49 protein-coding genes and 1 pseudogene (2 of these 50 running past the window's edge) are annotated in these 56,823 nt (G+C 73.8%); 27 read left to right on the top strand and 23 right to left on the bottom strand.

Annotated elements, in window-relative coordinates; genetic code table 11:
• Both ACIRPX_RS22060 and ACIRPX_RS22055 read right to left on the bottom strand, forming a co-directional pair.
• Nucleotides 1-68 carry the beginning of a sensor histidine kinase gene (locus ACIRPX_RS22060; protein ID WP_404197091.1) on the bottom strand. It extends 1,045 nt beyond the left edge of the window, so 68 of the gene's 1,113 nt are visible here — the first part of the coding sequence; its start codon is at nt 66-68; its stop codon lies beyond the left edge, outside the window.
• A 2-nt stretch (nt 69-70) separates the two neighbouring features.
• The gene (locus ACIRPX_RS22055) at nt 71-784 is read right to left on the bottom strand and encodes a response regulator transcription factor (RefSeq protein WP_404197088.1); all 714 of its coding nucleotides are present in this window, start codon (nt 782-784) and stop codon (nt 71-73) included.
• 106 nt (nt 785-890) lie between these two features.
• Here ACIRPX_RS22055 and ACIRPX_RS22050 point away from each other — a divergent pair, with 106 nt between their 5' ends.
• Genes ACIRPX_RS22050 through ACIRPX_RS22040 form a run of 3 tightly spaced genes read left to right on the top strand, consistent with a single transcriptional unit; the run spans nt 891 to nt 2,976 of the window.
• A complete protein-coding gene (locus tag ACIRPX_RS22050) occupies nt 891-1,643 on the top strand; it encodes a glycosyltransferase family 2 protein (RefSeq protein WP_404197085.1) in 753 nt (250 codons plus the stop codon).
• Nucleotides 1,640-2,245 carry a DUF2064 domain-containing protein gene (locus ACIRPX_RS22045; protein ID WP_404197082.1) on the top strand — a complete coding sequence of 202 codons (606 nt, stop codon included), beginning with the start codon at nt 1,640-1,642 and terminating at the stop codon, nt 2,243-2,245. The genes ACIRPX_RS22050 and ACIRPX_RS22045 overlap by 4 nt, the downstream gene beginning before the upstream one ends.
• Nucleotides 2,242-2,976, top strand: a complete 735-nt coding sequence (locus ACIRPX_RS22040) for a class I SAM-dependent methyltransferase (RefSeq protein WP_404197079.1) — start codon at nt 2,242-2,244, stop codon at nt 2,974-2,976. The genes ACIRPX_RS22045 and ACIRPX_RS22040 overlap by 4 nt, the downstream gene beginning before the upstream one ends.
• A gap of 26 nt (nt 2,977-3,002) precedes the next feature.
• Here the strand turns inward: ACIRPX_RS22040 and ACIRPX_RS22035 are convergent, their stop codons facing one another.
• Together ACIRPX_RS22035 and ACIRPX_RS22030 are read right to left on the bottom strand one after the other, a co-directional pair.
• A complete protein-coding gene (locus ACIRPX_RS22035; protein ID WP_404197076.1) occupies nt 3,003-3,503 on the bottom strand; it encodes a hypothetical protein in 501 nt (166 codons plus the stop codon).
• On the bottom strand, nt 3,500-4,732 hold the full coding sequence (locus ACIRPX_RS22030; RefSeq protein ID WP_404197073.1) for a molybdopterin-dependent oxidoreductase: 1,233 nt from the start codon (nt 4,730-4,732) through the stop codon (nt 3,500-3,502). The genes ACIRPX_RS22035 and ACIRPX_RS22030 overlap by 4 nt, the downstream gene beginning before the upstream one ends.
• Nucleotides 4,733-4,846: 114 nt before the next feature.
• Between ACIRPX_RS22030 and ACIRPX_RS22025 the strand changes: the two genes are divergently transcribed.
• On the top strand, nt 4,847-6,154 hold the full coding sequence (locus ACIRPX_RS22025; protein ID WP_404197070.1) for a hypothetical protein: 1,308 nt from the start codon (nt 4,847-4,849) through the stop codon (nt 6,152-6,154).
• A gap of 16 nt (nt 6,155-6,170) precedes the next feature.
• Here the strand turns inward: ACIRPX_RS22025 and ACIRPX_RS22020 are convergent, their stop codons facing one another.
• Together ACIRPX_RS22020 and ACIRPX_RS22015 are read right to left on the bottom strand one after the other, a co-directional pair.
• Nucleotides 6,171-8,990 (bottom strand): SpoIIE family protein phosphatase, encoded by a 2,820-nt coding sequence (locus ACIRPX_RS22020; RefSeq protein ID WP_404197067.1) that lies wholly within the window; start codon nt 8,988-8,990, stop codon nt 6,171-6,173.
• A gap of 140 nt (nt 8,991-9,130) precedes the next feature.
• The gene (locus tag ACIRPX_RS22015; protein WP_404197064.1) at nt 9,131-9,895 is read right to left on the bottom strand and encodes a sugar isomerase domain-containing protein; all 765 of its coding nucleotides are present in this window, start codon (nt 9,893-9,895) and stop codon (nt 9,131-9,133) included.
• A gap of 182 nt (nt 9,896-10,077) precedes the next feature.
• Between ACIRPX_RS22015 and ACIRPX_RS22010 the strand changes: the two genes are divergently transcribed.
• On the top strand, nt 10,078-10,962 hold the full coding sequence (locus tag ACIRPX_RS22010) for a MurR/RpiR family transcriptional regulator (RefSeq protein ID WP_404197061.1): 885 nt from the start codon (nt 10,078-10,080) through the stop codon (nt 10,960-10,962).
• A gap of 15 nt (nt 10,963-10,977) precedes the next feature.
• On the opposite strand, the gene ACIRPX_RS22005 is transcribed toward ACIRPX_RS22010, so the two are convergent.
• Together ACIRPX_RS22005 and ACIRPX_RS22000 are read right to left on the bottom strand one after the other, a co-directional pair.
• Nucleotides 10,978-12,000, bottom strand: coding sequence for an N-acetylglucosamine kinase (locus ACIRPX_RS22005; protein WP_404197276.1), 1,023 nt, complete (start codon nt 11,998-12,000; stop codon nt 10,978-10,980).
• 43 nt (nt 12,001-12,043) lie between these two features.
• Entirely contained in the window at nt 12,044-13,534 is a 1,491-nt protein-coding gene (locus ACIRPX_RS22000; RefSeq protein WP_404197059.1) for a glycoside hydrolase family 3 N-terminal domain-containing protein, read from the bottom strand.
• Between the two features lie 230 nt (nt 13,535-13,764).
• Between ACIRPX_RS22000 and ACIRPX_RS21995 the strand changes: the two genes are divergently transcribed.
• Nucleotides 13,765-14,781: a YbhN family protein gene (locus tag ACIRPX_RS21995; protein ID WP_404197057.1), complete on the top strand. Its 1,017-nt coding sequence runs from the start codon at nt 13,765-13,767 to the stop codon at nt 14,779-14,781.
• Nucleotides 14,782-14,809: 28 nt separating this feature from the next.
• Here ACIRPX_RS21995 and msrB read toward each other — a convergent pair whose 3' ends face one another.
• From msrB to ACIRPX_RS21975, 4 genes are all read right to left on the bottom strand, one after another.
• Nucleotides 14,810-15,217, bottom strand: a complete 408-nt coding sequence (gene msrB / locus ACIRPX_RS21990) for a peptide-methionine (R)-S-oxide reductase MsrB (protein WP_404197054.1) — start codon at nt 15,215-15,217, stop codon at nt 14,810-14,812.
• A gap of 13 nt (nt 15,218-15,230) precedes the next feature.
• Entirely contained in the window at nt 15,231-16,619 is a 1,389-nt protein-coding gene (gene murC, locus ACIRPX_RS21985) for a UDP-N-acetylmuramate--L-alanine ligase (RefSeq protein WP_404197052.1), read from the bottom strand.
• Nucleotides 16,620-16,747: 128 nt separating this feature from the next.
• Entirely contained in the window at nt 16,748-17,221 is a 474-nt protein-coding gene (locus ACIRPX_RS21980) for an indole-3-glycerol phosphate synthase (RefSeq protein WP_404197049.1), read from the bottom strand.
• A 133-nt stretch (nt 17,222-17,354) separates the two neighbouring features.
• Entirely contained in the window at nt 17,355-18,140 is a 786-nt protein-coding gene (locus ACIRPX_RS21975) for a pyrimidine reductase family protein (protein ID WP_404197046.1), read from the bottom strand.
• 37 nt (nt 18,141-18,177) lie between these two features.
• On the opposite strand from ACIRPX_RS21975, the gene zapE reads away from it, so the two are divergent.
• From zapE to ACIRPX_RS21915, 12 genes are all read left to right on the top strand, one after another.
• On the top strand, nt 18,178-19,284 hold the full coding sequence (gene zapE, locus ACIRPX_RS21970) for a cell division protein ZapE (protein ID WP_404197043.1): 1,107 nt from the start codon (nt 18,178-18,180) through the stop codon (nt 19,282-19,284).
• Between the two features lie 187 nt (nt 19,285-19,471).
• Nucleotides 19,472-19,744 (top strand): hypothetical protein, encoded by a 273-nt coding sequence (locus ACIRPX_RS21965; RefSeq protein ID WP_404197041.1) that lies wholly within the window; start codon nt 19,472-19,474, stop codon nt 19,742-19,744.
• A gap of 76 nt (nt 19,745-19,820) precedes the next feature.
• A complete protein-coding gene (locus ACIRPX_RS21960) occupies nt 19,821-20,399 on the top strand; it encodes a carbonic anhydrase (RefSeq protein ID WP_404197039.1) in 579 nt (192 codons plus the stop codon).
• A gap of 8 nt (nt 20,400-20,407) precedes the next feature.
• Entirely contained in the window at nt 20,408-21,892 is a 1,485-nt protein-coding gene (locus ACIRPX_RS21955) for a SulP family inorganic anion transporter (RefSeq protein ID WP_404197036.1), read from the top strand.
• 108 nt (nt 21,893-22,000) lie between these two features.
• Complete coding sequence (locus ACIRPX_RS21950) at nt 22,001-22,837, top strand: slipin family protein (RefSeq protein WP_404197033.1); 837 nt, start codon at nt 22,001-22,003, stop codon at nt 22,835-22,837.
• A gap of 74 nt (nt 22,838-22,911) precedes the next feature.
• Entirely contained in the window at nt 22,912-23,463 is a 552-nt protein-coding gene (locus ACIRPX_RS21945) for a YbhB/YbcL family Raf kinase inhibitor-like protein (RefSeq protein WP_404197031.1), read from the top strand.
• A 47-nt stretch (nt 23,464-23,510) separates the two neighbouring features.
• A complete protein-coding gene (locus ACIRPX_RS21940; protein WP_404197028.1) occupies nt 23,511-24,365 on the top strand; it encodes a polysaccharide deacetylase family protein in 855 nt (284 codons plus the stop codon).
• Between the two features lie 90 nt (nt 24,366-24,455).
• Nucleotides 24,456-25,184, top strand: coding sequence for a peptidyl-tRNA hydrolase (locus ACIRPX_RS21935; protein WP_404197026.1), 729 nt, complete (start codon nt 24,456-24,458; stop codon nt 25,182-25,184).
• Between the two features lie 237 nt (nt 25,185-25,421).
• Complete coding sequence (locus ACIRPX_RS21930; RefSeq protein WP_404197023.1) at nt 25,422-26,717, top strand: DUF692 domain-containing protein; 1,296 nt, start codon at nt 25,422-25,424, stop codon at nt 26,715-26,717.
• A 49-nt stretch (nt 26,718-26,766) separates the two neighbouring features.
• The gene (locus ACIRPX_RS21925; protein WP_404197020.1) at nt 26,767-27,537 is read left to right on the top strand and encodes a DUF4142 domain-containing protein; all 771 of its coding nucleotides are present in this window, start codon (nt 26,767-26,769) and stop codon (nt 27,535-27,537) included.
• Between the two features lie 149 nt (nt 27,538-27,686).
• Nucleotides 27,687-28,487 carry a TIGR04222 domain-containing membrane protein gene (locus tag ACIRPX_RS21920; protein ID WP_404197017.1) on the top strand — a complete coding sequence of 267 codons (801 nt, stop codon included), beginning with the start codon at nt 27,687-27,689 and terminating at the stop codon, nt 28,485-28,487.
• A 97-nt stretch (nt 28,488-28,584) separates the two neighbouring features.
• Nucleotides 28,585-30,240, top strand: a complete 1,656-nt coding sequence (locus tag ACIRPX_RS21915) for an alpha/beta hydrolase (RefSeq protein ID WP_404197015.1) — start codon at nt 28,585-28,587, stop codon at nt 30,238-30,240.
• Between the two features lie 22 nt (nt 30,241-30,262).
• On the opposite strand, the gene hemQ is transcribed toward ACIRPX_RS21915, so the two are convergent.
• Both hemQ and hemG read right to left on the bottom strand, forming a co-directional pair.
• On the bottom strand, nt 30,263-30,994 hold the full coding sequence (gene hemQ, locus ACIRPX_RS21910; protein WP_404197013.1) for a hydrogen peroxide-dependent heme synthase: 732 nt from the start codon (nt 30,992-30,994) through the stop codon (nt 30,263-30,265).
• Between the two features lie 5 nt (nt 30,995-30,999).
• Nucleotides 31,000-32,460 carry a protoporphyrinogen oxidase gene (hemG, locus tag ACIRPX_RS21905; RefSeq protein WP_404197010.1) on the bottom strand — a complete coding sequence of 487 codons (1,461 nt, stop codon included), beginning with the start codon at nt 32,458-32,460 and terminating at the stop codon, nt 31,000-31,002.
• Between the two features lie 158 nt (nt 32,461-32,618).
• Between hemG and ACIRPX_RS21900 the strand changes: the two genes are divergently transcribed.
• Both ACIRPX_RS21900 and ACIRPX_RS21895 read left to right on the top strand, forming a co-directional pair.
• A complete protein-coding gene (locus tag ACIRPX_RS21900) occupies nt 32,619-33,590 on the top strand; it encodes a DUF4349 domain-containing protein (protein WP_404197007.1) in 972 nt (323 codons plus the stop codon).
• A 27-nt stretch (nt 33,591-33,617) separates the two neighbouring features.
• Nucleotides 33,618-35,006, top strand: coding sequence for an FAD-dependent oxidoreductase (locus ACIRPX_RS21895; protein WP_404197004.1), 1,389 nt, complete (start codon nt 33,618-33,620; stop codon nt 35,004-35,006).
• A 76-nt stretch (nt 35,007-35,082) separates the two neighbouring features.
• Here ACIRPX_RS21895 and ACIRPX_RS21890 read toward each other — a convergent pair whose 3' ends face one another.
• A complete protein-coding gene (locus ACIRPX_RS21890) occupies nt 35,083-35,403 on the bottom strand; it encodes a hypothetical protein (protein WP_404197002.1) in 321 nt (106 codons plus the stop codon).
• A 148-nt stretch (nt 35,404-35,551) separates the two neighbouring features.
• Here ACIRPX_RS21890 and ACIRPX_RS21885 point away from each other — a divergent pair, with 148 nt between their 5' ends.
• Complete coding sequence (locus ACIRPX_RS21885; RefSeq protein ID WP_404196999.1) at nt 35,552-36,376, top strand: rhomboid family intramembrane serine protease; 825 nt, start codon at nt 35,552-35,554, stop codon at nt 36,374-36,376.
• A 1-nt stretch (nt 36,377) separates the two neighbouring features.
• Here ACIRPX_RS21885 and hemE read toward each other — a convergent pair whose 3' ends face one another.
• A complete protein-coding gene (gene hemE / locus ACIRPX_RS21880; protein WP_404196996.1) occupies nt 36,378-37,466 on the bottom strand; it encodes a uroporphyrinogen decarboxylase in 1,089 nt (362 codons plus the stop codon).
• A 126-nt stretch (nt 37,467-37,592) separates the two neighbouring features.
• Between hemE and ACIRPX_RS21875 the strand changes: the two genes are divergently transcribed.
• The 3 genes from ACIRPX_RS21875 to ACIRPX_RS21865 all read left to right on the top strand — a co-directional run bounded on the left by ACIRPX_RS21875 (nt 37,593) and on the right by ACIRPX_RS21865 (nt 40,664).
• Nucleotides 37,593-38,258 (top strand): DUF3000 domain-containing protein, encoded by a 666-nt coding sequence (locus ACIRPX_RS21875; protein WP_404196994.1) that lies wholly within the window; start codon nt 37,593-37,595, stop codon nt 38,256-38,258.
• Nucleotides 38,259-38,486: 228 nt separating this feature from the next.
• Nucleotides 38,487-39,149 (top strand): response regulator transcription factor, encoded by a 663-nt coding sequence (locus tag ACIRPX_RS21870; RefSeq protein WP_016432069.1) that lies wholly within the window; start codon nt 38,487-38,489, stop codon nt 39,147-39,149.
• A 222-nt stretch (nt 39,150-39,371) separates the two neighbouring features.
• Nucleotides 39,372-40,664 (top strand): ribonuclease D, encoded by a 1,293-nt coding sequence (locus ACIRPX_RS21865; RefSeq protein WP_404196991.1) that lies wholly within the window; start codon nt 39,372-39,374, stop codon nt 40,662-40,664.
• Nucleotides 40,665-40,701: 37 nt separating this feature from the next.
• Here the strand turns inward: ACIRPX_RS21865 and ACIRPX_RS21860 are convergent.
• Nucleotides 40,702-40,841: pseudogene (locus tag ACIRPX_RS21860) on the bottom strand (carbohydrate ABC transporter permease); the annotation flags it as partial.
• Between the two features lie 181 nt (nt 40,842-41,022).
• Between ACIRPX_RS21860 and ACIRPX_RS21855 the strand changes: the two are divergent.
• Entirely contained in the window at nt 41,023-42,240 is a 1,218-nt protein-coding gene (locus tag ACIRPX_RS21855) for a thiolase family protein (protein ID WP_404196988.1), read from the top strand.
• On the top strand, nt 42,237-44,366 hold the full coding sequence (locus ACIRPX_RS21850) for a 3-hydroxyacyl-CoA dehydrogenase NAD-binding domain-containing protein (RefSeq protein ID WP_404196986.1): 2,130 nt from the start codon (nt 42,237-42,239) through the stop codon (nt 44,364-44,366). Before ACIRPX_RS21855 ends, ACIRPX_RS21850 begins: the two co-directional genes overlap by 4 nt.
• Before the next feature lie 754 nt (nt 44,367-45,120).
• On the opposite strand, the gene ACIRPX_RS21845 is transcribed toward ACIRPX_RS21850, so the two are convergent.
• Genes ACIRPX_RS21845 through ACIRPX_RS21825 form a run of 5 tightly spaced genes read right to left on the bottom strand, consistent with a single transcriptional unit; the run spans nt 45,121 to nt 54,263 of the window.
• Nucleotides 45,121-47,088, bottom strand: a complete 1,968-nt coding sequence (locus tag ACIRPX_RS21845) for a hypothetical protein (protein WP_404196983.1) — start codon at nt 47,086-47,088, stop codon at nt 45,121-45,123.
• 31 nt (nt 47,089-47,119) lie between these two features.
• On the bottom strand, nt 47,120-49,216 hold the full coding sequence (locus ACIRPX_RS21840) for a glycosyltransferase family 4 protein (protein WP_404196981.1): 2,097 nt from the start codon (nt 49,214-49,216) through the stop codon (nt 47,120-47,122).
• Complete coding sequence (locus ACIRPX_RS21835) at nt 49,213-50,988, bottom strand: stealth family protein (protein WP_404196978.1); 1,776 nt, start codon at nt 50,986-50,988, stop codon at nt 49,213-49,215. The genes ACIRPX_RS21840 and ACIRPX_RS21835 overlap by 4 nt, the downstream gene beginning before the upstream one ends.
• A gap of 2 nt (nt 50,989-50,990) precedes the next feature.
• The gene (locus tag ACIRPX_RS21830; protein ID WP_404196975.1) at nt 50,991-52,616 is read right to left on the bottom strand and encodes a sugar phosphotransferase; all 1,626 of its coding nucleotides are present in this window, start codon (nt 52,614-52,616) and stop codon (nt 50,991-50,993) included.
• 15 nt (nt 52,617-52,631) lie between these two features.
• Complete coding sequence (locus ACIRPX_RS21825) at nt 52,632-54,263, bottom strand: stealth family protein (RefSeq protein WP_404196972.1); 1,632 nt, start codon at nt 54,261-54,263, stop codon at nt 52,632-52,634.
• 378 nt (nt 54,264-54,641) lie between these two features.
• Between ACIRPX_RS21825 and ACIRPX_RS21820 the strand changes: the two genes are divergently transcribed.
• Nucleotides 54,642-55,754, top strand: coding sequence for an LCP family protein (locus ACIRPX_RS21820; RefSeq protein ID WP_404196969.1), 1,113 nt, complete (start codon nt 54,642-54,644; stop codon nt 55,752-55,754).
• Between the two features lie 49 nt (nt 55,755-55,803).
• Here the strand turns inward: ACIRPX_RS21820 and ACIRPX_RS21815 are convergent, their stop codons facing one another.
• A protein-coding gene (locus tag ACIRPX_RS21815) for a hypothetical protein (RefSeq protein ID WP_404196966.1) crosses the window boundary here: on the bottom strand, nt 55,804-56,823 show its 3' portion. It continues 105 nt past the right edge of the window; only the last 1,020 of its 1,125 coding nucleotides appear in the window; its start codon lies beyond the right edge, outside the window; its stop codon occupies nt 55,804-55,806.

Here is a 56,823-nt window from a genome sequence, read left to right as displayed (position 1 = left end):
GCCCCCAGCAGCCCGGCCGCGGCGGCGCCGAGGAAGGCGAAGAGGGCGATGAGGAGGTTGTCGCGCATGGTCACGCCTCCGCGTGCGAGCCGTCGAAGCGGTAGCCGACGCCCCAGACGGTCTGGATCAGGCGGGGCCTGCCGGGGTCGTCCTCGACCTTGCCGCGCAGCCGCCGCACATGGACGGTGACGGTGGACAGGTCGCCGAAGTCCCAGCCCCACACCTCGCGCATCAGGTCCTCGCGGCTGAAGACCCGGCCGGGGTGGCCGAGGAAGAAGGCGAGCAGGTCGAACTCGCGGATGGTGAGGGCGAGTTCGCTGCCGTCCTTGAGCGCGCGGCGGGCCGCCGGGTCCAGCGAGAGCCCGGCGGCGCTCAGCAGCCGCGCGGGGCGGGCCGGGCGGGTGCGGCGCAGCACGGACTCGACGCGCAGGACGAGTTCGCGGGGGCTGAAGGGCTTGGTGACGTAGTCGTCGGCGCCCACCTCCAGGCCGAGGATGCGGTCGTCCTCGTCGCCGCGCGCGGTGAGCATGATGACCGGAACCGGCCCGCGCCCCCGCATCCGGCGGCAGACCTCCAGTCCGTCCATGCCGGGCAGCATCAGGTCCAGGACGACGAGGTCGGGCCAGTGGGCGGCGGCCCGGGCGAGCGCGTCGGGGCCGTCGCCGGCCCGGTCGACGACGTATCCGGCCCGGTCGAGGTACCCCGTGACCACCTCGGCGACCGTGGGGTCGTCGTCGACGACGAGCACCCGGGCCCCGGTCTGTGCGTCCTGCTGCTGCTCCATGGAGCAAGCCTCGCACCGCGTGCGCGCGAGCGCCGCCACCCGCCTCTGACGTCCGTGTTTCGTAAGGAGCCTGCGCCCGGATTGTCCGCTTCTTGCCCGTAGGGTGATGGGCGTGACGACGACCCCTTCCGACGAAGACGAGAGAGTCCCGGTGGCCGCGGCGTCCGTGGACGTCGTGCTGCCCTGCCTGGACGAGGCCGAGGCTCTGCCGTGGGTGCTGGAACGGATTCCGCCCGGCTGGCGGGCGCTCGTCGTGGACAACGGCTCCACCGACGGCTCGGCGGACCTCGCCCGCGGCCTCGGCGCACGGGTGGTGCACGAGGCACGACGCGGTTTCGGCGCCGCCTGCCACGCCGGCCTGAGCGCCAGCACCGCGGACATCGTCTGCTTCTGCGACTGCGACGCCTCGCTCGACCCGGCCGAGCTGGTGCCCTTCGTGCACCGGGTCCTGGCCGGCGAGGCCGACCTGGTGCTCGGCCGCCGCCGCACCCGGAGCTTCGGCGCCTGGCCCGCGCACGCCCGCGCCGGCAACCTCGCCCTCGCCCGGCTGCTGCGCCGCCGCACCGGCCTGCGCCTGCACGACCTCGGCCCGCTGCGGGCCGCCCGCCGCGAGCCGCTGCTCGGCCTCGGCCTCACCGACCGCCGCAGCGGCTACCCGCTGCAGATGGTCGTGCGCGCCGCGGACGCGGGCTGGCGCGTGGCCGAGTACGACGTCCCCTACCTGCCGCGGACGGGCGCCTCCAAGGTGACCGGTACCTGGCGCGGCACCTGGCAGGCGGTGCGGGACATGAGCCGGGTGCTGGCCGAGCCGCCGATGCCGCGCAGCGGTGTGCCGGCGTTCGAGGGGGCCGAGCGGTGACCACACTCCTGGTCATCGCGAAGGAGCCCCGGCCCGGGCACGTGAAGACCCGCCTGACCCCGCCCTTCACCCCGCAGGAGGCGGCCGCGCTCGCGGAGGCGGCCCTCGCGGACACCCTGGAGGTCGTGGCCCGCACACCGGCCCGCCGCCGGGTCCTGGTCCTCCAGGGCTCGCCGGGCCCGTGGCTGCCGCCGGGCTTCGACGTCGTACCGCAGTGCGCCGGCGGCCTCGACGAACGGCTGGCCGCCGCCTTCGCGCACTGCACCGGCCCGTCCCTGCTCATCGGCATGGACACGCCCCAGGTGACGCCGGACCTGCTGTCGGTGGACTTCGGCGACTGCGACGCGTACTTCGGCCCCGCCGAGGACGGCGGCTTCTGGGCCCTGGGCCTGGCCGCTCCGGACCCCGGCCTGCTGCGGGGCGTGCCGATGTCGACGCCCGGCACGGGCGCCGCCCAGCGGGCGCGGCTGGCGGGCCTGCGGGTCCGTGACCTGCCGCGGCTGCGGGACGTCGACACGGCGCACGACGCGCACGCGGTCGCGGGCCAGGCGCCCGGCAGCCGTTTCGCGGCGCGGCTGACGCGTCTGGCGGCGGGCCGATGAGCGCGGCGCACCGGATGACGGCGACCAGGATCGGGCGCCAGCCCCCCGCGCCGCCGGATGCCGGGACCTGGTCCGCGGACCCCTACTCCGACGCCCTGCGCACCGGCCGGGGTCCGCTGTTCCTGCGCCGTGCCGACGGCTGGCTGCTCCTGCTCGAGGTCGAGCGCTGGTGCGCGGACGCCGACGCGGTGGACCTGGAGGTCGTACGGCGCTGCGAGGGCAAGGTGCTGGACGTGGGCTGCGGCCCGGGCCGCCTGGTCGCCGCGCTGGCCGCACGCGGCTGGCCGGTGCTGGGCATCGACGTGAGCGACGCGGCGGTGGCGCGCACCCTCGGCCTCGGCGGCCAGGCCCTGCACCGCTCGGTCTTCGACCCGCTGCCCGCCGAGGGCCGCTGGGGCACGGCGCTCCTGATGGACGGCAACGTGGGCATCGGCGGCGACCCGGAGACCCTGCTCGCCCGTATGCACCAACTCCTCACCCCCGGCGGTCTGCTGATCGCCGAGACGGCTTTCGACCCGGACATCGACGAACGCGTCCAGGTCCACGTCACGGACACCCGGGGAGCCGCGGGCAGCCCCTTCCCGTGGGCCCGCGTCGGCACCCGGGCCCTGCTGCGGCACGCGCGCCGGGCGGGGTGGCGGGCCGTGGACCAGTGGACGACCGGGGGGCGGTGCTTCGTGGCGCTGCGCAGCCGCGGCACGACGGGGAAGCCCCGGCCGCACCGCGGCTGACCGGCGGTCGCCCGCCGGGCCACCGCTCAGCGCACGGGCCGCGCCCGCTGCCGCACCGCCCTGCGCGACCGCACCGACCGCGTCACGAACACCGCCGCCGACCCTCCGAAGAGCACCGCCGTCACCAGCAGCCACCGCGTCAGGAACCGGTCCGCCGGCAGCGCGGTGGCCGCTCGGTAGCGCTCCGTCACCTGCCCGCTGATCAGCGGGAACCAGACCAGCAGGAGGAGCAGGGAGAGGGCGGCCGGGACGCGGACGTAGTTCACCCCTCGCCGGCGTGGGCCGGCCACGCGCACGAGGGCGTGGTCCGCCGCCGCGTACAGGGGCAGCAGGACCAGATCGTGCAGGAGCGCCGCCCCCACGATCCACAGGGCCACCTCGAACCAGTCGTTCTCCAGCAGCTGCACCCCCGCGTACGCCGACAGCGCGAACGAGCAGGACAGCAGCAGGATCTGCAGCGGGCTGCCGAGCGGGAGGGTCAGGCGGGGGAGGGTCAGGCGCGGGAGGCTCGGGCGGGGGCGGATCATGGCAGGTCTCCGAAGGTCAGATTGGCCACCCATTTGGTGTTGAGGACGCCGGGGGCCGCGGGAACGATGATGCGGGCCGGGTGGCCGTGGTCGGGGGTCAGGGGCTCGCCGTTGACGAACAGGGCGAGCAGGGAGCGCGGGTCGGCGACCTGGTTGGCGCGCAGGGCGGCCCGGCGGAAGGCACCGTGGCGTTGCAGCGACTCCACGAACACGTCGGGCGGACTGACGTCGTGGCCCACCAGCGCGGCCAGATCCCGCAGCCGCACCCCGCGCCACCACTGGTCCGACGTCGACCAGCCCTCCACGCACGCGATGGGCAGCGCCGAGCTGTGCAGCGGGAGCCGGAGCAGGTCGGCGCGGCTGAGCCGGACCGTGCCGGTGCGTCCCGTCACCGTCAGGCGCCAGTTCTCCTCGCTCATGTCGGCCGCGCCGATACCCGCGTACGCCGCCGTCTTGTTGATCTGGAAGCCGCCGGGCCCGTTCCCCGGATCGGCGCCGTGCGGCGCGAGCACCGCGCTCCACCGCAGCCCGTCGACGTCCTGTCCCACCGTGGTGGCGAACAGCAGCAGCGAGCCGCCCCCGACCAGCCCGAGCGCGCCCCGCCGGGAGACCGTGGGCGGATCGGGGTCGGGGGCCACCAGCTCGGTCCGCTCGGGCTGGTCCCCCTCCCGCATCCGGCGCAGATTCCGCCACGCGACCGGCATCTTCAGCACGGCGTGCGCGACGAACGCGCCGAAGAACACCCAGGCGCCGTAGAAGTGCAGGGGGTAGAAGGAGCCGGGGAAGATGTAGTCGAGCTGGACGTTGAGCACGCCGGTGACGAACTCGAACAGCCCGCCGCCGACCAGCAGCAGCAGCGACAGGCGCTCCAGGGCGTGCGCGAGCGAGCGCGCCGGGGGCAGGGTGAACAGCTTGGGCACCACCGACCACAGCTTGGCCAGCAGGACGGGGATCAGGGTGATCCCGAGGGTGACGTGGACGCCCTGGGTGAGCCGGTACAGCCAGTGCGGGTCGGTCGGCCAGGAGAAGAGGTAGAAGCCGAGGATCCCCTTGCCCGGTGTCTTGTCGTTCACCGGTGACAGGCCCGGGTTGTAGGCGGCGTACGAGAGCAGTCCCGTCACGAACAGCACGGTGATCCCGACGAGCAGGACGACGCCGAGCACCGAGGTGAACCAGGGGCCGCGCAGGGGGCTGCGCCAGAAGGAGGGTGAGAAGGGAGTGCGTCTCATGACCCGACCGTAGGTCCGCATCACCCCAAGAGCGGCTCTGCGAACCATGACGAAACGCTGACGTCCGCGCACGTCAGCCGTCCGGGGCAGGTTCCGCAGCCTAGCGTTCGGTCCGTGAACCGCGATCTGCGCCGAGACCTGTACGCCGCCGCGGCCGCCGCGCTGCTCGTCGTGGTGGCCGCCGTGGTCGGCACCGGCATCCAGCACCGCGACGGCTCGCTGCGCGTCAGCTGGCCCCCGCTGCTGGCGAAATGGGACCCGCACCTGGGCCCCGGCACCCCGGCGGCCGTCGCCGTCGCGGTGGCCGTCGTGGCCTACGGCCCCTCCCTCGCCGTCCGTCTGCCCTGGCGTCCACTGCTGCTGACCGCCTGGGGGACGGCCATGGCCTGGACGTGGTCCCTCGCCCTCGTCGACGGCTGGCACCTGGGCGTCGCCGGCCGGCTGACCACCCGCAACGAGTACCTCCAGGTCATCGGCCGCTTCCACGACATCCCCGCCACCCTGCGGGACTTCACCCACCACATCCTCATCGACTCCCCCGGCAACTGGCCCGCCCACGTCGCGGGCCACCCCGCGGGAGCCACCGTCACCTTCGTCCTGCTGGACCGGATCGGCCTGGGCGGTGGCGGCTGGGCGGGGGCCTTCGTCATCACGGCCGGTACGACGGCGGCGGCCGCGGTGCTGGTCACGGTGCGCGCCCTGGCCGACGAGAAGCTGGCCCGGCGCGCCGCCCCCTTCCTCGTGCTGGCCCCGGGCGCGGTGTGGGTGGGCACGTCGGCCGACGGGTACTTCGCGGCGGTCGCCGCGTGGGCGGTGGCGTTCCTCGCGCTCGCGGTGACGGGGCGCCGCCCGGCCCTGACGGGGTTCGTCTCGGGCCTGCTGTTCGGCCTGACCGCCTACCTCTCGTACGGCCTCACGCTCTTCGCCCTGATCGCGGCGGCCGTCCTGCTCCTGGGCTCCCACCGTGTCCGCCCGCTCCCCTTCCTGCTCGCCGGACTCGCCGTCGTCCCGGCCGTGTTCACCGCGCTCGGCTTCGACTGGTGGGCGGCGTACCACCTGCTGGTCACCCGCTACTACCAGGGGGCGGGCGGCGTACGGCCGTACGGCTACTGGGTGTGGGCCAATCCGGCCTGCACGGTGTTCATCGTGGGACCGGCGACGGCGGCGGGCCTGCGCCGCCTCCGGGTGAGGGCCACCGAGCGGGCCACGCTGTGCCTCGGTGCCCTCGTGGGCGCGGCCCTGCTGGCCCTGCTCGTCGCCGACGTGTCCGGCATGAGCAAGGCGGAGACGGAACGCATCTGGCTGCCGTTCGCGCTGTGGCTGCTGCCGTGCTGCGCGTTCCTGCCGAGGCCGCGCGGCTGGCTGGCCGCGCAGGCCGTGCTCGCGCTGCTGGTCAACCACCTGCTGCTGACGTACTGGTGACGTCGGCGGGGCGGTGTCAGGGCAGCGGCTGTTCCGTCCAGATCACCTTGCCGTACGGCGTGTACCGGGTCCCCCACCGTTCCGTGAGGCGCGCGACGAGGAACAGCCCGCGGCCGCCCTCGTCCTCGCTGCGGGCGCGGCGCAGGCGGGGCGAGGTGCTGCTGCCGTCGGAGACCTCGCAGATCAGGGCGCGGTCGCGCAGGAGGCGGAGCTGGACGGGGCCGGTGGCGTGGCGGATGGCGTTGGTGACGAGTTCGCTCGCGACCAGTTCGGTGGTGAACGCCAGGTCGTCCAGGCCCCACGCGGCGAGCTGCCGGGTGACCGCGGAGCGGGCGCGGGAGACGACCGCCGGGTCGCAGGGCAGTTCCCACTCGGCGATCCGGTCCGGGCCGAGGACGTGGGTGCGGGCGACCAGCAGGGCCACGTCGTCGCCCGGCCGGACGGGCAGCAGCGCGTCGAGGACCGCCTCGCAGGTGTCCTCCGGCGCCCGCCCGGCGGCGGCCAGGACGGTGCGCAGCCGGTCCAGGCCGGAGTCGATGTCGCGGTGCCGGTCCTCCACCAGTCCGTCGGTGTAGAGCACCAGTTGGCTGCCTTCGGCCAGTTCCAGCTCGATGGTCTCGAAGGGCATGCCGCCGAGGCCCAGGAGCTGGCCGGAGGGCAGGTCGACGAACTCGACGGTGCCGTCCGGTGCGACGACCGCGGGCAGCGGATGCCCGGCGCAGGTGAGGCTGCAGCGCCGCGAGACGGGGTCGTAGACGGCGTAGAGGCAGGTCGCTCCGACGATGCCGGAGTCGGCCTGGGCGCTCTCCACGTCCCAGCCCTCGCCCCGGTCGAGGCGCCCGACGAGGTCGTCGAGGTGGGTGAGGAGGTCGTCGGGGGACAGGTCGAGCGAGCAGAAGTTCTGCACGGCGGTGCGCAGCCGGCCCATGGTGGCGGCGGCGTGCAGGCCGTGGCCGACGACGTCCCCGACGACCAGCGCGACGCGGGCGCCGGACAGCGGGATGACGTCGAACCAGTCGCCGCCGACGCCGGCCTGCGCGGGCAGGTAGCGGCAGGCGACCTCGACCGCGCTCTGCTCGGGGCGGCCCTTGGGCAGCAGGCTGCGCTGGAGAGCGAGGGCGGTGTTGTGCTCGCGGGTGTAGCGGCGGGCGTTGTCGATGCAGATCGCCGCCCGGCCGGCCAGCTCCTGGGCGAGGGAGAGGTCGTCGTCCTCGAAGGAGGCGGGCCGCACGGAGCGGTAGAAGCTGGCCACGCCGAGGGTGGTGCCGCGGGCCCGCAGCGGCACGGTGATCAGCGAGTGGACGCCCGCCGCGAGCACCCGCTCCAGCCGCCGGGGGTCCTGCGCGAACCAGCCGCCCGCCTCGGCCAGGACGGGTTCCATGACGGACTGCCTGGTCTCCAGGCAGCGCGCCTGCGGGGTGGACGGCACGTAGGCGACGGTGTCACCGACGTCGTAGAGGTTGTGGGGCTGTCTGCGGACGGCGCGGATGGCCACCCGGCGCAGCGCGTCGAGGCCGCCGAGCTCCTCGGGCTCCTCTCCCCTGAGCACCGCGTCGGGCAGGTCGACGGCGGCGAAGTCGGCGAAGCGCGGCACCATCACCTCGGCCAGCTCCTCCGCGGTGCGGGTGACGTCGAGGGTGGTGCCGATCCGGGTGCCGGCCTCGTGCAGGAACTCCAGCCGTCTGCGCGCGAGCACGGCCAGCCGTCCGACCCCGGGCTCGCCGAGGAGCAGCAGCCGGCTCTCGGCGCCGTCGAGGATGTCCCCGACGGTTTCGACCGGCCGCGCTGCCGGGGGTGCGGCGGGGCGTCCGCCGGCGGGGCGTGCCGGCGTCCCGTCCGGCGCCGGGCCCGCCGTCTTCGCCGGGCCGTCGGCGGTGGCCTCGGCCGCCGGTGTGAGGGGCAGCCCGAGCCCGGTCAGCCGCGGCCCGCCGGCGATGCGCGCCTCCACCGCGGCTCCCGCCTCCCCCGCCGCGCCCAGGAGCCGGCGCCGCAGCAGGGTGGCGACGCGGCCGCCCGACAGGAGGACCTCGTCGAGGGTGCGGTGCGGCGAGGCGATGAGCTCCTCGGCCTTCTCCCGCAGCACGGCGAGGTCGATCCGGCCGAGCCGGTCGCCGTCGTGGTCCGGCACGAGGCGGTCGGCCGGCCGCGGTACGCCGTGCGCCGCGAAGCCCGCGGCGCGGTAGGCGGCCAGGAGTGCCCGCTCCCGCTCGGTGGCCTGCTCCAGCAGCCGGCTCTCGATGTCCTCGGCGGCCGCGCGGACCAGCCGCAGCATGGCGGGGTCGCCGTCGTCGCGCAGGCAGGTGAGGTCGAGGACGGCCTCGACGCGTCCGCTCAGCGGATTGCGCACGGGCGAGCCGGCGCAGGCGAAGGGCTGCAGGCAGTCGGCGAAGTGCTCGCGGCCGACGACGTACACGGGTCCGCGCTGGGCGAGTGCGGTGCCGACGCCGTTGGTGCCGGCCACCCCTTCGGAGGCGTCGAACCCCGGGGCGAAGTGCACCGCGTCGAGGCGGTCGCGCAGTCCCTTCTCGCCGCCGAGCCGCTGGATCACCCGGCCCCGCCCGTCGCACACCGCGAGCACCGTGCCCATCTCCGCCAGGGAGTCGACCAGGTCCGCCAGGACCGGTTCGGCCGCGCGCAGGAACCGCTCGTCCAGGGTCAGCCCGGCCTCGTAGGGCAGCAGCAGCTCATGCGGCTGGAGGCCCACGGACCGGCAGCGCTTCCAGGACTCCAGCACCGGGCCCCGCACATCCGCCTCGACGCGGGCACCGGCCAGGAACCGTTCATGAGCATCGACGAGCCCGCCGATGTCGTCCCACGCGACGGACAAAGAGATCACTTCCTCACCCGGAGCAGGCCCGGACGCGTGCCGCCGTTCGGCTCGCCCGGGCTGACCCTCCAAGCGCCTTCACACTAGACCTGCTGTGACCCGCACCACAATGTGGATCGAGCGGCTCGGCGGCCGGGCCCGGAGCGCCCTCAGCCCGCCGTGCGCCGGATGCGCCCCGCGTAGCGCCGCTCCAGTTCGAGGTTGCCCTCGAAGCCGCCGGGGACGTTGGCGGAGACGTAGACGGGCGGGCGCTCGCCGGAGTCGAGGAGGAGGCGCGCGGCGGCGGCGACGGTCATCTGGACCAGCATCACGCCGGTGAGCGTGGACAGGGCGCACACGGAGCCCCCGCCCGGCAGGCCGAGGAGGGCGTCGCCGCGCGGGGCCCGGTTGTCGAGGACGACGTCGGCGATGTCGGCGAGCTTCCTGCCGCTCGGGTGTCCGGCGGGGACGGCGCGGGTGTGCGCGAGGGAGGTGATGGCGAGGAGGCGGTGGCCCCGCTCCTTGGCGTGCAGTGCCATCTCCACGACGACGTTGTTGACACCGGAGTTGGAGATGATCACGAAGAGGTCCTGGGGGCTCGGCCCCGCGAGGCCGTAGAGCCGTTCGGCCACGCCTTCGCTGCGCTCCAGGAGCGGGTCGGCGAGGACGCTCGGCTCGTCGCCCCCGTAGAGGACCAGGTCGGCGATGCCGAGGCGGTTGGTGGGGACGAGCCCGCCCGCGCGGCCCGCGAGTTCGAGGACGAGGGCCTGCGAGTGCCCGGTGCCGAAGGCCTGGATCACGCCGTCGGCGCGGATGCAGTCGGCGACGAGTGCGGCGGCGGCCGCCACCTCCTCGCGCGCCGACCCGGCGAGGTCCCGCAGGACGGCCAGGCCCTGCTGCGCGAAGCCTTCGGCGCTGACGGAGTCGACGGTCACGCGGCACTCCCCACTGGTGGATTGAACCACCCCAGATGAGCCTCAACAGCTGAATCAATAAACCACACGGCCCGGACGGCCAGCAACGGGCGAGGAAAGCACGTGCGCGGCACGGAATGTGCCCGCCGGACTGGTCCTGGTATTCAATCCTTGCCCCGAACGGTGGCTGATACCTTCTCCTCATGCCCCCCACGGACGTCACCGCGCTGATCCGCACCGAGCTTCCCCGGCTGGCCGGGTCGCTGCGCAAGGTCGGTGAGCTGATCCTGGACGACCCCGCCGCCGTCACCCGCTGCTCGGCCGCCGAACTGGGCCGGCGCACGGGCACCTCGCAGGCCACGGTGACCCGTTTCTGCCGCGCCATCGGGCTCGAGTCCTACCAGCACCTGCTGATCGAACTGGCCCAGGAGCGCGGCCGCGGCGAGGTCTCCGACTGGGGCTCCACCGAGATCGACACCGACATCTCCCCCGACGACGGCCTGGAGCGGGTCGTCCAGGTCATCGGCGTCGCGGACCTGCGCGCGATCCAGCAGACCGTCGACCGCATCGACCTCGACGCCCTGGAACGCGCCTCCCAGGCCCTCGCCAAGGCCCGGCGCATCGACGTCTACGGCATCGGCGGCAGCGGCGCCGTGGCGCAGGAGACCGAGACGCGGCTGTTCCGCATCGGCTGCCAGGTGCGCGGCTGGACCGAGGTGCACGGGGCGGCCACCTCCGCGGCGCTGCTCACCCCGGCGGACGTGGCCATCGGCATCTCGCACTCCGGCGCGACCCGCGAGACCCTCGAACCGCTGGAGACGGCCGGGGAGCGGGGCGCCACCACGATCGCCCTGACCACGGACCCGCGCTCGCCGCTCGCCCGGGCCGCCGGCATCCGCCTCATCTCGGCCGCCTCGGAGACCAGCTTCCGCACGGGCAGCATCGGCGGCCGCCACTCGGTCCTGATGCTCGTCGACTGCCTCTACGTCCGCGTCGCCCAGCTCACCTACCAGCGCGCCAGCGCCTCGCTGGCACTGACCGACCACATCACGCCGCGTCACGCGGTGACGTCGCGCCGGAGGAAGTGACCGCGGGGCACCGGTTCACCCGCGGTCTCCGTAGGCGATCCGCGCCAGGGCCACGGCGCCCGCGCAGCCGTCCGCCACCCACTCCGGCGTCAGGCCGAGCGTCCCCAGCCGGGCCGTCAGGCCCGCGGTCAGGGGGCCCTCGGGGCCGAGCAGTCCGCCGGTGGCCACCACGCGCTCGCCCGCCCGCGGCCCGAGCGCCCTGACGGTGTCGGTCAGCCGCTCGGCGGCCTCGTCGAGGATCGCCCGCGCCACCCCGTCCTTCGCCCGGTCCGCCTCGGCCACCAGCGGGGCCAGCCGGGCCAGCCGGGCCGGGGGCTCGGCCATGACGGCGGGGAGCAGATGCATGCGGTAGCGCTCGCGGCCGGCCCGCGACCAGCCGGACGCCGCCGGGTCCGGCAGGACCTCCGCGGGCAGGCCCAGGGCCCGGCCCACCGCGTCGGCCAGCACGGTCGCCGCACCCCGGCCGTCCGCCATCCGCAGCGCGGCCCGCACCGCCCGGCGGCCGATCCAGAAGCCACTGCCGTCGTCGCCGAGGAGCCAGCCGTCGCCGTCGACCGTGGCCGTGCAGCGGCGGCCGGCGATGCGCGCCGCGACGGCGCCCGTGCCGGCGACGAGGGCGAGGCCGTCGGCCGGGGTGCCGGGGGCGGAGGCGAAGGCGGCCTCGATGTCGCTGCCGACGGAGACCGGGCAGGCGGGCACGCCGATCCGCCGCAGCGCGTCCCCGAGCGCGGCCAGGGCGGTCAGGTGCCCGGGCTCGTCCCCCGCGGCCCCCGTGGCACCCGCGAAGCCGCCCGCCACGGCGACGACCCGGCTCCGCGCGGCCTCGGGCACCGCCCGGGAGAGGGCCTCGGCGAGGTGTGCGGTGAGGAGGGCCGGCGGGACGGTGAGGGCGTTGCCCGGTCCGGCGGCGCCCGCACCGAGGACGCGGCCGTCCGCGGCGGCGGCCAGCACCGCGCGGGTACGGGTGCCGCCGGCGTCGAGGCCGATCACCAGGGGCGGCGGCGGTTCGTCCGCGCTCTCGTCCGGACGGCCGGGCATGTCTGTCGCGTACTCCACTCCTGGATTCCACTCCTCGCGGGGCTCAGGCGCCGGTCAGCACCTCGGCCAGGGCCCGCAGATTGACCCGTCCGCGCCCGTAGGAGCACAGGTCCCCGCCCTCCGGCAGCCCGGTGTCCACCCGTACCGCCTCCGGCCGCCGGGCCAGCAGCGCGTCCCGGAAGCGGGCCTGCCAGGGGTGCAGGCCGGCGTCGCAGGTGGCCACCACCAGGGGTGCGCCGGCGGCCATGTGCAGGATGCCGTCGACCAGGGCGCCGGGGTCGGCCGGCTCCCCGCCGACCGCCGTTCCGCATGCCGTCGGGTCGAGCGCGCGCAGTTCGGTGAGCAGGTCCTCGCCGCCCCAGTTCAGGGCCGGGTGGGGCGGCGGGAAGAGGTCGACGATGTGGACGCCGCGCACGGGCGGGGGCAGGGGACGGCTGCGCACGGCGCGCCGGGCCGCCTCCGGTCCGGCCCCGCCGTCCCACGCGGGCACCGGCCCGGCGGCGGGGACCGCGTACCGCTCGGCGAGCCGCCGCACCCGCTCCGCCGCCTCCCGCACCCGCTCCTCGGCCAGCCGGCCGGAGTCCACGGCGTCGAGCACCGCGTCGCGGCAGGCCAGCGTGACCTCCAGGTCCGGTACGGAGACGACGACCTGGTCCGCGCCCGCGGCGAGCGCCATCCGGGCACCGGCCGCCTCGCCGTAGTGGCCGGCGATCGCCTCCATCTCCAGGGCGTCGCTGACCAGCACGCCCTCGAAGCCGAGGTCGCGGCGCAGCAGGTCGCCCAGGATGCGGCGGCTGAGGGTGGCGGGGCGCTCGGCGTCCAGCGCCGGGAAGACGACGTGCGCGCTCATCAGCATCGGCACGCCCGCGGCGACCGCCGCGCGGAAGGGTTCGAGGTCGACGCGCAGGTCGTCGTACGGCCGCGGGTCGACGGGCAGGTCGAAGTGGCTGTCGGTCGCGGTGCCGCCGTGGCCGGGGAAGTGCTTGGCGCAGGAGGCGATGCCGCGCGCCTCGGTGGCGGCGATCCAGGCGCGCAGGTGCCGGGCGGCGAGGCCGGGGCCGGCGCCGAAGGAGCGGGTGCGCACGATCGGGTTGTCGGGCCGCCGCTGGAGGTCGGCGACGGGGGCGTAGGTGGCGCTGATGCCGAGCGTGGCCAGATGACCGGCGAGCGCGTCGGCGCAGCGGGCGGTCAGGTCCGGGTCGTCGGCGACGCCGAGGGCGTAGGAGCCGGGGACCTCGGGGGCACCGGCGGCCACCAGGTGGCCGATGCCGCCGCCCTCGTTGTCGATGCCCACCAGCAGATCGGGGCGGATCGCCCGCAGGGCGTCGGTGAGCTCACGGACCTGCTCCGCGTCCCGGACGTTGCGGGTGAACAGGACGACGCCGCCCAGGCCGCGGTCGACGAGCCGCTTGAGCGTGTCGGGGAAGGCCGTCGTGCCCTCGAAGCCGGCGACGAGGCAGCGGTGGACCGCCTCGTCCACCTCGGAGGAGACGGAGGACAGGGCCGTGCCCGCGTAGACGTGCTCGGAGGTCACCCAAGGATGGTGCTGGCTTGTTCATCCGGAAGTCAACACTTCGCTGGCTGAATGATTCACGGACCGCCGTGCGGGGCACAACCGGAGAGGCTGCCGCGTCGTCCGCCCGCCCGCGCCCCTTCGGCTCCCGGACACCAGGCCGTCACGCCGGGCGGGAACGGTTCCGCCGTCCCCTGCTGCCATGCGCCGCACCCCGTCGCCCGGGCCGACGTGAAAGGACGACGTGCGCCGTGTCCCTGCTCCCGCTCGAAGAAGTCCGCGGCCCCCTCCCCGTCGCGGGCCCCTCCGCCGCTCCTCCCCTGCGCCCCTCCCGCGCCGCCGTGCTGCTGCGCCGGGCACTGGTGCTGCTGCCCCTGCTGCTGATCGGCGTATGGGTCGCGATCGACTGGCGGACCGTGTACGACGGCTCCGCCCGCCTCGCCTCGGCCGACCCCTGGTGGCTGCTGCTCGCCCTGCTCTTCACCTGCCTGGGCTGGCTGACGGCGGCCTGCGTCCGCCAGGGCGCCCTGCCGGAGAGACTCCCGACGGGCCTGCTGATCGCGTCGCAGTTCGCCGCCGGCACCGCCAACCACGCCCTTCCGGCCAGCCTCGGCGCCCACGCCGTCACCCTGCGCTTCCTGCAGAACCGCGGTGTGCCCCTGCCCCGCGCCACCGCCTCGCTGGCCCTGTACGCGGTGGTCAGGCCGATCGCGAAGACCCTGGTCCTGCTCGTCTTCCTGGTGGCGTTCCCCGACGTCCTGCTGACCGGCGGCCTGGTGCCGGGGGGCTGGACGCTGCTCCTGATCGGCGGCGGCGCGGCCCTCGGCCTCGGCCTCTCGGCCCTCCTCGTGGCGACCGTGCGTCCGCTGCGCCGCCCGCTGCTCGACGCCCTGCGCTGCGCGCTCACCGACGTACGGCTGCTGCACACCCGCCCCGCGCGGATCGCCGCCCTGTGGGGCGGGGCGGCCGCGGCACCGGTGCTCCAGGCGAGCGTGATCTTCGCGGTCGGGGCGGCGCTCGGCTCACCCCTGAGCTGGGCGCAGGTCACCTTCGCCTTCCTGGCGGCGAGCACGGCGGTCGGGGCCGTGCCCGCGCCCGGCGGCATCGGCCCCGTGGACGCGGCCGTCGTCCTCGCCATGAACGCCCTCGGCGCTCCCATGGACATCGCGACGACGGCCGTCATCGGCTACCGCGTCCTGACGGTCTGGCTGCCGCTGCTGCCGGGAGCACTGGTGCTGTCGGCGCTGGTGCAGCGGAAGGTGCTGTGAAGCCCGTGCCGGTCCGCGTCGGCCCCGGTCAGCCCGCGTCCTCCGCCAGCCGCAGCGAGATGCTGTTGATGCAGTACCGCTGGTCCGTGGGCGTCCCGTACCCCTCGCCCTCGAAGACGTGCCCGAGGTGCGACCCGCACCGGGCGCACCGCACCTCCGTGCGCACCATCCCGTGCGAGCGGTCCTCGATGAGCTCCACCGCGTCGGTGTCCTTCGGGTCGAAGAAGGACGGCCAGCCGCAGTGGGAGTCGAACTTGGTCTCGGAGGTGAACAGTTCGGCGCCGCAGGCCCGGCAGGAGTAGACGCCCTCCGTCTTGGTGTTGGTGTACTCACCGGTGAAGGCGGGCTCCGTGGCGGCCTGGCGCAGCACGGCGTACTCGGAGGGAGTCAGCTCCGCCCGCCACTGCTCGTCCGGCTTTTCGACGTCGTACGACATGAGCCTCAGCCCCTCACTGCGAAAGACGGTCCAGGATGCGCGGTCCGAGGTCGGTGACGTCGCCCGCGCCCATGGTGAGAACGAGATCACCGGGCCTCGCCATTCCCGCGACCGCACCGGGCACGTCCGCCTTGTCGTGGACCGGCGTCACGTCCGCGCCCGCGGCCCGCGCCGCCGCGATGATCAGGTCGCTGGTGACGCCGGGGACCGGGTCCTCCCGGGCCGGGTAGATGTCGAGGACGACCGACGCGTCCGCGAGGGCGAGCGCCTGGCCCATCTCGGTGCCGAGCTCCTGCGTGCGGGAGAACAGGTGCGGCTGGAAGACGACCAGGATCCGGGACCCGTCCGCCGCGGCGCGCATCGCCTCCAGGTCGGCCGTCATCTCGGTGGGGTGGTGGGCGTAGGAGTCGATCACCTGGACTCCGGCGGCCTCGCCCTTCAGCTGCAGGCGGCGCTTGACGCCGGTGTACGCGGCCAGGGCCGGCGCCAGTTCCGCGGCCGGGACGCCGAGCGCGGCGCCCGCGGCCAGCGCGGCCACCGCGTTGTGCGCGTAGTGGCGGCCGGGCACCGAGACCGTGAAGGTGAGCTCCCGGCCCTCCAGGAGGACCGTCACCTCGCTCCTCAGGCCCTGGGGCACGACGGACAGCACGCGTACGTCGGCGTCCTCCGCGTCGCCGTACGTCACCGTCCGCACGGAGCCGGCCAGCCGCCGGGTCAGCTCGCGCGCACCCGCGTGGTCGGCGTTGACGACCAGCGTGCCGCCGGGCACGATCCGGCCGGCGAACGTCTCGAAGGACTCGTAGATCTCTTCCATGGAGGCGTAGTTGGCGTGGTGGTCGAGCTCGACGTTGAGGACGATCGCGACCTCGGGGGCGTACTTGTGGAAGCTGCGGTCCGACTCGTCCGCCTCGGCGACGAAGATCTCGCCCCCGCCGTGCAGGGCGTTGGAGCCGGGCGCGTCCAGGTCGCCGCCGATCGCGTACGACGGGTCCAGGCCGAGCGCGCTCAGCGACACCGCGAGCATGGAGGTCGTCGTGGTCTTGCCGTGGGTGCCGGCGACCGCGATCGGGCGCAGGCCGTCCATCAGCGCGGCGAGGGCGTCGGAGCGGTGGACCACCGGGATGCCCAGCTCGGCCGCGCGGGCCAGTTCGGGGTTGTCCTGGCGGATCGCCGACGACACGACCACGCAGCTCGCGTCGTCGGCGAGGTGCTCCGCCGCGTGCCCGACGTGCACCGTCGCGCCCAGGGCGCGCAGCGCCTCGGCGGTCGCCGACTCCTTCGCGTCGCTGCCCGCCACCTTCGCCCCGCGCTGCGCGAGGATCTTCGCGATGCCCGACATCCCGGCGCCGCCGATGCCGATGAAGTGCGGTCGGTCCATGGCGGGGGGAAGGCCGGGTGCCATGCGTGTCTCCTGTGCGTGGTGCGTACGGCGGACGTTCGGCCGCCCAGCCTATGCGGTCCGGGGCCCTGCCCTGCCCGTCCGGGGGCCCGCAGGCCCGACGGCGGCCCCGGCCGGGCCGGACGGCGGCGTCACGCCTTGCTGTGCGAGAAGAGCTTCAGCACCGGCACCCCCACCTTGTGCCGCGCCCGCGACGCCCAGTCCCGGTGGAAGAACTCCTCCACGTAGTGGGGATCGGTCAGCACGATGACCTCGTCCGCCTCGGTCTCGTCGACCAGCGCCTTGAGCGCGTCCAGCGGATGGTCCTCGATCAGCCGGCCCTCCGCCTCGCCGTCGGCGGCCCGCAGCGCCTGCAGGGACACCTCCAGGGCCCGCGTCCCGAAGTCCTTCGCGGCCTCCCCCTCGGGCACCTCGCGCTCCTTCGCCGCCTCGTCCAGCTCACCGAGCGCCACGTCGTCGATCGCCCGCAGCAGGCGGTCCGCCTGGTCGCCGCGGGGCTGGAGCAGCACATGGAAGAAGACATTCTCGTCACCGTGCAGACCGGTGACGAACTCCACGTCCGCGGACGTCAGTGCCTTCTCGATCATCAATACGCTTGTGAACACCGGGCGCCCCTTCTGCGGAAACCATCCTGCCCCGTGATGTCACGGGGACTGCGCAATTCAGTGTGCCCGCCCGAAGGTAAGCGGAACGGTTGATTCCGCCGTTTTCGGGACCGAGGGCACCGCTGACCGAATATCAGGCCCGCCGGTAGCGGGTGAAGAGAAACCCCTCCTCCTCGAGAACCGACGCGAGGACGAAGCGCCGCGGAACCCCGACCGCGGGCCCGCCCGCGATGCGCTGCGCGGCACCGGCGGTGAGCGTCGGCGACACGGCGAGACACAGCTCGTCCAGCACCCCGGCGGCCACCAGCTGGCCGAGCAGCCGCGGGCCGCCCTCGGTCAGCAGCCGGGTGTGCCCCCGCTCGCCCAGGGCCCGGACGAGGCGGGCGGGCTCCACGCCCGCACCGCCACCGGCGACCACCACCTCGGCTCCGGCCTTCTCGGCGGCGGCGACGCGGTCCGGCGGTGCCGCCGCCCCGGTCAGCACCAGGGTGGGCACCAGGGGCGAGGTGAACAGGGGGAGGGAGAAGTCCAGGTCGAGGCGGGCGCTGACCACCGCGATCGCCGGGGCCGGCCCCTGTCCCGCGGCCCGGCGCGCGTCCGCGAACTCCGCACGCGCGCGTGCGGGCCGGTATCCCTCCTGGCGTACCGTTTCAGCACCGACGACCACGACGTCCGCGAGCTGCCGCAGGGTGCCGAAGATCCGCATGTCGGCCGCGCTGGAGATCGGCTGCGAGCGCCCCTCGTGCTGGGCGGCGCCGTCGAGCGTGGAGATCATGTTCGCCCGCAGCCAGGGCACGGGCCCGCCGCCCGCGGCCGGCCCGGGATAGGCGTAGGCGGCGGCGAGCTCGGCAAGGCTCCACTCCCCCTCACCTGGAGCGTTCGGCGCTGTCTCGTCGGTCACAGGGAACAGGCGTCGCATGTCGTGCAGTGTGGCACGCCGCTTAGCATGGTGAACCGTGTCGTCCTCGCCTTCCGCCACCGACCGCAGCCCCGCAGCGGACGCGGCGCCGCTGTCCCTGTGCGCCCGCATGCCGCACGTCCCCGCCGACCGGCTGGTCGCCGAGATGGTGCCGCCGCCGCGCTTCGACTCGGTGCGCTTCGGCACGTACATACCGGACCCGGGCCGGCCCAGCCAGACCGAGGCCGTCCAGGTCCTGGAGACCTTCGCGGCCGGGCTCGGCGGGGCGCACGCCGTCGGCGGCGGCCGGCGGGGCCTGTTCGGGTTCGGCAGGGCGAAGGCGGCCAAGGCCCCGGCCGGGCCGCGCGGCGTCTACCTCGACGGCGGCTACGGCGTCGGCAAGACCCACCTGCTCGCCTCCCTCTGGCACGCCACCCCCGCGGAGCCCGCGCTGAAGGCGTTCGGCACGTTCGTCGAACTCACCAACCTGGTCGGCGCGCTGGGCTTCCAGCAGACCGTCCAGACCCTCTCCGGCCACCGGCTGCTGTGCATCGACGAGTTCGAGCTCGACGACCCGGGCGACACGGTCCTCGTGTCGACCCTGCTCGGCAAGCTCGTCGACGCCGGCGTGGCACTCGCCGCCACCTCCAACACCCTGCCCGGCAAGCTCGGTGAGGGCCGTTTCGCGGCGGCCGACTTCCTGCGCGAGATCCAGGGCCTGTCCGCCCGCTTCCGCCCCCTGCGCATCGACGGCGAGGACTACCGCCACCGCGGTCTGCCCGAGGCGCCGGCCCCCTTCCCCGAGGAGCGGGTCACCAGGGCGGCGTACGCCACCGCGGGCGCCTCGCTGGACGGCTTCCCGCAGCTCCTCGACCACCTCGCCAAGGTCCACCCCAGCCGCTACGGCGCCCTGACCGACGGCGTGGCGGCGGTCTGCCTCACCGATGTGCGGCCCGTCCCCGACCAGTCGACGGCCCTCCGGCTCGTCGTGCTCGCCGACCGGCTCTACGACCGTGAAGTGCCGGTCCTGGCCTCCGGGTTGCCCTTCGACCGGCTGTTCGGCGAGGAGATGCTGAACGGGGGCTACCGCAAGAAGTACTTCCGGGCGATCTCCCGGCTCACCGCACTGGCGCGCGACGCCAAGGGGCTCACCGAGAGCGACTAGTTCCCGCCACCCCAGCAGCGCATTTCAGGCCCTCTTCAACAGGAAACGTGAAGTTAACCCTGCAAACAACGCCGCAGGGCTAACCTGTTTCTTGACCTGCCGTTGACCCTCTGCAGACCTTCCATTGATCAATGGTTGAGCTGTAGTTGGTGCGTACAAACGGTGTGAACCACCTGAAGGGGGGCGCATGTTCCGCATCGTCGCGGGCCGGAGCACGCCGGCGCTCCTCGTCGCCGTTCTGATCGCCCTTCCGTTCTTCGCTCCCGCTCACTCCTTCGCATCCGCGCACACGGCCCGTCAGGTCGAGGCCAAGGCCCCGACCGGAATCACCCTGTCCGGCACCGCTCAGCTCGGTGAGACGGTCACGCACCGCCACTGCGACGCCGTGCTCCCGGCACCCGGCACGTCGAGATCCTCGACGGCCCGCACCCCGGCAGCACTTCAGGTCTTCCGCCGCTGACGGCGGAGCAGTTCCCCCCACCTCTGTCCTGCCCACACCGACGCGCCGCAGCGGCGCGCCAGGAGGAGTCATCCACATGCAGCCCCTCATCGACAACGCCCGTCTGTTCGGACAGCGCCCTGAGGAGTTCGCCGGACTCGCCGAAGGCCAGTCCCCCCAGGTGCTGTTCATCACCTGCTCCGATTCCCGGGTCGTCCCGGCCCTGATCACCGGCGCCCGCCCGGGCGAGCTCTTCGAGCTGCGCACCGCGGGCAACATCGTCCCGCCGTACACCTCCGCACACCCCACCGGCGAGGCGTGCACCGTCGAGTACGCGGTGGAGGTGCTCGGCGTCCGCGACATCGTGGTCTGCGGGCACTCGCACTGCGGCGCCGTCGGCGCCCTGGTGCGCGGCGACGACCTGACCGCCGTCCCGGCCGTGCGCGACTGGCTGACGCACGCCACCCCGCGCCCGTCCGGCACCGTCGAGGACCCGGCCGTCACCGAGGGCGTGCAGAGCCACGTCCTGACACAACTGCTGCGGCTGCGCTCGTACCCGTACGTCGAGAAGCGGGTCACGGACGGCCGGCTGTCCCTGCACGCCTGGTTCTACGAGGTCCACACCGGCGCCGTGCTGACGCACGACCCGCAGACCGACGCCTTCAAGGCCCTGTGAGCGCGGCGATGATGACCGCCCACCCCCACCTGCGGCAGGACTTCGCCGCGTCGCTGGTCGTCTTCCTGGTCGCGCTCCCGCTGTGCGTGGGCGTGGCCGTCGCCTCCGGCGTCCCGGCCGAACTGGGCCTGGTCACCGGCATCGTGGGCGGCATCGTGACCGGCCTCATGCGCGGCAGCAGCCTGCAGGTCTCCGGACCCGCGGCCGGACTGACCGTGCTGGTCCTCGAGGCCGTGCGGGAGTTCGGGCTCGCCACCCTCGGGGTGATCGTGCTCGCCACCGGCGTGCTCCAGATCCTCATGGGCGCCCTGAAGCTCGGGCGCTGGTTCCGGGCCATCTCCCTCTCGGTCGTCGAGGGCATGCTCGCCGGCATCGGCCTCGTACTGATCGCCGGGCAGCTCTACTCGATGGCGGGCGCCGCGGCGCCCGCCTCCGGCCTGGAGAAGATAGCCCGGCTCCCGGGAGCGCTCGTCGGCGCCCTCGGGAGCACCGGTGCCCTCACCTCGCTCCTCATGGGCGCGGGCACCGTCGCCGTCCTGGTGGTGTGGCGGCGGATGCCGAAGCGGCTGCGCGCGATCCCCGCACCGCTCGCCGCGGTCGCCCTCGCGACCGCCGTCGCGACGGTGTTCCCGCTGCGGATCCCGACGGTCGAGGTGAAGGGCCTGCTGGGCTCCGTCCAGCCGCCCCCGGTGAGCGCCTTCGGCGCGCTCGCCGGCGTCGCCCTGCTCGGCACGATCGTCGCCTTCACCCTGATCGCCTCCGCCGAGTCGCTCTTCAGCGCGGCGGCGGTGGACCGGATGCACGACGGTCCGCGCACCCGGTACGACCAGGAGCTGATCGCGCAGGGCGCGGGCAACGCGCTCTGCGGCGTGCTCGGCGCGCTGCCGATGACCGCGGTGATCGTGCGCAGCGCGGCGAACGTCCGGGCGGGCGCCCGCACCAAGGCGTCCCGGGTGCTGCACGGCCTGTGGCTGCTGCTGTTCGCGGCGCTGCTGCCGGGCGTCCTCGCCTGCATCCCGATCCCCGCGCTGGCGGGCGTCCTGGTCCACGCCGGCGCCAGGCTGATCCCCGTACGCGGGCTGGTGGCGCTGTGGCGCGAGCACCGCGGCGAGGCGCTGATCCTCGTGGTGACGGCCGTGTCGATCGTCGCGGTCAGCATGTTCGAGGGCGTCCTGATCGGCCTGGCGCTGTCCGTCGCCAAGACGGCCTGGGAGGCCTCGCACCTCAAGCTGGAGATCGTCGACAAGGGCGCGGGACCCGTGCAGGCGTATCTCACGGGCAACGCGACCTTCCTGCGGCTGCCGAAGATCCTCGACAGCCTGGAGGCGCTGCCCCAGGACCGCCCGGTGGAGCTGGACCTGTCCGGCCTGCACCACCTGGACCACGCCTGCCGTACGGCGCTGGAGAGCTGGGCCGCGCGGCACAGCGCGGCCGGCACCGAGCCGGTGCGGGTGACGGCCCGTGCCGATCCGGCGCGGACGACGGCGCCATGAGCTGAACACCCCGGTCGCCCATCCCGGAGCCCGTCGTGGCCCGGGATCGGCAACCGGGCATATCGTTGCAGAAGCAGACGTTCCAGACCTCTGACGAAGAAGGTCGTCATGGTCCCTGAGCTGGTGACGGCGGTCGTGGCCGCCGGTTCCGTGGGGCTCGTCTACTTCGCGGCCGCGGCCCGGGTCGTCAAGCAGTACGAGCGCGGGGTGGTGTTCCGACTCGGGCGGCTGGCGGGTGAGGCGCGCTCACCCGGCTTCACCATGATCCTTCCGGTCGCGGAGCGCATGAGCAAGGTCAACATGCAGATCGTGACGCTGCCGATCCCGGCCCAGGAGGGCATCACCCGGGACAACGTGACCGTGCGCGTGGACGCCGTCGTCTACTTCAAGGTCGTCGACCCGGCAGCGGCGCTGGTGAACGTCGAGGACTACAAGTTCGCGGTCTCCCAGATGGCGCAGACGTCCCTGCGCTCGATCATCGGCAAGAGCGATCTCGACGACCTGCTCTCCAACCGCGAGAAGCTCAACCAGGGCCTGGAGCTGATGATCGACAGCCCTGCCATCGGCTGGGGCGTGCAGATCGACCGCGTCGAGATCAAGGACGTCTCCCTGCCGGAGACCATGAAGCGCTCCATGGCGCGGCAGGCCGAGGCCGACCGCGACCGCCGGGCCCGCATCATCAACGCGGACGCCGAACTGCAGGCCTCCAAGAAGCTCGCCGAGGCCGCGCAGCAGATGGCGGACACCCCCGCCGCGCTCCAGCTGCGGCTGCTGCAGACGGTGACGGCGGTCGCCGCCGAGAAGAACTCCACCCTCGTGCTGCCCTTCCCGGTCGAGCTGCTGCGCTTCCTGGAGAAGGCGCACGAGCACCCGCACGAACACCCCCACGAGTGGCAGCACGAGCACCCGCACGAGCAGCAGCCGCCACGGGAACTCGGCGAGTGACCCGTGCTCCGCGCACGGCCGCCGGGCCGGGGTGCGGGTAGCGGCCGTGCGGGGGCGCGGCTAGCGTTCCGTCCATGCGGCGCAGGCTCGTGATCGTCGCCGTCGCGGCGGCGGTGGGGCTCTTTTCGGGGTGCGGGGACGACGGCGGTGACGCGTCCGCCCCCGCGCCCAGCGCCGCGCGGCGGATCACCGTGTCCAGTCCGGCGTTCGCCGACGGCGGCACGATCCCACGCCGCTACACCTGCGACGGCGGGAACGTCTCACCCCCGCTGGCCTTCTCCGGTCCGCCCTCCGGCACGAAGGGGCTGGCCGTCCTGGTCGAGGACCCCGACGCCCCGCACGGCACCTTCACCCACTGGGTGGTCTGGAACGCGTCCCCGGCGCACGGCGGGTGGCCGGCCGGGCAGGTCCCGCCGGGCACGGCCGAGGGCCGCAACGGCTTCAAGAAGAACGGCTACTCGGGACCCTGCCCGCCCCGGGGCCAACGGCACCACTACGTCTTCTCCGCCTACGCCGCCGACCGCACCCTGCACCTCGCGTCCGGCGCCTCCGCCGACGCCGTGAAGCGCGCGCTGAGCGGCCACACCCTCGCCTCCGGACGTCTGACCGGGCGCTACGGCCGCTGAGCGCGCCGGTCCACCACGCGCCCGTTTTGTACGCTTATGTTCGTGTGGTGATCATTCACGTACGACAAGCGGCCGCGGCCTGTGCACTCGCCTGCGCGGCCGGCGCCGTCCTCACCGCCTGCGGCGCCCCCGAGGCGCCCCACGCCGCCCGCCCGGCCCCCTCCGCCACCTCCGCCGCCCCGTCCCGGCCACCGACCCTCGCGCCGGGCCCGGCAGGACTCGCCCGCGTCTTCACCCACGGCCCGCGCACGCGGGGCAGGACGGTCGCGCTGACCTTCGACGCCGACATGACCGCGGACGAGGGGGCGCGGGCCGCGGCCGGTGAGCATTTCGACAATCCGCGGCTGATCGCGACACTGCGGGCACTGAAGGTGCCGGCGACCGTGTTCATGACCGGGCGGTGGGCCGACGAGTATCCGCGCCAGGCGCGCTCCATCGGCCGCGACCCGCTGTTCGAGGTGGCCAACCACTCCTACAGCCACTACGCCTTCACCGGGAACTGCTACGGCCTGCCGACCATGTCCCCGGACCGCCTGCGGTCGGACGTGGAACGGGCGTACACGGCGTTCCGCAGGGCGGGGGTGCCGGACGCGATGCCGTACTTCCGTTTCCCGGGCGGGTGCCACGACCGGCGGACGCTGAAGGCGCTGGCTTCGACCGGTGTCACCCCGGTGCAGTGGGACGTGGTGAGCGGGGACGCGTTCGCGACGGACGCCGACGCGGTGGCGCGGCAGGTGCTGGAGGGGGTGCGGCCGGGCTCGGTCGTCGTCATGCACTGCACGCGCAGCGCGGCTCCCGTCACCGAGCAGGCCGTCCGCACGGTCGTGCCCGAGCTGCGCGCGAAGGGCTACCGGTTCGTGAAGGTGTCCCAGCTGATCGGGGCCACCGCCGGCCACCGGTGACCGGCCTGCGCCGGGAGGCACGAGCGACCGCGTCGCACGCGGGCATCCTCCCCGGGGGCACCGTCCCGCGCCCCCTTAGGGTTGGCCGGTGTGAGCCATGACCTGACGTCCTCCGCCGACAGCCCGTTCCGGTCCGAGCCCGGCGAGCGCGACCGGGCACGGCAGTTCGTGCTGCCCCTCGTCGTGCGCATCGAGAAGGAGTCGCCGCCCGCGCGCACCGACGCGCTGGAGACCGCCGCCCGCGCCGTGCTCGTGATGCTCAGCGACGAGCGGTCCCTCGGGGACGGCGAGTGGGCCGAGGCCGTACGGGACTGGCAGGACGCCCGGATCCGCAAGGTGGTGCGGCGCGCCCGCGGCGCCGAGTGGCGGCGGGCCGAGGCCCTGCCCGGCATCACGGAGAGCGGCACGTCGGCCGAGGTGCGGGTGTTCCCGCCCGTACCGCTCGACGGATGGCCCAAGGACCTGGCCAGGCTGCAGGTGTCCGGCACCGACCTCGACGACCCCGGGCCGCCTCTCGCGGCGGACCCGGCCCTGCCCGTCCTGTGGCTCAACCCCGGCCTGGACATGTCCGCGGGCAAGGCGATGGCCCAGGCGGGGCACGCCGCCCAACTGGCCTGGTGGGAACTGCCGGACGAGGAGCGGACCGCCTGGCGTGGGGCCGGGTTCGCGCTCGCCGTGCGCACCGCCGACCCGGCGCGCTGGGACGAACTGACCTCCGGCGGGCTGCCGTTGGTGCGCGACGCGGGTTTCACGGAGATCGCCCCCGGCTCCTGCACCGTGGTGGCCGACCACCCGGCGCTCCGCCGGCCCGGCGGCTGACCGACCCCTCACCAGCCCTCCTCGCCGGACGGTGTGCCACCGAACCCGCCCGACCCGGTCGCTCGCGGGGCCCGCGGGAGCCGGCCGCGAACCTCAAATCTTGCTCTGAAGGTGGGCGGGCGGGGATTCGGTCCCCGCCGGCGGGGCCATACCCCCGTCACGTCGAGGCCTGCGTACCGAAGGAGACGTATCACCGCGGACGCGTGGACCGGGCACGGCCGAGGAGGGGGACGGACCATGGAACGACTGGGAACGGGCATCGGGTGGCGGCCGGAGATCGCCGAGGCCGTGGAGCGGATGCCGGGCATCGACTGGGTCGAGGCCGTGTCCGAGAACGTGTGCCCCGGGCACCTGCCCGCATCGCTGCGGCGGCTGCGCGCCCGCGGTGTCACCGTCGTCCCGCACGGCGTCTCGCTCGGCCTCGGCGGCGCCGACCGCCCCGACCCCGGACGGCTCGCCGCGCTCGCCGAGCGGGCCGAGGCGCTGGGGTCGCCGCTGGTCACCGAGCACATCGCGTTCGTGCGGGCGGGCGGTCCGCTGACCGCCTCCCCGGTCCTGGAGGCCGGGCACCTGCTGCCCGTGCCGCGCACCCGGGACGCCCTGGACGTGCTGTGCGAGAACATCCGCATCGCGCAGGACGCGCTTCCGGTGCCGCTCGCCGTCGAGAACATCGCCGCCCTGATCGCGTGGCCGGGCGAGGAGATGACCGAGGGGCAGTTCCTGTACGAGCTCGCCGACCGGACCGGCGTACGGCTCCTGATCGACGTGGCCAATCTCCACACCAACCACGTCAACCGCGGCGAGGACCCGGCCACGGCGCTGGCCGAACTGCCGCTCGAGGCCATCGCCTACGTCCATGTGGCGGGCGGCTTCGAACGCGACGGCGTCTGGCACGACAGCCACGCCCACCCGGTCCCGCAGCCGGTCCTCGACATCCTGACCGGCCTCTCCTCCCGCGTCTCACCGCCCGGCGTGCTGCTGGAGCGGGACGAGAACTTCCCCGAACCGGCGGAGCTGGAACGGGAGCTGAAGGAGATCGAGGCGGCCGTCGAGAAGGGGCGGGCGGAGCGGGCGGGGCGGGGCGCGAGGGCCTGGCCCGGCGCCCGGACGGTCCCTTCCCCCGCCACCGACGCCGCCCGCCAGCGGCTCGCGCTCGCCCAGACCGCGCTGCTGTCGGCACTCGTCGCCGGGACGCCCGTGCCGGAGGGGTTCGACCGGGTGCGGCTGGGGGTGCAGGCGCGGGCGCTCGCCCGCAAGCGGGCGGACGTCGTGGCGAAGGTGGCGCCCGAGCTGCCGGAGATCCTGGGCGGTTCGTACCGGTCCGCCTTCCTCGCCTACGCCCACGGGCACCCGATGACGGGCGGCTACCGCAGGGACGCCCTCGACTTCGCGGGGCATCTGCTGCTCGACGGTCAGCCGGAGGACGGCCGCGCCCGGCGGCAGCTCAGGGGGTGGTGGCTGGAGCGGTCGGGGCCCGGACCGCGGTCGCAGCGGGTGGCGAGGGTGGCCCGGCGGGTACTGCTGCACCGCTGAGGGGGCGCTCGAACCCCGCAGTAATATGCGGTGCCGTACAGGAGGCACCATGCGACCGCGACCACCCGTCAAGGGCCGAGGCATATTCAGCGGCACGGGAATCATCGTCATCGGCCTGATGGCCACCCTGCTCGCGCTGATCTTCCCGATCTGGTCGTACGCCGACCGGTCGGGCACCGGCGTGAGCACGCTGAGCGCCCACACCGTGCCGACCCGGTACGGGCCGCTGTCCGCCCTCGACCGCGACTTCGTCACCCGGGTCCGGCTGGCCGGCCTGTGGGAGCTGCCCGCCGGGCAGGAGGCCGAGCAGAAGGGCACCACCCAGGCCGTGCGCACGGCGGGGCAGCACCTGGTCGTGGGGCACACCTTCCTCGACCGGCGGGTGCGCGAGGTGGCCGCCCGGCTCGGGCTCCAGCTTCCCGACGAGCCCACCGCCCAGCAGCGGCAGTGGCTCGCGACCCTGACCGCGGCCCAGGGCACGGAGTACGACCGCCGGTTCGTGAACATCGCGCGGCTGGCGCACGGCAAGGTGTTCTCCCTCGTCGCCCAGGTCCGCGCGACCACCCGCAACGCGCTGGTGCGCGCCCTCGCCGACGACGCCAACACGACGGTGCTGGACCACATCGAGGCCCTGGAGGCGACGGGGTACGTGGACTGGGACGCGCTCGCCCGGGACATGGCCTCCGCGAGCACTCCCCCGCTCACCGACCCGTCGGCCCCGCCCGGCCCGACGGCCAGCCCGCGCCCGGCCACCCCCGTCACGGCGTCGCCGTCCCCGACCTACCCGCTCCCGCCGCCCGCCTCCAGCCCGCCGCCGTGAGCCGCCGTGAGCCGCTCCCCCGGCGCGCCGGGATCGAGTGGACCGAACGGAACGCACAGGTCAAACGGAACGTCACGGACCGGCAACGCCTTGTCCGTATGGTGAACAAGGCATGGCGTTCCCCGGAGCATCTGGCATAGAAACGCGGCATGTTCTGGGTCCTTCTCCTGCTGCTGGCCTGGGCCGCGGCCGGCGCCGCGTGCACACGCCTGTGCCTGGCCGCCGTACGGGCGGCGGCCGGCGAGGCGGACGCCCGAGGGGGCGCCGGGCGTCATGAGCTGACCCTCTACGAGGCCGCCTTCCTGTCCGGCGGACCCGGCCGGGTCGCCGATCTGACCATGGTCTCGATGGCCAGACAGCGGCGGCTGCTGCTCGCTCGCACCGGCTGGGCGACGGTGGTCGACCCGCGCGGCCGGGACGACATGGAACGGTCGGTCATCGGAGCCATCGGACCCGAGGGGCAGAGCCGCATCGCACCCGTACGCGCCGCGGCGGCCTCCGCGGACGCCGTCGCCGGTCTCGCGGACCGGCTCGTCGACGCGGGACTGGCCGTGCCCGCCGGCGCCCGGACCACCGTCGCGGCCGGCGTCCGCCAGGTGCGGCTCGCCGCGCTCGCGGTGCTCGTCCTGGGCGCGACCGCGCTGCTGGTGCCCGCCCAGCCGGACATGCCGCGCGCCCTGGTCGCCCTGTGGTTCGCGCTGCCCCTCGCGCTGGCCCTGAGCTGCCTGGCCATAGCGCGGGTCGAGGTCCACCCGTACTCGCGCTGGGCCTCCCCGGCCGGGCAGCGGCTGCTGGGCGCCCTGACCCGGCGCACCACGAGCGGCGACGACCGTACGTACCTCACCACCGTCGCCGTACGGGGCGTCCGCGCGCTCGGCGAACCGGACCTGAGGGCGGCCTTCGCACACCGCGACCAGCCCTGGCGCGAACCGCACATCGGGGGCGCATAGGGGGCATTGGCGCCGACACCGCCGGTTGGTGCTTGCCTTCTTCATACACCGAACGAAACATCCCTTTTGTCGCTGCCATGCACCGAAGGGACACGTCATGAGAGCTGCCGCCCTCCACTCGGCCGCCGGATCCTTGCTCCTGACCGCCCTGGCGCTCGCCCCGGCCGGCAGCGCACCGGCCGCACCGGGTGCGGCCGGTGCCCCCGGCGCGGCGGAGCTGCGGGGCACGGCGGTGGCGGCGGCGCGGGCCCGGGAGGCCGGCATCGCCTTCGGGAAGTGCTCCGACATCAAGGACATGCCCGGCGCCATGCAGTGCGGCACGGTGTCCGTCCCGCTCGACTACGCCCACCCCGGCGGCAAGCAGATCAAGCTGACCGTCACGCGGGTGGCCGCCACGCACAAGGACCCGCACAACAGCAAGCGGCGGGTGCGGCGGCAGGGCGCGCTGGTCTACAACCCCGGCGGCCCCGGCGGGGACGGCCGGTACTTCCCGCTCGTCGGTCTGCTCCCGGAGTGGAAGCGCATCGCCTCCGCCTACGACCTGATCGGCTACTCCCCGCGCGGCGTCGGCCGGTCCGCGCCGCTGTCCTGCGAGGACCCCGGGCGCTTCTTCAAGGCGCCCTCGCAGGCGCCGACGCATCCCTCGGAGTCGTACAAGCAGGAGCGCATCGCGGAGGCGAAGGCCTACGCGCAGGGCTGCGCCAAGCGGTCGGGCAGCGGGCTGGGGCAGTTCAACTCCCTCAACAACGCGCGTGACCTGGACGTGCTGAGGGCGGCACTGGGCGAGCAGAAACTGACGTTCATGGGGGCGTCGTACGGCACCTACTTCGGGGCCCTGTACGCGACCATGTTCCCCTCGCACGTGCGGCGGATGGTGCTCGACTCGGCGGTGAATCCTGCGCCCGAGCAGATCTGGTACCGCAACAACCTCGATCAGTCGGCCGCGTTCGAGAGCCGCTGGACGGACTTCCGGGAGTGGATCGCCCGGCACGACGACGTGTACGGGCTGGGGAAGACCGTGGCCACGGTCCAGCACAGCTACGCCAAGGCGAGCGCGCAGCTCGCGGCCGAGCCGGCGGGCGGCAAGGTGGGTCCCGCCGAGCTCCAGGCGGCGTTCCTGTCGGCCGGCTACTACGACGACTACTGGCCCCGGCGCGCGCAGGCGCTGTCGGCGTACCTGAAGGGCGACCCGAAGCCGCTCGTCGAGCAGGCGGGGCCGGCCACGGAGGCGGCGGCCGAGGCGGAGAACTCCAACGCGGTGTACACGGCCGTCGAGTGCAACGACGCCGCCTGGCCGACCGACTTCAAGGTCTGGGACCGCGACAACACGCGGCTCGCGCGCATGGCGCCGTTCGAGACCTGGGACAACGCGTGGATGAACCTGCCGTGCGCCTACTGGCCGGCGCCCCGGCAGCGGCCGCTGGACGTGCGGACCGCGCCGGGCGAGCTGCCGACGACGCTGATCCTGGCCGCGGAGCGGGACGCGGCGACGCCGTACGACGGGGCGCTGGAGATGCAGCGGCGGCTGTCCGGCTCGGTCCTGGTGACCGAACGGGACGCGGGCACGCACGGCATCGCCGGCGGCCCCAACAAGTGCGTCAACGGCTACCTCGACGCCTACCTGCTGGAGGGCCGCACGCCGGACCGGCGCGCCTCCTGCGCCCCGCACGCCGAACCCGAGCCCTCCAGCGGCGACCGCGCCCACCGGACGCCCCTGAAGGAGACGCTGAAGGGCAAGGCCGCCCGCGGCTGACCGCCGCCGGCGGCGGCCGCGGTCAGGCCAGGCCCGCGACCAGTTCCGCCACGTCCTTGCGGCGGCCGGTGAAGAAGGGGATCTCCTCGCGGACGTGGCGGCGCGCCTCGGAGCCGCGCAGATGGCGCATGAGGTCGACGATGCGGTGCAGCTCGTCGGCCTCGAAGGCCAGGATCCACTCGTAGTCGCCGAGGGAGAACGAGGCGACCGTGTTGGCGCGCACGTCCGGGAAGCCCCGCGCCATCTTGCCGTGGTCGGCGAGCATGCGCCGGCGGTCCTCGTCGGGCAGCAGGTACCAGTCGTAGGAGCGCACGAAGGGGTACACGCTGACGTAGTTGCGCGGCGTCTCGTCGGCGAGGAACGCGGGGATGTGCGAGCGGTTGAACTCGGCGGGGCGGTGCAGCGCCATGTTCGACCAGACCGGCTCCAGGGCGCGGCCGAGCCTCGTGCGGCGGAAGAGGTTGTAGGCCTCCTGCAGCTGGTCCGCGGTCTCCGCGTGCCACCAGATCATGAGGTCGGCGTCGGCGCGCAGGCCCGAGAGGTCGTACGTGCCGCGGATCGTCACGTCCTTGGCGGCGAGCTGGTCGAACAGCTCCTGGACCTCGTCGGCGTAGCCCGCGCGGTCCTCGGGCAGCACGTCCTTCAGCTTGAAGACGGACCACAGCGTGTAGCGGATGACCTCGTTGAGGTCCTTGGCCAGCTTGCCCTTGTTGGGGATCCTGCCGGTCTCGGTGGTGGAGGCGTCGTCGCTCATGTCCCCTATTCTCCCGCTCCGCCGTGCAGACTCTGCACCGGGTTGGCGGTGAGCTCCTGCACACCTGTCAGGTCGCCTTCCAGCTGGTCCACCGCCGCGTACGCGCTCGCGATGCACGCCGGGATGCCGACCCCGTCGAACTGCGCGCCGCACAGGGCGAGACCGGGCAGCCCGGCGACGTGCTCGCGGATGCGGGCCACGCGCGCGTGGTGGCCGACGGGGTACTGGGGCAGCCCGTCGGTCCAGCGGGTCACGCGGGTCTCGACCGGCTCGGCGTCGAGGCCGGTGGCCTCCCGCAGGTCGTGCCGGGAGAGGGCCACGAGGTCGGAGTCCTCGCGCCCGAGGATCTCCGTCTCGCCGTAGCGCCCGACCGAGGTGCGCAGGACCAGCAGGCCGGGGTCGGCGTCCGCGATCCAGCCCCACTTCCGGGAGGCGAACGTCGACGCCTTGATGGTGCGCCCGTCGACCGGCGGCACCAGGAAGCCGCTGCCCTCGGGAAGGGCGGTCTCCGCACGGCGGTAGGCGAGGGTGACGAGGGCCATGGACGCGTACTCCACGGTCGCCAGCTCGGCCGCGGCGGCCGGGACCTCGGCCCGCAGCAGCGCGGCGGCGGCCGGGGCGGGCACGGCGACGACCACGGCGTCCGCGCGCAGCACGCGGTCACCGGCGACGACCCGCCAGGTGCCGCCGCCCGCGCGGCGCAGCTCCGTGACCGGGGCCCCGGTGACGATCTCGCCGCCCCTGGCCCGCACCGACTCGGCCACCGCGAGCGGCAGGCTGCCCACGCCGCCCTCGATGCCCATGAACACGGGGCCGTTCTGCCGCGCCGCGGCGGCCCTGGCCTGGATCGCGCGGACCGCCTCGGTGAGCGAGTCGTGGGTCAGCGCCGCCTGGTAGAGCTGCGGGACCGCCGAACGCATCGAGATGCGGTACGCGTCGCCCGCGTACACACCGCCGAGCAGGGGTTCCACCAGGCGGTCGACGACCTCCCGGCCGAGCCGCGCCGCCACGTACTCCCCGACCGCCACGTCGTCGCCGACCTCCGTGCGGGGCAGGTCCGCGTCGCGCTCGACGCGGGCCAGACCCTCCTCGGACAGCACGCCGGCCAGGGCGGCGGCGGTCCCGGGGACGCCCATGACGTGGCCCTTGGGCATGGGGCGCAGGGCGCCGCGGGTCCAGATGGAGGCCGTGGCGGTGGCCGGCGGCCGCAGGCGCCCGCCGAGGCCCACCTCGCGCGCGAGCGCCACCGCTTCCGGCCTGCGGGCCAGCATGGACTCGGCGCCGAGGTCCACGCGGGTGCCGGCGATCTCGCCGGGCAGCAGCTTGCCGCCGACCCGGTCCGAGGCCTCCAGCACGGTCACCCGCGCACCCCGCCCGAGCAGCCGGTGCGCCGCGGCCAGCCCGGCGATCCCGGCTCCCACGACGACGACCTGCCCGGCACTCCTACGGCTCTCCTCTTCGCGCATGTCACCAGCCTCTCAGACCCCGCCGACGGACCGTCCGCGGCCCGGTGTCGAGGACGAGTCCGGACCGTGACCGCATCGGAACCGCCCGGGTCCAACGTCCGGGGCCCTTCGGGCGTCGAAGAAACGTCAGCCGTCACGATCCCCCGGGGGTTCAGCACATGAGCGCACCGCATCCCGTACGACCCGTCCCGGCCCTGGCCGCGGTCCTGCTCACCGCGGCGCTCGCACTGACCGGATGCAGCGCGGGCGGCACCGGCTCCTCGGACAGCGCGGCGGGCCACAAGGCCGCCGCGCGGAGCGACGCGAAGGGGTCCGCGCCGGGCGGCGAGAAGGCCGCGAGCGGCGCCAAGCGGGCCCAGGCGCCCGCGCTCACCAGCAGCATCATCCGCACCGCCTCGCTGACCGTGCAGGTCGAGGACGTGCCGAAGGCCCTCGACGAGGCCCGCACCACCACCGAGAACGCGGGCGGCTACGTCGGCGACGAGACCACCACGCGCGACGAGAAGGGCCGCGAGCGCACCCGGGTCGTGCTGCGCGTACCGGTCGGGAAGTACGACGAGGTCCTCGCCGGCCTCCAGGGCGCGGGCAGGCTGCTGGACCGCACCGCGAAGGCCGAGGACGTCACGGACCAGGTCGTCGACGTCGACAGCCGCATCACGTCGCAGCGCGCGAGCGTGGCCCGGGTCCGTGAACTGATGGACCGGGCCACCAAGCTCAGCGACGTGGTGGAGCTGGAGGGCGAGCTGAGCAGCCGGGAAGCCGATCTGGAGGCGCTGCTCGCCCAGCAGGCGTCGCTGAAGGACCGCACGAGCCTCGCCACGATCACCCTCTCCCTCTCCCAGACCCCGGTGAAGGCGGCCGCGAAGGACGGGAGCACCGGGTTCGTGGACGCGCTCGCGGGCGGCTGGGACGCCTTCGTGACGATGCTGCGCTGGCTGGCGGTGGTGATCGGCGCGGTGCTGCCGTTCGCCGTGGTGGCGGCCCTGGGCGTGCCGGCGTGGCTGCGGCTGGTCCGGCCCCGGCTGCCGCGCCGCCCGGTCCCGGCGCCCGCCGCGGGCGCGCCCGGCCCGCTGCCGTCGGCGCCTGCGGCGCGGGGGACCGACCCGCGCCCGGACGGCGGCGAGCACTGAATCGCCCCGCCCCCGTAGCGTGTTCGCATGAACATGAGCGCTGGGCGGGAACGACTGGTGGTGATCGGCGGCGACGCCGCGGGGATGTCCGCGGCGTCGCAGGCACGCCGGCTGAAGGGCCCCGGCGAGCTGGAGATCGTCGCCTTCGAGCGCGGTCACTTCACCTCGTACTCGGCATGCGGCATCCCCTACTGGGTGGGCGGGGACGTGGGCGAGCGCGACGAGCTCATCGCCCGTACCCCGCAGGAGCACCGCGCGCGGGACATCGATCTGCGCATGCGCACGGAGGTCACGCGGATCGACGTGGCGGGCGGCCGGGTACGCGCGCGTGACCTCGAATCCGGGGCCGAGTCCTGGACGCCGTACGACAAGCTCGTGATCGCGACCGGCGCCCGCCCGATCCGCCCGGACATGCCGGGTGCCGACGCCCCCGGTGTGCACGGCGTGCAGACGCTGGACGACGGGCAGGCGCTGCTCGACTCGCTGGCCCGCGCGCGTGGCCGCCGCGCGGTGGTCGTCGGGGCGGGCTACATCGGCGTGGAGATGGCCGAGGCGCTCATCAACCGCGGCTACGAGGTGACGGTCGTCAACCGCGCCGGCGAACCGATGGCGACGCTCGACCCGGACATGGGCCGCCTGGTGCACGAGGCGATGGAGGGCCTGGGTATCACCATGGTCAACGACGCCGAGGTGACCAAGCTGCTCACCGGTGAGGACGGCCGGGTACGGGCGGTGGCCACGGAGGACGCCGAGTACCCCGCGGACGTGGTGGTCCTGGGCATCGGCGTACGCCCGGAGACGACGCTCGCCCGGGCGGCCGGGCTTCCCGTCGGCGCGCACGGCGGCCTGCTCACCGATCTGGCGATGCGGGTGCGCGGGCACGAGAACATCTGGGCGGGCGGCGACTGCGTGGAGGTCCTCGACCTGGTCTCCGGCCAGGATCGGCACATCGCCCTCGGCACGCACGCCAACAAGCACGGCCAGGTCATCGGCACCAACGCGGGCGGCGGCTACGCCACCTTCCCCGGCGTCGTCGGCACCGCCGTCTCCAAGGTCTGCGACCTGGAGATCGCCCGGACGGGCCTGCGCGAGAAGGACGCGCGCAGGGCGGGCCTCCAGTTCGAGGCCGTCACCATCGAGTCGACGAGCCGGGCCGGCTACTACCCGGACTCGTCCCGCATGACGGTCAAGATGCTGGCCGAACGCCGCACGGGCCGCCTGCTCGGCGTGCAGATCGTCGGGCGCGAGGGCGCGGGCAAGCGCGTCGACGTCGCCGCGGTCGCCCTCACCGCCCGTATGACGGTGGACCAGATGACAGCCCTGGACCTGGGCTACGCCCCACCGTTCAGCCCGGTCTGGGACCCGGTGCTGGTGGCGGCCCGCAAGGCGTCGAAGGCGGTGCAGCAGCACGCCTGACGGGGCGCGGGGAACCGCGCGACCAGCCATGGCGAACGCGCGGCCGCCACCTCACCCGCACCCCGGCGGCGAACGGCTACGCGCTGCCGTTGATCCGCTCGATGGCCTGGCGCGCCTGCTCCGTCGGTGGCCGCGGCGGCAACGACGACACCGAAGCCGTGGAGGCCACCGGCGTCGGCTGCTCCCCCGCCGGCTTCGCGTGCGCGGCGCCGCGCACGGATCGCAGCCGGTGGCTCACCGCCTCGTCCAGGGTCACCGGCCGCTGCATCTGCGAGGCGAGCCGCCCCGCCTCCTGGCCGAGCCGGGCGACGTCCTCCCACGGCAGTTTCACCACCAGGGAGAGCTCCGCCTCGCCGTCGGGCGTGGCATGCATCGGAGGAGTAACTCGGTCGTTCATCGCCTGTTCCTCACGTCGTCCCCGCGACCCGCCTTCCCCGCGCCGCGGGCGGTTGACGAGTCATACGCACGCGCGCGGGCCGGTGTTCACCGGCTCACCCGGTGCACCGGGAGGCACTATTTCCGTCGGCCCGGGGCACACATTCCTTGTGGTCATCCCCGTTCATGACGTGAACCCGGTGCGGCGCACCCCCTGGGTGACGTACGCGCTGATCGCCGCGAACGTGCTCGTCTTCCTGTCCATGCCCGGCCTCGCCGGTTCCGTGGTGGGCGACAGCGGCCTGGCGCAGACCTGCCATCTCCAGGCGTTCCTGGATCACTACGCCGCCGTGCCACGGGAGTTGATCCACCATCAGATGCCGCGGCTCGTGCCCACGGGGGACGTCGGCGTGGGCGCGCACGGCGCGGGCTGCGTGGTGGCCCCGCCGTCCTACGACAAGTCCCCCGCGCTGTCCGTCCTGACCGCGATGTTCCTGCACGGCGGCTGGCTGCACCTGCTCGGCAACATGCTCTTCCTGCTGATCTTCGGCAACAACGTCGAGGACCGCATGGGCCACGTCGGGTACGCGCTCTTCTACGTCGTCTGCGGCTACGCGTCGGGATACGGCTTCGCGCTCCTCAACGCCGGCTCCGCCGACCCGCTGATCGGCGCGTCGGGCGCGATCGCCGGTGTCCTGGGCGCCTATCTGGTGCTGTATCCGAAGGCCAGGGTCTGGGTCCTGGTGCCGTTCCTGGTCTTCCTGCCGCTGCGGCTGCCGGCCTGGCTGGTGCTGGGCTTCTGGTTCGTGCTCCAGGCCGTCTACTCGTCCGGCGAGGGCGTCTCCTCCGCGGGCACGGTGGCCTACGCCGCGCACGTCGTCGGCTTCCTGGCCGGCATGGCCCTGGCCTGGCCGCTCAAGCCGGGCACACCCCCGCCGCCGGAACCGCGCGGCCTGCTGTTCGGCAGGAGGGCGCGGCCCCGGCACACGTGGTGAGTCAGCGGGCGGTGTGCGTGTGCACGTACTCCACGAGCCGGGTCAGCGCGTCCGGGTCGGTGGACGGCATGACGCCGTGGCCGAGGTTGAAGACGTGGCCCTCCAGGCCGGCGGCCGCGTCGAGGACCTCGCGGGTCTTGGCCTCGACGGCCTCCGTGGAGGCGAACAGGACCGTCGGGTCGAGGTTGCCCTGGAGCGCCTTGCCGGGTCCGACCCGGCGGACCGCCTCGTCGAGCGGGACACGCCAGTCGACGCCGACGACGTCCGCGCCGGCCTCGCCCATCAGGCCGAGCAGCTCACCGGTGCCGACGCCGAAGTGGATGCGCGGGACGCCGTATCCGGCGACGGCCTCGAAGACCTTGGCGGAGGCGGGCAGCACCGAGCGGCGGTAGTCGGCCGGGGCGAGGGCGCCGGCCCACGAGTCGAAGAGCTGGACCGCCGAGGCGCCGGCCTCGATCTGCACCTTCAGGAACGCGGTCGTGATCCCCGCGAGACGGTCGAGCAGGTCGGCCCACAGGCCGGGGTCGCCGTACATCATCGCCTTGGCGTTCTCGTACGTGCGCGACGGGCCGCCCTCGACCAGGTAGCTCGCGAGGGTGAACGGTGCGCCGGCGAAGCCGATGAGCGGGGTGCTGCCGAGTTCGCGGACGAGCAGGCCGATCGCCTCGGTGACGTACGAGACGTCCTCGGGCGTGAGGTCCCGCAGCCGGGCCAGGTCGGCGCGGGTGCGGACGGGGTCCGCGACGACCGGGCCGACGCCCGGCTTGATGTCGAGGTCGATGCCGATGGCCTTGAGCGGGACGACGATGTCGCTGTAGTAGACCGCCGCGTCCACGCCGTGCCGGCGCACCGGCTGCAGGGTGATCTCGGTGACCAGGTCGGGCCGCGTGCACGAGTCGAGCATCGGGATGCCCTCGCGGACCTTGCGGTACTCGGGCAGCGAACGCCCCGCCTGACGCATGAACCACACCGGTGTGTACGGCACGGGCTCGCGCCGGCACGCCTTGAGGAAGGCGGACTCCTCGACCGTGTCGGGCGTGACTGTCGGCAGCGTCTGGGCCTGGCCCGCGGGGCTCTCGTTCGCACTCACGACGGCAAGTCTCGCACGGCGGCGACGCGCCGAAGGCCCGGGTCGCCGTGGCACGATCCGGACAGGCGGCGCTCGCACGGGTGTCCCTCCCTGCGCGACGGCCCGGTTCCCCTTAATCTTCCCCGCATGGCTGCGGCTCAGGGACGACTGTCGGACGGCGCTGACGGAATGGGCGACACGGAGGGGGACCGGAATGGGGGCGGTACGGCACCACTGCCGTTCAGGGCCGCGGTCGACGCACTGAGATCCGCGCGGCTGCGGCCGCAGATCGAGGTGGAGGCGACCCGCGCGCCGCAGCGACTCGCCTCGTTCGCGTACGCGCTGGAGGCGACCGTCGTCGACGGCGACCAGGATCTGGCCGACGGCCGTCTGGTGCTGCTGCACGAGCCGGACGGGCACGATGCCTGGCGCGGCACCTTCCGCCTGGTGACGCTGGTGCGCGCGGAACTGGAGCCGGAGATGGCCGCCGACCCGCTGCTGCCCGACGTGTGCTGGGCCTGGCTGACCGGCGCGCTCCAGGCGCGCGGACTGTCCTGCGGCGAACCGAGCGGCACCGTCACGCGCGCGAGCTCGCACTACTTCGGCGGGCTGGCGGAGCGCCCGGCCGCCTCGCAGATCGAGATCCGCGCCTCCTGGACGCCCCGCGAGGGCCGGGGCGGCGTCCCCGACACGGCGGCCCATCTCGCCGCCTGGTGCGATCTGCTGGCCCAGGTCGCGGGCCTGCCGCCGGCCGGTCCGGGCGACGCGTCGATCGTGACGCTGCCGCAGCGGCGGGACCCGCAGGCACGCTGACCCCTGCCACGAGGAGGGCCACGTCCTTGACCGTCACTTTGTCGATTCGGCCACTTTCAATCACGACCGGGTTCTCCGACGAACCGATTCGTTCACCAAGTGATCGATCGCTTGTCCGAATTGCACAGATTGTTACTCACTAAATCGTGATCTTTCCCTAAAGGACTCCGGGTTCGGTGCCGAAGACGACTGTGACCTTGAAAGCCGTCCCGCACCCCAGGAGGCCTGGTGTCCGTTCTCCTCGAGCAGCCCGCAAGCCTGGTCGCCTACCGTCCGAACAAGCCGACCGCCATGGTGGTCGTGGCCGACCCGCGCGTCCGCTCCACCGTCACCCGCCATCTGTGGGCCCTCGGTGTGCGCGACGTCATCGAAGCCTCGTCCATCGCGGAGGCACGTCCGCGCATCGGCAACCCCCGCGACATCTGTGTCGCCGACGTCCATCTGCCCGACGGCTCCGGCCTGACCATCCTCTCGGAGACCCGCGCGGCGGGCTGGCCCAACGGCCTGGCCCTGTCCGCCGCCGACGACATCGGCGCCGTGCGCAACGCCCTCGCGGGCGGCGTCAAGGGCTACGTCGTCACCGGCACCCGCACCAACGTCGGGCTCCCCACCCGGCCCGGTGCCGCCCCCATCGGCGCAGCCGCCGCCCGTATGCACCGCCGCCCCCCGGGTACCCCGAGCCACCCGGGTGGCTACCGCGAGCTCTCCGGCCGCGAGGTCGAGGTGCTGCGGCTGGTCGCGGAGGGCCAGTCGAACAAGGCGATCGGCGTCTCGATGGGCCTGTCCGCCCTGACCGTCAAGAGCCACCTCGCCCGCATCGCCCGCAAGCTCGGCACGGGCGACCGCGCCGGCATGGTCGCGGTCGCCCTGCGGACCGGCATCATCCACTGACCCGAACGCCCCGCCCATCTGCCGGAACGTCCCGCCTCCCGCGTCACCGCCCCTCTCCCCCATTCACGGACGTGAACCGAGTCGGCCGCCGATTCCCCCCGCCCGTGTCCCACCTGTCGTGAACCGGATGTTTCACCGACCTGACTGGTTTACGACCCCCAGGCGCCCGCCGACGGAACGTTACGTCGGCGGGCGCTGTCCATACACAGATACTCTTGACAGGTGACCGACGCCCAAGAGACCGCAGCAGACAGCTCACTGCGAACCACCGGAGGCGCCCCTCCGGAAGACGGCGGAACATCTGTTACGGGGGCGCCGAAACCAGAGCCGATCCCTTTGCTGGAGCCGCGCGAAGGCATTCCGCCGGTGATCGCCGACGCGAGCTCCCTGGCCGAGGTGGTCGCCGCGTTCGCGGCCGGCTCCGGCCCGGTGGCCGTCGACGCCGAACGCGCGTCCGGCTACCGCTACGGCCAGCGCGCCTACCTCGTGCAGCTGCGCCGTGAGGGCGCCGGCACCGCGCTGATCGACCCCGTGGCCTGTCCGGATCTGTCCGCGCTCGGCCAGGCGCTCGACGGCGTCGAGTGGGACCTGCACGCCGCCACGCAGGATCTGCCGTGTCTGCGCGAGATAGGCATGGTGCCGACGCGGCTGTTCGACACCGAGCTCGCCGGCCGGCTCGCCGGGTTCCCGCGGGTGGGCCTCGGCGCGATGGTCGAGAACGTCCTCGGCTTCGTGCTGGAGAAGGGCCACTCCGCCGTCGACTGGTCGACCCGTCCGCTGCCCGAGCCGTGGCTGCGCTACGCGGCGCTCGACGTCGAGCTGCTCGTCGACCTGCGCGACGCGCTGGAGAAGGAGCTCGACCGGCAGGGCAAGCTGGAGTGGGCCCGTCAGGAGTTCGACGCGATCGCCACGGCCCCGCCCGCGGAGCCGCGCAAGGACCCCTGGCGCCGTACGTCCGGGATGCACAAGGTGCGCCGGCGCCGGCAGCTCGCCGTGGTGCGGGAGCTGTGGCAGACGCGGGACCGGATCGCCCAGCGGCGGGACGTGTCGCCGGGGAAGGTGCTCGGGGACGGCGCCATCGTCGAGGCGGCGCTCTCGCTGCCGGCCGACGTGCAGGCCCTCGCCGCGCTGAACGGCTTCGGGAACCGGATGGGGCGGCGGCAGCTGGAGCAGTGGCAGGCGGCCGTGGACCGCGCCAAGGCCCTGCCGGAGGCGCAGTTGCCGGCGCCGGGGCAGCCGGTCACCGGGCCTCCGCCGCCGCGGGCCTGGGCGGACAAGGACCCCGCCGCCGCGGCACGCCTGTCCGCGGCCCGGACCGCCGTGTCGGCGCTGGCCGAGCAGCTGAACATGCCCCAGGAGAACCTGATCACCCCGGACACGGTGCGGCGGGTCTGCTGGGAGCCGCCGCAGGTCGCCGACCGCGACTCCGTCGCCGCCGCGCTGGCGGGATACGGGGCCCGGCCCTGGCAGGTGGAGCAGGTGACCCCCGTCCTGGTCGCCGCGCTCTCCGCCTAGGACGGGTACCTCCCGGTCCTGGCCGCGTGGCCGAAGGCGGGCCCTTGAAGCGGAAGAGGGACGTCGAGATCACGCCAAGATCCTGGGACGGCATGCGGAGGAAGGGGACGGAGAAGTCGTTCAGACGGTGATCCCCTTCACGATCACCACGGTGGCGATCGCCGGTTCCAGGAGCGGCCGAGGCCACTTTGGTGCTCACGCCGAGGGGCTCGACGGCACCTCCCCCGGTGTGACCTTCACCGCTTGGACCGCCGGGACTGGGCAGCTACGTTACTCATAAGTAGCATGGACCTGAGCGCGCGCTCAGCGCTTGCGTGCCGCAGCAGTGCAGATCCCGCACCTCTGGAGGAGAGCCATCGTGCCTCGTACCGTCAGGGACGTCGTCTTCGTCGACGGCGTCCGCACCCCGTTCGGCAAGGCGGGCCCGAAGGGCATCTACCACGAGACCCGTGCCGACGACCTCGTCGTGAAGGCGATCCGGGAGCTGCTGCGCCGCAACCCCGGACTCGACCCGGCCGAGATCGACGAGGTCGCCATCGCCGCGACCACGCAGATCGGCGACCAGGGCCTCACCCTCGGCCGCACGGCCGGCATCCTCGCGGGCCTCCCGCAGTCGGTGCCCGGCTACTCCATCGACCGTATGTGCGCCGGCGCGCTCACGGCCGTCACCACCACCGCGGGCTCCATCGCCTTCGGGGCCTACGACGCCGTCATCGCGGGCGGTGTCGAGCACATGGGCCGCCACCCCATGGGCGAGGGCGTGGACCCGAACCCGCGCTTCGTGAGCGAGAAGCTGGTCGACGAGTCCGCCCTGTTCATGGGCATGACCGCGGAGAACCTGCACGACCGCTACCCGCACATCACCAAGGAGCGCGCCGACGAGTACGCCGTGCGCTCGCAGGAGAAGGCCGCCAAGGCGTACGCCAACGGCAAGATCCAGCAGGACCTGGTGCCGATCTCGGTGCGCAACACCAACGCGGAGGCCGGTGAGACGGGCTGGGGCCTGGTCACCGCCGACGAGCCGATGCGCCCGGGCACCACGCTGGAGAACCTGCGGGGCCTGAAGACGCCGTTCCGTGTGCACGGCCGGGTCACCGCGGGCAACGCGGCCGGTCTGAACGACGGTGCGACCGCCTCGATCATCGCCTCCGAGGACTTCGCCCGCGAGCACGACCTGCCGGTGAAGATGCGTCTCGTCTCGTACGCCTTCGCGGGCGTCGAGCCGGAGGTCATGGGCTACGGCCCGATCCCGGCCACCGAGAAGGCCCTCGCCAAGGCGGGCCTGTCGATCGAGGACATCAACCTCTTCGAGATCAACGAGGCCTTCGCCGTCCAGGTGCTGGCCTTCCTGGACCACTACGGCATCGCGGACGACGACGAGCGCGTCAACCAGTACGGCGGCGCCATCGCCTTCGGCCACCCGCTGGCCTCCTCCGGCGTCCGCCTGATGACGCAGCTGGCCCGCCAGTTCGAGGAGCAGCGACACGTCCGCTACGGCCTGACGACCATGTGCGTCGGCTTCGGCATGGGCGCGACGGTCATCTGGGAGAACCCGCACTTCGAGGGGGACAAGTGAGCACCACCGCTGAGCTTCTGAAGGGTGCGGCCGAGCTGTTCCCCGACGAGGTCGTGACGTCGGCGCACGTACGCCACCTCGACCTGCCGTACGGCGCCGGGCGCTTCGCGCTCATCACGCTGGACAACGGCTTCGACCACACCAAGCCGACCACCTTCGGCCCCGGCTCGCTCGCGAACCTCAACACCGCGATCGACCAGGTCGAGAAGGAGGCGGCGGCCGGCGAGATCGTCGGCGTCGGCATCACCGGCAAGCCGTTCATCTTCGCCGTCGGCGCCGACCTCAAGGGCGTCGAGCTGCTCAAGGAGCACAAGGACGCGCTGGCCATCGGCAAGGGCGGCCACGAGGTCTTCAAGCGCCTCGCGGGTCTCGCGGTGCCGACCTTCGCCTACTACAACGGCGCGGCGATGGGCGGCGGCGTCGAGGTCGGCCTGCACTGCACCTACCGGACCGTCTCGAAGTCCCTGCCGGCCTTCTCGCTGCCCGAGGTCTTCCTCGGTCTGGTCCCCGGCTGGGGCGGCTGCACGCTGCTGCCGAACCTGATCGGCGCCGACAAGGCCGTCTCGGTGATCATCGAGAACAGCCTCAACCAGAACAAGCAGCTCAAGGGCAAGCAGGTCTTCGAGCTGGGCATCGCCGACGCCCTCTTCGAAGGCGCCGACTTCCTGGAGCAGTCGCTGCTGTGGACGGCGTCCGTGCTGAAGGGCGACGTCGAGGTCGAGCGCCCGGTGATCGACCGCGGTGAGGCCTGGGACGCGGCCGTCGCCAAGGGCCGTTTCCTCGCGGACGGCAAGGTGCACGGCGCCGCTCCGGCCGCCTACCGCGCCCTCGACATCGTCGCCGCCGCCAAGAACGGCGACCTCCAGCAGGGCTTCGACGCCGAGGACCGGGCGCTCGCCGACCTGATCATGGGCGGCGAGCTGCGCTCCGGCATCTACGCGTTCAACCTGGTGCAGAAGCGCGGCAAGCGCCCGGCCGGCGCCCCGGACAAGAACCTGGCACGCCCGGTCACCAAGGTCGGCGTGGTCGGCGCGGGCCTGATGGCCTCGCAGCTCGCCCTGCTCTTCCTGCGCCGCCTCGAGGTGCCGGTCGTGCTCACCGACATCGACCAGGAGCGCGTCGACAAGGGCGTGGGCTACGTCCACGCCGAGATCGACAAGCTGCTCGGCAAGGGCCGTATCGGCCAGGACAAGGCCAACCGCCTCAAGGCCCTGGTCATCGGTGTGCTGGACAAGGCCGAGGGCTTCTCCGACGCGGACTTCGTCATCGAGGCCGTCTTCGAGGAGATCGGCGTCAAGCAGCAGGTGTTCGCGGAGGTCGAGGCGGTCGCCCCGGCGCACGCGATCCTGGCGACGAACACCTCCTCGCTCTCGGTGTCGGAGATGGCGTCGAAGCTGAAGAACCCCGAGCGGGTCGTCGGCTTCCACTTCTTCAACCCGGTCGCGATCCTGCCGCTGCTGGAGATCGTCCGCGGCGAGCGGACCGACGACGCCTCGCTGGCCACGGCGTTCGCCGTCGCCAAGAAGCTGAAGAAGACCGCGGTCCTCACCAAGGACGCCCCGGCGTTCGTCGTGAACCGCATCCTCACCCGCTTCATGGGCGAGATCCAGAACGTCATCGACGAGGGCACCCCGGTCGAGGTCGCCGAGAAGGCGATCGAGCCGCTCGGCCTGCCGATGTCCCCGCTGGTGCTGCTGGAGCTGGTCGGCCCCGCGATCGGCCTGCACGTCTCGGAGACCCTCAACCGGGCCTTCCCGGACCGCTTCAAGGTCTCCCCGAACCTCAAGGCGGTCGTCGAGGCGGGCAAGCGCGGCTTCTACGTCTACGACAGCGGCAAGCCCGAGCTGGACCCGGAGGTCGCCGCGCTGCTGAAGCAGGGCGACTCCGTCCTGACCGAGGAGCAGGTCCGCGACCGCGTCCTGGACGCGGTGGCCCAGGAGATCGGTCTGATGCTCGACGAGGGCGTCGTCGCCGAGGCCCAGGACATCGACCTCTGCCTGATCACGGGCGCCGGCTGGCCCTTCCACCTGGGCGGCATCACGCCGTACCTGGACCGCGAGGGCGTCTCGGAGCGCGTGAACGGCAAGCCGTTCCTGGCTCCGGGCCTGGCGAGCGTGCCGGCGTAACGCTCGCGGATAGGTGAAGAGGGCCTCCGCCTTTCGGGCGGGGGCCCTCCGTCATGGGGACCGAGCGCCCCACGGGTTACGCGCGACGCCTGCGGGACAGCGTGCGGGCCGCGGCACCGCCGCCGGCCAGCAGTGCGGCAAGGGCCGCGATCCACAGGGACGTCCCGGCGCCCGTCGACGCCAGGTCGCCGCCGGCCGGCGGCGCGCCGGTGGCCGGCGGACCGGACGGGGAGGGGGCACTCCACGTCGCGTCACCGGAGGCGCCGTCGCCGGGGCCGCCCGCGGCGGGCCGGCCCGCAGGTCCACCTGGACGGTGGGGACGCGGTCGGGGCTGGACACCTCGACCCGGCAGGTGGCCTGGTCGGCCGTCACCTCGCAGCGGTCGGACTCCACGGTCGCGACGCCCCGGAGCCCGCGGAGGTCGAGCCGGAGCAGGTACTCCCGCCGTACCGGCTCGTCCGTCCCGTCGGTGACCGACAGCGTCAGCCGCCGCGGCTGTTGCACGCCGCCCGGCGTGACCGGCCGGACGGGGATCTGCGGGGCGAGACCGGTGACGGACACCGTCGCGTCCTCGGCGCCCGCGGATCCGGGGACGGCGCCGAGCAGTGCGGCACCCAGGGCGAGAGGCAGAACTCCCCTGCCGATCACGGCGGGTTTCACAGTCGGTGAGACCTTCGTCGTCGATGGGATGTCGATGGGGGAGATGAGGGGCCGGGAGGATGTCGACGGCGTGCCGCGTGGGCCGGCCACCGTGTCACGCCGACCAGGGCCCCAGAGGGCTGCCGACCCTGGCGGAGAGCTGGCGGCGGGTGTGCAGGCGGCCGTCGGTGCCGACGACCGCGACGGCCAGCGCGCCGGCCGCGTCGTACGCCAGGGCCGGGGCCTGCGCGATCATCCCGCCGGACTCCTGCCAGTGGGTGCCCGAGACCTTCCGGTCCCGGTCGGGCAGGGAGGTGACGAGGCGGCCGCGGCCGCCCCGGTGGGCCAGGAATGCCTCGCGGGCGCCACGTTCGGGGACCCACAGCGCGGCCACGGCGCCGGTGCCGCCGTGGCCGCCGAGGCCCGCGCCGGAGCCGGGCCAGCGGCCGTCCGCGTGCTGGCGGTAGGCGATGACCTGCTGGGTGCCGGCCTCGCGGAAGTAGAGGCAGGTGCGGTGGTCGCCGGAGTCCACGGCGGTGACCCCGCCGGTCGCCGGGCGGCCCGTCCGCAGGGTGTCGTCGAGGAGGAAGGGGCCGCCGGGTTCGGCCTGGTGCCAGCGCCGGACGGTGTTCTTGCCCGGCACGTACAGCTCCACGGTGCCGCGCTCGGTGGCGAGGGCGCAGCCCGCGTCCTGGACGAAGCTGCCGCCGAGGTTCTCCCACGGCAGCCAGGTGCCGTCGGCCTCCCGGCGGCGGCAGGCGATGCCCTGGTCGAAGGTGCGGACGAAGACGTGGAGCCGGCCGGCCGCGTCGACCGCCGCCGACGGGACGCCCGCCTCGCGCTGCCGGCGGCCGTCGCCCTGGGCCCAGTCCGGGTTCTCCAGGGTCTGCCAGCCGCTGAACCCGTTGCCGCCCGGGTCCTGCGCGGTGTGCACGACGTCGACGGTGACTCCGCCGCCGACGACGTTCTGGCGGCGCAGGCCGACGAGTTCGGCCGGGCCGCCGGGCACCCCGGTGACGGCGAGCGTGGGCGCGATCCAGCCGTCGCCCAGCACGAAGGGGCCCTTCCACTCGCCGCTCGCCGGGCCCGTCTCCGTCCAGAAGGCGAGCCGTCCGGCGAGCACGGCGAAGGCGTTGAGCCGCCCGCCCGGGCCGAGCCGCAGCCAGTTCGTGGCCGGCGAGTAGCGGTAGGCGGCGCTGTTCATGTGCGTGCTGCGGAACGGGTCGGGCCCCAGCTGGCGGTCGCCGCAGGTCTGGCAGGTGCCGTGCGGGCAGACGGCGGGGGCGTCGATGCCGCCGTAGGTCGCCAGGTACTCGGCCTTCTCGGTGACCGTGGCCGGGTCGAGGTTGTAGCCCCAGAAGCGGTTGGCGTAGGCGCGGTAGTGCTCGACGACCGGGTTGTGGCCGCCCTCCCGGTGGCGCGCCAGGGCGGCGAGCGCGAACTGGGCGGTGGTCGTGTGGTCGACGTGGTCGGAGCAGACGAACTCCTGCCGCCCGCCGTCGTGTTCGGGGTCCGGGTCCATCGTGCGCACCGTGGTGGGGCGGACATGGCCGAGGAGCGCGGTGAGCGCGGCGATCAGCTGGTCGCGGGTGATGTGCTGGACCTCGCCGACGGTGCCGCCGTGCACGGGCAGCGTGGCCTGCGTGCGCAGGGCGCCTTCCCACAGGTCGTGCAGCCGGGTGAGGGCGCCGCGGTCGGTGGGGGCGCCCTCGTGCAGCTGCAGGAAGTACAGGGACACTGCGTCGTGGCCGACGAGGGTGAACCGCTCGGCGGCGAACCCGGGCACCAGGTCGACGGGTTCGCGCCGCCAGGGGTGGTCGCGGTCGCCGGTGGCCATACGGGCGTACGCGGAGCGCAGCCCGCAGCCGCGCTCGGTGCTGTAGCGGGCGAAGTCCGGCTGCACGGCGGCGCGCTGGGGTTCGTCGGTGTCGACGTTGATGCCGTCGCCCTCGCCCGCGGTGACGATCACCGTGGTGATCAGGTCGCCGTCCTGGAGGGAGCGCACCAGGTCGGGGTTCATGAAGTACAGGTCGTCGTCCTGGTGGGCGACGATGTGCAGGACGGAACGGGTGGTTTCGGTCATCGGCCCTCCTCGGCCGTCGGGTTCGGCGGGCTCACCGGTCCACCACGTTCATGGCCATGGCCCCCGAGGCGGAGCAGTAGGGCCGCACCCACACCGGGCGGGCCGGGTGCACGACCGCGTACTGCGAGGCCTCGTCGCCGACCAGCGGGACGGACGGATAGACGTAGGCGCCCTTGACGTCGGGGAAGTCCTCCAGCAGGTGGCAGACGCGCACCTTGGCCCGGTGGTACGGGTCGGGCTGCAGCCACCAGTCCCAGTCCTCCCAGCGCTCCAGCCGGTGGTCGACGACCTGGCGCAGCGGCGCCTCGGCACGGAAGGCCTGCCGGCCGAGGACCTCGACGGGCACGCTGAAGGTGCGGTCGTGCCGGCCGCGGCGGCTGACGATGAACAGCGCGCCGGGCTCGATCCGGCGTCCGCCGGTCAGCACCCCGCGCACGGTGATGGCGCCGTCCGCCGAGTCGACGCGGGTGCACTCGGCGTGTTCCTCGCGTACGACGGTGCGCAGCATCAGCCTGCCGTTGGGCTGGGCGTAGGGCAGGTTCCAGCCGATCGGGCCGGCCGGGGGGCGGGCGATCAGGCGGGCGCGGGCGTCGATGAGGGCGCGGGTGTCGCGGACGCCCGCCTTCATGTGGACGGGCGAGGACTTGGGGGTGCTCATCGTCACCTGCCAGCGCCCGTCGCCGAGGTCGCCGAGGGCGGAGGGGGTGACGACGGCGGTGTAGCGGGTGCCGCCGTTGTCCAGGTCCTTGCGGGAGGTGCGCAGCGGCAGGTCCGGGCGGGCGTCGCCGTCCGCGGGCCGGTGGCGCAGCACGAACTGCCAGCGGCGGCGCCCCTCCTCGGGCCCGTCGGCCGAGAACCGCAGCCAGCCCGCGTCGTCGGCGGTCACGTCCACGGTGGCCGCGCCGAGCGAGACGGGCGGCACGGTGAGCTGGTCGGCGCCGGCCGTGCGGGGGCCGGCCGGGGCGCGGTAGCCGCGCCCGGCCGCGGCGCGGCGGCGGGCGGCGTCCTCGAAGAGCTCGACGTAGCGGCCGGCCACGGCCGCGGGGTCGAAGCGGGTGGCGTTGCGCAGGGCGGCGGCGCCCATGGCGCGGCGCACCGGTTCGTCGGCCATGAGGCGGCGCAGTCCCCAGGCGATGCCGTCGACCTCGCCGTTGGGCACCAGGAAGCCGTCCTCACCGTGGCGCAGGATCTCGCGGGGGCCGACGGGGCAGTCGGTGGAGACCACGGGCAGTCCGCAGCGCATCGCCTCGACGAGCGTCATGCCGAAGGACTCGGCGCTCGAGGTGACGGCGGCGATGGAGCCCTTGGCCCACTCTGACTCGATGGGCGAGAAGCCGCCCATGAGCAGCACCCGCCCGGTCAGGCCGAGTTCGGTGACGAGCGCGCGCAGCTTGCCGACCTCGCCGCCGTCGCCGTAGATGCGCAGCTGCCAGTCGGGGAAGTCCTGGGCCAGGTGGCCGAAGGCGCGGATGAGGAGGTCGTAGCGCTTGATCTGGTGCATGCGGCCGGCGCTGACGACGACCTTGTGCGAGCAGTCCGAGGGGGTGACGGCCGGTTCGGGCACGCTGTTGGGGATGCCGACGACGGGGATGCCGGGGATCGGCGTGTTCTCCATGAAGGAGCGGGCGTCGGCGTCGGTGACCGTCGTGACGGCGTCGAGCCGGGGGTAGACGCGGGCCATCTCGGCGCGCACCGCGGGCGGGATCGCCAGGTGCGTCATGTGTTCCTGGGCCACGCGCAGGGCGCCGTCGCGGGTGTGGGCGGCGACGAAGAGGTTGAGGCTGGGGCGGGTGCCGACGACGACGTCGGCGGACGTCCTCTGCAGGTCCCGGATGATGCGCGCGTCGGTGAAGCGGCTGTACTGCGCGTAGAACTCCTCCTGGCGCGGCACCACTTCACTCGGTTCGTCGCTGCCGGCGGCGCCCTTGTCGGCGGAGCCGGGGCGCAGGTCGACCAGGGCGCGGACGGTGATGCGCGGGGAGATCTCGAACTTGGTGGCGGTGGTGCGCCGGAACACCGAGACGATCTCCACGTCGTGGTGGACGGAGAGCGCCTCGGCGAGGTTGATGACCGTGCGGTTGGTGCCGCCGATGCCGTAGATGTTGTTGATCAGGAAGGAGATCTTCACCGGACCTGGGGTTCTTTCTTCTCGTGCGGCTCCTTCTTCTCGAAGGGGGACGGCACCGGGTAGTAGGTCCGCAGGAAGCGGCTGAGCATCGCCGTCTGGCGCTCGACGTCGTGGCCGTCGGAGAGGGTGTCGTTGATGCAGAACGCCTGCCGGTCGCGGCGGGCGAGCAGGATGCCGAGCCGGCGCTGGATCTCCGGCTTGGCGAGGTCGAGGTAGGCGAAGGTGATGTTCGAGGGGACGGCACGGCCGGTGAAGTAGGCGTAGTAGTGGTACAGCGAGGACGGGATGGAGATGTCGCCGGCGCTGCGGAAGCGGCTGTGCGAGGTGCGCCGGTGGTCCTCGGCGAAGTCCCGCTCGATCTCCGCCAGCACGCTGCGCCGCAGCGCGTAGGGGGCGTGCCGCAGCTTCTGCACGATGGCGCTGCCGAAGTGGTCCTGGAGCAGACGGCGGTTGTTCTTGCCGGCCGCGTCGACCGGCCGGTCCACGGGGCTCAGGTCCCAACGGGGCACCTGGGACGGGGAGAAGAAGGTGCGGGTCATGCCGTTGGACAGGAAGAAGTCCTGCGCGGTGACGGGGCTGCCCAGGAACATGTCGTCGTTGAAGTACAGGAAGTGCTCGGACAGGCCCTTGATGTGGTGCAGCCGGCTCTCGATGGCGTGCGAGTTGAAGGTGGGCAGCGCGGCCGGGTCGTCGAAGATCTCCGAGTGGTCGACGACCGTGATGCGGTGGTGGGAATCGTTGAGCCAGGCCGGGCGCTGCCGGTCCGTCACCACGTAGACGTGGCGGACCCAGGGCGCGTTCTGCTCCAGCGCCCGCAGGGAGTAGCGCAGTTCGTCGCGGCTGATGTAGCGGGCGGCGTTCGCGGACTCGGTGTGGTAGCCGTGCTCGCCGTAGGCGCCGCGCCGCCGCTGCCACTCGGGGTCGCTGCCGTCGACCCAGGTGTAGACGACGTCGACCGGGAAGCGGACGTCCTCGGGCAGCGGGTCGGCGCAGGGCCGGATGGTGCGCACCGAGCGGGTGCGGCGGGTGTGCAGGGCGGCGAAGCCGGTGAGCCGGCTGATCGGCACGGTGACCCGCGGCGCGTCGAGGGCCACGTCCTCGGTGACCCGGTTGGGGCGCGGCGCGTGCAGCCGCCCGTCCTCGGGCCGCCAGAACTCGATGTCGCAGCCGTGCTCCAGGCCGAGGACCAGGGAGCCGGCCGGGTCGCTCCACACCATGCCGACGCGCAGCACCCCGGCGTGGCCCGCCAGCCGGCGGCCGGCCCGGGAGCCGGCCAGCACGGTGCGGCCCTGCGCGGCCTCGCTCCGGCAGGCCCGCAGGTAGACGGGGCTGCGCCCGGCGCACCGCCGCAGCACCTCGCCGACCCGCTCGCGGTCGGCCTCGGCGACGGCGAGGCAGGAGCGGAAGTCGGACGTGCCGCGCACCGCGAAGTAGTCGACGCCTGTCTCCTCCAGGGCGGTGACGACCAGTTCGAGGTTGGCCTCGCGCAGGCCGAGCGGGGACACGGTCGGGCGGACCAGCGCGATCCGTGCGCCGTGCCCGGCGAGGGCGGCCGCCCGCTCCCCCGCGCCGAACAGGTGCGGCCAGCGGCGGCGGGCCCGCGCGCCGCGGAGCGTCCGGGCGAACAGGTTCACGCTGTGCAGCCGGCGCAGCAGCTGCTTGAGCGCCGCGCGCAGGCGCAGCGGGACGCGGCGCGCGATCCGTCGTCTGAGACCGGCCGGCACCAGGGTGCGGTAGACGCCGACCGCCGCGGAGGCCTCGGGATTTCCCATGCTCACGGCTGGTCGACCGCCTCGTCGTGTCTGTCGGTGCCCCGGCCGCCCTCGAAGACGCTCGGGACGGGGAAGTAGCGGTGCAGGAAGCCCAGGACGGCCTTGGTGCCGCCGCGGGCGCGTGCCTCGTCGGTGCCGAGGCCGAGCAGCTGGATCTGCTGGCTGTCCCGGCGGACCAGCAGCCGCTCCAGGTGGTTGCCGATCCCGGGCAGCGCGGCGTGCAGCGCCACGGTGGCCTCGCCGGAGGGGTCGGCCAGGCCGGAGGTGTGACCGACGTGGTGGACCACTCCGTCCAGCGGATGCGTGCCGGACGCGGCGGGCAGCCGTTGCGCGTCGTCCAGCGGCAGCGGCGCGGTCCCCGTCTCCGCGAACCGGGCGAGCGTCTCGACGCGGTGCGGCTGGGGGCCCTGGGCGTAGCCGTGGGCGGCCACCCGGCCGGTGGCCGCGTACGCGGTGCGGGTCCACGGGGCGAACGACTCCTGGGCGTTCCAGGGGCCGCGCCGGGGGCGGCTCGCGCCGTTGGGCGTGAAGTAGTCGAAGGGACGCACCGGCCGGCCGAGCACGGCACCGGGGCGCAGCAGCAGGAAGTGGTCGGCGAGGTCGGGCAGCAGGTGCAGGTGCCACTCGGAGCCGGGCTGCGCGCGCACCACGGTGAGCCGGTCGCCGGCCTGCAGCCAGGCCGGCGGCTCCGCCTCGGCGACCACGTGCACGACGTCCACCCACGGCGCGTACTGGTGCAGGGAGCGCAGCGCGGCCCGCAGCAGCTGCTCGCCCCACGGGGTCGCGTGCTGCCACAGCAGGACCGCGTCGACGGGGAAGGTGATCTCCTCGAGCCGCAGGACGTCGAAGTTCTCCAGCGTGATCGTCGGCTCCAGGTCGCCGTCGATGTCGGAGTATCCGGAGAGCCGGTCCAGGCCGATCTCGACACCGGGCGCGTCGCTGGGCACCGCGCGCTGCACGCGGTTGGGGCGCGGGCCGATCAGCCGCTCCGCGGCCAGGTCGGTGTTGGCGGTCCAGAACTCGATCTCGATGCCCTGGTCCTCGCCCACCCAGAGGTTCTCGGTGGGCTCGGTGCGCAGCCAGGTCAGGCGGATCACCTTGGCCTTGCCGTAGTTCTTCCACGCCTTCACGTGGCTGCCCGGGAGCTCGCGGGTGTCGTTGTGGGCGGGCGAGACGGAGACGACGTATCCCGTGTGTTCCTCCAGCAACGCGCGTAGTACGCGGCGCACGGCCCTTCGGTCGCTGTGGTCGACGGCCAGGCAGATCCGCCGGTCGTCGAGCGCCGGCACCGCGAACCAGGGGATCTCGGCCGCGTCCAGGGCCTGGGTGACCAGGTCGTGGTCGAGGCGCCGGGCCAGGTCGGCGGTGAGGCCGGTGTGCACGTGGGCGACGCGGCCGTCGGGTGCCTGGGTACGGCGCTCCGAGTGGCCGAGCCCGGCCTTGCGCACCCGGCGCAGGGCGCGGCGGTGCAGCCGGGCCTCTCGGCGGCTCAGGGTGCGCGCGAGGCGCCGCTTGACCTTGCGCCGTACACGCACCGGGACGGTGGTGGCGGCGGCGGAGCGTACGGGCTGGGGGACGAGGCGTTTGTAGACGTTGGAGGCGGAGCTCATGGACGTCGGGTCCGACACGTCATGAACTCCGATTCATCTCTCGTGGGGGCTGGGGGTGGGGAAGTAGGCGTTGAGGAAGCCGTCCAGCAGCTCCTGCTGCGCCTCGATGTCCTCGGGTGTCGAGAAGGCGTCGTTGAGGCAGAAGGAGTCCTGGTCACGGCCGTCCAGCAGCCGCTGCAGCCGGTCCGCCAGGTCCGGCACCGCCAGCTGGAGGTAGGTGAAGGGCATCGATCCCGGTTGCGCACGGCCGGTGAGCGCCGCGTAGTACAGCGCGAAGGACGACGTGGGCGACAGGTCGGTCATCGCGCGGAAGCGGCTGGCCGCGGTGTGGGCCCAGGCCTCGGGGAAGTCCCGTTCGGCCTCCTCCATCGCGGAGCGGCGCAGGGCGTACGGGATGTGCTCCATCGGCTGGGTGATCACTCTGCCGAAACGTTCCATCAGCAAAGCCCGGTTGTTCTTGCAGGCCGCGTCGACCGGGGTGTCGGTCTCCACCACCGGGCCCTGCGGAATGCGGTTGCGCGAGGGGAAGTAGCGGGCCGTGCCGCTCGGCGTGAAGAAGGCGTGCGGGGCCACCGGGCGGCCCATGAACATGTCGTCGTTGAAGTACAGGAAGTGCTCGGCCAGGCCCTCGATGTGGTGCAGCTGCGACTCGATGGCGTGCGAGTTGAACACCGGCAGCACCGACCGGTCGCGGAAGATCTCGCGGTGGGTGGCGACGCGCACCCCGGGCAGGTCCTCGCGCAGCCACGGCGGGACCTGGTCGTCGGTGACGATGTACACGTTGCGGATCCAGGGCGCGAACAGGTGCAGCGAGCGCACCGAGTAGCGCAGTTCGTCGCGGCTGATGAAGCGGGCGTCGCTCGCCGACTCGGCGTGGTAGACCTCGCCCTTCGCCTGCGCCTTGCGCTGTTTCCAGGCCGGGTCGTTGCCGTCGACCCAGGTGTAGACCGCGTCGACCGGGAAGGCGATGTCGTCCGCGCAGTTCACCAGGAACTCGGAGCGGGTGGCGAGGGCCGGCGCCAGGTGCTGCGGGGTCCAGTCCGATACGAACCGGCTGAACAGTCTGGCGGCGCCGAGCACGTTCGGGCCGTCGGCGGCGACGGCCCAGGTGGCCCGGTTGGCGCGCGGTGCCACGAGGTAGCCGCCGTTGCGCTGCCAGAACTCGATCGCGCAGCCGTACTCGTGGCCGAGCAGCAGGTGCCGGCCCGGGTCGGTGCGGTACCAGCTGACCTGCAGGACGCGGGCCGCGCCGACCTCGCGCCAGGCCCTGGAGTCGCGGGAGGAGACGGGCTTGGACGGGCGGGGCGCGTCCGGGTCGATCACGCTCAGGTGCCCGGGGAACTGACTCAGCCCGCGGAAGACCACGCCCAGCACCCGCTCCCGGTCCTCCTCCGCGACGGCCACGACCGTGCCGTGGTCGGCGGTGCCGCGGACGGCGAAGTGGCGGACGCCCGCCGTGTCCAGCAGCGCGGTGAGGGCACTGCGGTTGGCCTCGCGGGCCGACAGCGGTGTCAGTCCGGGCTCGACGTAGACGTCGCCGTGCTCCGCGGTGACCGTGGTGGGCGCCTCCCGCGCCGCGGCCCGCGCCGCGGTGCCGCCCCGGGCCGTACCGCCTCCGGCCGCACCCGGCACCCGGCCGACGGCATGATCGGAAACAGCGGTCACGTCGCTCGCCCCCCACGGGCCGACGCACGCAGCAGCACAGCCACCCCTCCCTCTCCTCACCCGGCAGGACCGACGTGAGTACTGGTGGCCGCTCGCCCTCGTGCCCCCCGGCTCGATGTGCGACCACGTAAGGCGACAGCGAGAAGCCGTCGCCGGTTCATACCGAAAAATTAACCTTCACAGGAACCGGCACATCATCAGCAAGCGCGTACCCCGATGTCAAGATCAGTCATAAATGACGGAAAACACATACAACCCTGAAGGAACTCTGAACGTCTGATGACTGGTGGACGACCGTCCGCCACCGCTGACGGGCCCGGCCTCTCCCCCCACTCGTGCCCCGAGCCACTTGGTCGAGTGAAGAGAGGACCCACGCACATGACGCACGCCCAGACGGAGACGGGCCCGCCGGAATCAGGGCGCGCTCCGGCGCGCCGCCGGGCCAGGCCGCCGCGGCGGCGCCGTCGGGTCTGGCGCTGGATCGCCCTGAGTCTGGTCCTGCTCGTGCTGGCCGCGGGCGGTGTCGGCTACTGGCTGTACAGCGACCTGAACGGCAACATCAAGGGCGTCGACCTGAACAAGGCGATCGGCGACGACAACCGTCCCGAGAAGCTGCCCACGTCCGGGCAGAACCTGCTGGTCCTCGGCTCGGACTCGCGCTCCGGCGCCAACGCCTCGCTCGCCACGGGCAACGTCTCCGGGGCGCGGTCCGACACCGCGCTGGTGATCCACGTGCCCGAGGGGCGACGGAAAGCGGTCGCTGTGAGCATTCCGCGCGACACGCTGGTGACGCGGCCCGAGTGCACGGCGAAGGACGGGTCGCACCTGCCCTCGGCCAAGCGCGTGATGTTCAACTCGGTGTACTCGATCGCGGGCCCGGCCTGTGTCGTGAAGACGGTGGAACAGATGTCGGGGGTCCGGATGGACCACTTCGTGGAGATCGACTTCTCGGGCTTCAAGGGGCTGGTCGACGCGATAGGCGGGGTCGACATCACGGTCGACCAGGAGATCCACGACAAGTCCAGCGGCCTGAACCTGACGGCCGGCGAGCACCGGCTCGACGGCACCCAGGCGCTGCAGTTCGTCCGCACCCGGCACGGCATCGGCGACGGCAGCGACCTCGGGCGGATCGGTCTTCAGCAGCAGTTCCTGATCGCCCTGCTCAGCGAGATCAAGAAGCAGGACCTGCTCGGCAGCCCCACCAAGACGTACAAGATCGCCAACAGTCTCACCGAGTCCCTCACCACCGACTCCGGGCTCGCCTCCCTCACCAAGCTCGCGAAGTTCTCCCGCAGCATGAACGGCATCGACCCCTCCACCATGGAGACGATCATGCTCCCGGTGAGGTACGACACCCAGGACCCCAACCGTGTCGACGCGGCCCATCCTCAGTCCGACCAGCTCTGGAAGGCCCTGCGCACGGACGAGCCCATCCCGGACTCGGCCAAGAAGTCCCCGGCGCGGGGCGGCGGGACGGGCTCCAGCTCCTGACGGGCGCGGCGGGGGGAGCGGCCGTCACGACGCCGCTCCCCCGACCGGCTCAGACGCGTACCGACGGGGACAGGGCCAGACCCGGGCCGTTGGACCGGCGGGCTATGTGCAGGGCGCCGTCCTCGGCGACGGTCGCCAGGACGACGCGGCCGTGGGCGTCCAGGGCCAGCGCCGGGGCCGTGACCGCGTGCTCGCCGGTGGGCGACCACCACAGGCCCGCCTGCTCGTTCTCCGTGCCGCACGCACTCAGCATGACCTGGCCGTCGGGGCCGCGGTGGGCCAGCACGGTGCAGTCGTAGCCGTCGAGCGACGCACGCAGCAGCGCGAGCGGCTCGGCGGCCGGGGCGCCCCCGAGCGGGATCAGCCAGCCGCCCGGACGGTGGGCGATCAGCTGGCGCGTGTCCCGGTCGGTCCAGTAGTACGTCGCCCGGTCCGGTGCCGTCTCCAGCGCCGCCGCCGTACCCGGCGTCACCTGCAGCGCGATGTTCGGTTCCTGCCGGAAGTCGCCGTCGGCCCCGGCCTGCCGCCACCACATGGCGTCCTGGCCGCCGCCCGCCAGCACCTCGATGCGCCCGGACGCGTGGGCGGTCACGGCGAGCCCGTCCTGCACCCCGCTGCCGTGGAGGTCCTCCCAGGCCAGCCACTTCCCGGTCGGCCCCTCCCGGCGCAGCATCAGACCGCGACCCGCGTTGCGCACGAAGACGTGCACCCGTCCCGACCCGCTCACCGCGCCCGCGGGTACGCCGAACCGCGCGGCCTTCTCCCGGTCCTTGTGCGGGTTGCCCAGCGAGCGCCACTCGGTGACCGGACGGCCCGTCTGGTACTGGATGGCGTGCACGATGTCGACGGCCGGCGGCCCGTCGCCCTTGCGCACCTCGCGCCGGCCCAGGAAGTGGACGTAGGTGTCCGCGCCCTGGACCACCGACAGATGGGTCAGGTCCGCGACGGGGAAGAACTCGGGGCCCGTCCACTCCGGCCCGCCCGGCCGGGTCTCGGTCCACCGCAGCAGCCCGTCGCGGGTACGGCCGTAGGCGGTCAGCCGCCCGTCCTTGCCGAGCACCAGCCAGCG

Origin of the sequence: Streptomyces sp. NPDC101225, assembly GCF_044767585.1 — a bacterium.
In the GTDB taxonomy this organism is placed as follows: domain Bacteria; phylum Actinomycetota; class Actinomycetes; order Streptomycetales; family Streptomycetaceae; genus Streptomyces.
The sequence above is the reverse complement of the archived record's forward strand: the minus strand, read 5'-3'. Positions and strand labels throughout refer to the sequence as shown.

What these genes read in the sequence shown, in the direction of transcription:
- ACIRPX_RS22055 (WP_404197088.1), bottom strand. Translation starts at nt 784, where the DNA reads ATGGAGCAGCAGCAGGACGCACAGACCGGGGCCCGGGTGCTCGTCGTC.
- ACIRPX_RS22050 (WP_404197085.1), top strand. Translation starts at nt 891, where the DNA reads ATGGGCGTGACGACGACCCCTTCCGACGAAGACGAGAGAGTCCCGGTG.
- ACIRPX_RS22040 (WP_404197079.1), top strand. Translation starts at nt 2,242, where the DNA reads ATGAGCGCGGCGCACCGGATGACGGCGACCAGGATCGGGCGCCAGCCC.
- ACIRPX_RS22035 (WP_404197076.1), bottom strand. Translation starts at nt 3,503, where the DNA reads ATGATCCGCCCCCGCCCGAGCCTCCCGCGCCTGACCCTCCCCCGCCTG.
- ACIRPX_RS22030 (WP_404197073.1), bottom strand. Translation starts at nt 4,732, where the DNA reads ATGAGACGCACTCCCTTCTCACCCTCCTTCTGGCGCAGCCCCCTGCGC.
- ACIRPX_RS22010 (WP_404197061.1), top strand. Translation starts at nt 10,078, where the DNA reads ATGCCCCCCACGGACGTCACCGCGCTGATCCGCACCGAGCTTCCCCGG.
- ACIRPX_RS22005 (WP_404197276.1), bottom strand. Translation starts at nt 12,000, where the DNA reads ATGCCCGGCCGTCCGGACGAGAGCGCGGACGAACCGCCGCCGCCCCTG.
- msrB (WP_404197054.1), bottom strand. Translation starts at nt 15,217, where the DNA reads ATGTCGTACGACGTCGAAAAGCCGGACGAGCAGTGGCGGGCGGAGCTG.
- murC (WP_404197052.1), bottom strand. Translation starts at nt 16,619, where the DNA reads ATGGCACCCGGCCTTCCCCCCGCCATGGACCGACCGCACTTCATCGGC.
- ACIRPX_RS21975 (WP_404197046.1), bottom strand. Translation starts at nt 18,140, where the DNA reads ATGCGACGCCTGTTCCCTGTGACCGACGAGACAGCGCCGAACGCTCCA.
- ACIRPX_RS21965 (WP_404197041.1), top strand. Translation starts at nt 19,472, where the DNA reads ATGTTCCGCATCGTCGCGGGCCGGAGCACGCCGGCGCTCCTCGTCGCC.
- ACIRPX_RS21960 (WP_404197039.1), top strand. Translation starts at nt 19,821, where the DNA reads ATGCAGCCCCTCATCGACAACGCCCGTCTGTTCGGACAGCGCCCTGAG.
- ACIRPX_RS21955 (WP_404197036.1), top strand. Translation starts at nt 20,408, where the DNA reads ATGATGACCGCCCACCCCCACCTGCGGCAGGACTTCGCCGCGTCGCTG.
- ACIRPX_RS21950 (WP_404197033.1), top strand. Translation starts at nt 22,001, where the DNA reads ATGGTCCCTGAGCTGGTGACGGCGGTCGTGGCCGCCGGTTCCGTGGGG.
- ACIRPX_RS21945 (WP_404197031.1), top strand. Translation starts at nt 22,912, where the DNA reads ATGCGGCGCAGGCTCGTGATCGTCGCCGTCGCGGCGGCGGTGGGGCTC.
- ACIRPX_RS21930 (WP_404197023.1), top strand. Translation starts at nt 25,422, where the DNA reads ATGGAACGACTGGGAACGGGCATCGGGTGGCGGCCGGAGATCGCCGAG.
- ACIRPX_RS21925 (WP_404197020.1), top strand. Translation starts at nt 26,767, where the DNA reads ATGCGACCGCGACCACCCGTCAAGGGCCGAGGCATATTCAGCGGCACG.
- ACIRPX_RS21920 (WP_404197017.1), top strand. Translation starts at nt 27,687, where the DNA reads ATGTTCTGGGTCCTTCTCCTGCTGCTGGCCTGGGCCGCGGCCGGCGCC.
- ACIRPX_RS21915 (WP_404197015.1), top strand. Translation starts at nt 28,585, where the DNA reads ATGAGAGCTGCCGCCCTCCACTCGGCCGCCGGATCCTTGCTCCTGACC.
- hemQ (WP_404197013.1), bottom strand. Translation starts at nt 30,994, where the DNA reads ATGAGCGACGACGCCTCCACCACCGAGACCGGCAGGATCCCCAACAAG.
- hemG (WP_404197010.1), bottom strand. Translation starts at nt 32,460, where the DNA reads ATGCGCGAAGAGGAGAGCCGTAGGAGTGCCGGGCAGGTCGTCGTCGTG.
- ACIRPX_RS21900 (WP_404197007.1), top strand. Translation starts at nt 32,619, where the DNA reads ATGAGCGCACCGCATCCCGTACGACCCGTCCCGGCCCTGGCCGCGGTC.
- ACIRPX_RS21895 (WP_404197004.1), top strand. Translation starts at nt 33,618, where the DNA reads ATGAACATGAGCGCTGGGCGGGAACGACTGGTGGTGATCGGCGGCGAC.
- ACIRPX_RS21890 (WP_404197002.1), bottom strand. Translation starts at nt 35,403, where the DNA reads ATGAACGACCGAGTTACTCCTCCGATGCATGCCACGCCCGACGGCGAG.
- ACIRPX_RS21875 (WP_404196994.1), top strand. Translation starts at nt 37,593, where the DNA reads ATGGCTGCGGCTCAGGGACGACTGTCGGACGGCGCTGACGGAATGGGC.
- ACIRPX_RS21845 (WP_404196983.1), bottom strand. Translation starts at nt 47,088, where the DNA reads ATGACCGAAACCACCCGTTCCGTCCTGCACATCGTCGCCCACCAGGAC.
- ACIRPX_RS21835 (WP_404196978.1), bottom strand. Translation starts at nt 50,988, where the DNA reads ATGGGAAATCCCGAGGCCTCCGCGGCGGTCGGCGTCTACCGCACCCTG.
- ACIRPX_RS21820 (WP_404196969.1), top strand. Translation starts at nt 54,642, where the DNA reads ATGACGCACGCCCAGACGGAGACGGGCCCGCCGGAATCAGGGCGCGCT.